Here is a 57,671-nt window from a genome sequence, read left to right on the forward strand (position 1 = left end):
GGTGTTTAATGAGCGCGAACGGGGATTGACGCCTTTTGTGTGGGCGGGGGAGTGAGTTACATATTGTCGAATACATAGCCCATCGCGCGAACGGTACGCAGTCGATCGGGCACGCCTTGTGTCTTGAGCGCTCTGCGCAGCCTTCCAATCCAGACATCAACCGTTCGTTCGTCGATGCTGGAATCATCTTTACCCAGAATTCCGATGAGGCTGCTGCGGGAAAAGACGCGGTCAGGGTTCTCGAGGAAATGAGCCAGCAACTTGAATTCATTCGGGGCGAGCGAGACTCGCTGATCCTTATAACGCGCGAGCACGGCAGCAACGTCCACCTGCAAATCACCTGATCTCAACCGCGCGGCTGTTGGTGCAGGGTCGTGTGCTCGACGGTATTGGTGCAATCGTACCGCCAGCCGTTCAGCATCTGCCGGGCCGATCAAATAATCGTCTGCTCCACTTCGAAGCGCACGTCTTTTGGTTTCGCTGTCGTCTTCTTCTAAAATCATGGTGATATGTGCGTAGCGCGTAGCCTTTGTTTCACGCAGGCGGCGGCACATTTCGATCCCCGATATGTCGGGCAGCAACCAGTCGACGAAGCACCAATATTGCAGGCCTTCTGCCAAGACAGGTAAATCCGCATGGAATCCGGCGACGTCGACATCAGCCATCCGCGCATGCAATTGCGGCACGATCGACAAGTCGCGCGAAGCGAGGATGACAGCTTCTCTGGTCGGCATAGTCTGAATCCCAATGGGCAATATGAGGCCATGATGCTGCCGCTACATGACAAATTCGTGACGACAGGCTGTGATGTAACCAAATCGTCTTCAGACTGTCGCACTTCGGACATGGCGGAGTCGCGCAACTGCAACTGCCACCCCCTAGGGGCAGTCGCGCAACGGGGTGTCCGCCGAATCGATCCGACCAAAACGGCCTCCGCGAAACGATCATCAAGCCCCAGGGGGATCTATCATGTTGAAGACAGTGTCGCGCCTTTCGGTATCAGTCATAGCCTTGACGGCAGTCCAAAGCGGCAGCGCTGCATTCGCCGCCGAAGCATCAGCCGAAATGGCAGCGCTTGAAATGGAAGCCGCGCCGGAAAGCGACAGTAACCAGCCCGGCCTGGTCGACATCGTCGTCACCGCGACCAAGCGCGAAACCAATTTGCAGGAAACCCCGATCGCGATCGCGGTGATGAGCGAAGAGGATATGAAGAAGCGCCAGGTGTCGAGCCTGATCGATCTCAGCGACGGTGCTATCCCGTCATTGCGCATCTCGACCTTTGAATCGCGCCAGACGGCGCTGACGGTCGGCATGCGCGGTATCGTTCCCGACGATGCCAATCAGCCCGCGCGTGAACAGGGCGTCGGCGTCTATGTCGATGGCGTCTATCTGGGTCGTCAGCACGGCCTCAATTCGGGCTTTCTCGATGTTGAGCGTATCGAAGTGTTGAAAGGTCCGCAGGGCACGCTCTTTGGTCGCAATACCGAAGGTGGTGCAGTGAACATGGTGCTGCGCGCGCCGACTGGCGAATTTGGCGGTCGGGTGACAAGCGGGCTCGGCAATTTCGGGGCGTATAATGGTTCGCTTCGGCTTGACCTTCCCGAAGTCGCGGGTTTTTCGATCAAGCTTGACGCGTCGCTGCAACACCAGAATGCGACAACCAAAAATCCCTTGGCTGGGCAGCAGGGCTGGAATTATTTCCACCGCTATGGCGGCCGCGCGGCGATCCGATGGAGGCCGACTGATACGCTGCTCGCAGATTTTTCGGTTGATGCGGGTCGTGATGAAAGCACGGCGTTTCTGAGCCAGCTGATTAACTTCAACCCCACTGGTCGCCCAGTCGCAACGGTTGCGCAGATTCAGGCCAATGGCAATCGTCTGCCGTCCGGCTTTGTTGCGCCGTTGCCGTCGATTGTCGAGGTCCAGCCAGACCGCGCGAAAAGTGCATCGATTGGCGTCCCGCAACAGCCGAGCATCGGCAAAACATTTGGCGTCTCTGCCAAATTGGCATGGGATGTGACCGAGGATGCCGAAATCAAGTCGATCACCGCTTGGCGTACCGTCAGCGACCGTCAGTTCGACAATTCTGGCCTCGCCAACCGGACGCCGGTATTCGCACCCAACGGCAGTTTCAGCCGCTACAGCCTCGCGACGCTCGATCAGCGCCAGTTCAGTCAGGAGTTGCAGGTCGTTGGCAAGTTGGGCGATCTCGATTATGTCTTCGGCGGTTATTATTTCAACGAACGGGCGGAAGATTCAGCGCGCACGCCCAACACCAATCGCTGGAATGCGGACGGCAGCAATTATACGATCATCGACCCGTCAACATATCTGTCGACCCCCGCCGCCCGCGCAAGTGTCGCCTTTTCGAAGAGCTATGCTGTCTATGGACAGGCAACCTATAATCTGGACCAGTTTGCCCTGACCCTGGGTGGCCGCATGACCCGCGACGAGAAAAATGGTCGTCTCTTTACGGTCAACGGTGCTGCGACCAATTTCACGTTCCGCGAAAATGACCGTCGCTTCGATCCGCTGGTAACATTGGCGTGGGAGCCTTCGGATGCGGTCAACCTTTATGCGAAATATGCAACCGGCTACCGCGCCGGTGGCGCTAGCTCGCGTTCGCTCAACTATCGTTCCTTTGGACCGGAGTCGGTCAAATCCTATGAAATCGGGGTCAAGACCGAATTGTTCGATCGCATGGTTAGGTTGAACATCGCAGGCTATCTGATGGATCGTGCGGACACGCAGGTCGACTTCAACTTCTTCATTCCGCAATCTAACGGTACCGTCCGTAACACGCTCGAAACGGTGAATGCGCAAGGCACGACCAAGATCCGCGGGATTGAAGCCGACCTGACCGTGCGTCCGACCGACGGGCTGTCGCTTGGCTTGTCCTACGCATATACCTATACCAAGGTTCCGCTGGCGCGGAATACGGTGCAGGAACAGCTCAACGCCTCGCTCACGCCGCCGGTGACGACGCCGGTCTTCCAGGAAGTCTATATCCTCTATACGCCCAAGCACGCGCTATCCGGCTCGATCGATTATGACACGCCTCTGGGCGGCAACGGCACGATGCTGAAGCTGCATCTGGACGGCAATTATTCCTCACCGGCGTTCAGCTTTGCCAGCGAGAATGTGAAGAACGACAAGAGCTTCATCGTCAACGGACGCTTATCCGTTGCCGATATTCCGGTTTCGGAAAATGGGCAGACGCTGGCGGTGTCGCTTTGGGCTCGCAACCTGTTGAATGAATCGCACATCTATCGCCGGTCGAACGCCAACCGGCTGGTGCTCGGCGACTATGCCAATTTCAACGCACCGCGGACCTTTGGTGTAGAAGCCACCGTCAAATTCTGATTTATCATTCGTGTGAACGGGTAAAGGGGGCTGCACGGTTTCGTGTGGCCCCTTTTAGCAACGCCAGAAATATTTCCACAATCCTCGAAACGTTGCTTGTCTCCTTTTCTTGATTCGATATTTCAATGAATGTCGAAATAATGGAGTCGTCATGAACGGCGACACTATTATCCGGCCCTTGGAGCCTTGGCGCAAGAGCATCGCTTGGCGGCGTTTCGCTTGCTGGAGAAGGCGCGGCATACAGATTGATGATGGGGGAGTCAGGGCGGAATTGGCTTAACGGCCATTCGGCACTTGCGCTTCGCCAATACGCATCACGAAGCACGGCTTGATTAAAGTTAGATATCTAACTATATGAAGAATGCCTAGCAGGAGACGTAATGTGAGCATGAGCCGCCGAAGGATGATTGCCGGTGCAGGGGTTACAACGCTCGCACTAGTGGGCGGCGCAGGTCTGTGGCGCGTGACGCGGCGGCCTGTTACTGCGCTAAAGCCCTGGCTGCTCGCTGCCGAAACGCCCGCCGACATCCGGCTCGACGCTTTTCGGCACGCCATTCTCGCTCCCAATCCGCACAACCGCCAGCCTTGGCTTATACGGATGGAAGGGAATGACGGCGCGATATTGACGTGCGATCTTGCCAAGCGACTGCCCGACACCGACCCGTTTGATCGGCAAATCACCATCGGTTTTGGCACCTTTATCGAGCTAGCCCGTATTGCGGCGGCAGAACGCGGGGTGCGGATTGATGTCGAACCTTTTCCTGACGGCGAGCCGCAGCCACGGCTGGATGCGCGACCCGTTGCCCGGTTGCGCTTTGTCGAAGATGCGGCGGTCGTCAAAGATCCGCTGTATCAAGCAATCCTGAAACGCCGCACCAACCGGGCGCTCTATGACTTGGATCGCCCGCTGGACGAGAGCCTTGCCGCAAAGATTGCCGATGGCTCTTACAGCGTCGATGCCAAACTGATCGCCGCCGTCAAAGCAGTCACCGTTGCAGCCATGACGATCGAGATTTCCACGCCGCGCACCTTTGGCGAAAGTGTTGAACTGATGAGGATTGGCGCGGACGAAGTTGATGCCAATCCCGACGGGCTTGTTCTGACTGGCCCGAAAATGGAAGCGCTGAAATTGCTGGGTGTTCTTGACCGGACTTCGCTCGCCGACCCGTCATCGACAGCATATAAAACCGGCTTGGAGATGCAACGGCAGATCTGTGGGTCAATTCCCGCCTTGCTATGGATATCCACCCCGACCAACAGCCGTCGCGACCAGCTGGAAGCAGGGCGACGTTATGTGCGCGCCAATTTGCGGGCGACGGCACATGGGGTTGCGATGCATCCGATGAGCCAATCGCTTCAGGAATATTCCGAAATGGCGGAGAAGTATGCCGCCATTCATCGGCTATTGGGCGTGGGGCAGGGTGAGCGCCTTCAAATGCTGGCGCGCATCGGCTATGCCCCGGATGTTGACCCATCACCGCGCTGGCCGCTGGAGAACCATATCCAAAAATGACATCCGACCCGCTCGCCTTTGAATTCTTTAATGAAATCGGGATCATCGATCAATTGATTGGCACGATGCTGACCAATGCGCTGCCGACAGGTATGACCAAAGCACAATTTACGGTGCTCAATCATTTCGTTCGGTTGGGGCTAACCGAAAAATCTCCCGCCGATCTGGCCAGCGCATTTCAGGTCCGCCGCCCCACGATCACCAGCACGCTCGCACGAATGGAAAATGCCGGACTTGTCTCCATTCGCGCCGACCCCCGCGACGCGAGGGGCAAGCTGGTTTCACTAACCCCTGCGGGTCGCGATATGCGCGAACGGTGCATCACGGCATTGGGATCGATAGCCCCCGCGCTCGAACCGATTATTGCAGACGCCGAAATGCAGGCAGTGCTACCGACGCTTCGAAAGCTTCGCGTCGGTCTGGACAAATTGCGCGATTAAGATTGTCGGCTGAGAAAATGCGGCTTGGTCTCTGAGGGTCTTGACTCCCCTCCATGATTCGATAATTCAACGAATATCGAAATGAAGGAGTCGCAATGGACGCCGACACTATTATCCGGGCCCTTGGGGCCTTGGCGCAGGAGCATCGCTTGGCGGCGTTTCGCTTGCTGGTGCAGGCGGGGGCCTCGGGCTTGCCTGCCGGGGTGCTGGCGGAGCGGCTGGCGGTGCCGAATAGCTCGCTGTCCTTCCACCTCGCCCAGCTCAGCCATGCCGGGTTGATCCGGCAGGAGCGGCAGGGGCGGTCGCTGATTTACTCGGCCGACTATGCCGCGATGAACGGGCTGATCGGTTACCTCATGGAAAATTGCTGCGCGGGTGCGGTTTGCGGTTCGGACGAGGGTTCGTCGGGCTGTGCGCCCGCAATCTCTGATGAAAGGAAAAGTGCATGAAACGCTTTCACGTACATGTCGGGGTCGAAAAGCTCGATGCCTCTATCGCTTTCTATTCGGGCCTGTTCGGGCAGGAGCCTTCGGTGGTGAAACCCGATTATGCCAAATGGATGCTAGAGGACCCACGGATCAACTTCGCCATCTCGCAGAAATGCGGTGCAGTGAAAGGCGTCGAGCATCTGGGCATCCAGGTGGAGGACCAAAGCGAGCTCGCCGAAGTCTATGGCCGCCTTCAGGCCGCCGACCGCCCGGTGCTGGAGGAAGGGGCAACCACCTGTTGCTATGCGCAATCCGAAAAAAGCTGGATCGCCGACCCCGATGGCGTGGTGTGGGAGGCGTTCCTCACCAATGGCGAGGCGACCGTCTATGGCGGCAACCCCGAATTGCAGCAGCTGGTTTCGGCCAACGCTGCCGAAAACGCCTGCTGCGCGCCGACGCAGGCGGCTGCGCCTACGCCTGCCGCTGCCTCAACTGGCTGCTGCGGCTGAGGTCTTATATGCCCGAGATACGCAATGTGCTGGTGTTGTGCACCGGCAACAGCGCCCGTTCGATTTTGGGGGAGGCTTTGTTCAACCTCCACGGAGAAGGCCGCGTGCGCGGCTATAGCGCGGGGAGCAAGCCCAAGGGCGTGCCGCACTCCGGTGCGCTCCGCCTGCTGGCGCGGAGGGGGATTGATACCGCCGCGTTCCGTTCGAAAAGCTGGGATGAATTCAGCGCACCCGATGCGCCGCAAATCGACCTTGCGATCACTGTATGCGGCAATGCGGCGGGCGAAGTCTGTCCGGTCTTCATTGGCAGCCCGTTAAAGGCGCATTGGGGCTTGCCCGATCCCGCCGATGTTAGCGGCAGCGAGGCCGAAATCGATGCAGCCTTTGAGGAAACGTGGCGCTTGCTCGAGATGCGAGTGAAGGCGTTCTTCGCGCTCGATCTGACGCACATGGATAAGGCCGAAGCGCAGAAGGTGCTGGCGGAAATTGGCAGGATGGAAGGGGCAGCCTGATATGGCGGAAGGCAATTTGAAGCGGCTGTCATTCCTCGACCGCTATCTGACTATCTGGATTTTTCTGGCGATGGCGCTGGGCGTTGGTCTGGGTTCGACCTTTGCCGGATTGCCCGAGGCGATCAACGGCCTGTCGTGGGGATCGACCAATATCCCCATCGCCATCGGCCTGATCCTGATGATGTACCCGCCTCTCGCTCGTGTGCGCTACGAAGAGCTGCCGCGCGTATTTGAGGATAAGCGGGTGCTGGCGATTTCTCTGGTGCAGAACTGGATCATCGGGCCGGTGCTGATGTTTGCGCTTGCGGTGATTTTCCTCTCCGACAAGCCCGATTATATGACTGGCCTGATCCTGATCGGGCTGGCGCGGTGTATCGCGATGGTGATCGTGTGGAACCAGCTGGCAAAGGGTGACAACCAATATGTCGCGGCGCTGGTGGCGTTCAACTCGATTTTCCAGATATTGTTTTTCAGCGTCTATGCGTGGTTCTTCCTCGCTTTCCTGCCGCCGCTGTTCGGGCTGGAGGGCAGTGTCGTCAATGTCAGTTTCTGGACGATTGCAGAGGCGGTGCTGATCTATCTCGGCATACCCTTTCTCGCCGGGTTCCTGACGCGCAAATGGTTGGCGAAAGCCAAAGGCGAGGCTTGGTATGAACAGGACTTCCTGCCGAAGATCGGACCCATAACGCTAGTCGCGTTGCTGTTCACGATCGTCGCGATGTTCAGCCTGAAGGGGAACGAAATTCTGACCTTGCCGGGGGATACCATCCGCATCGCCATCCCGCTGACCATCTATTTCGTCGTCCAGTTCACGATCAGCTTCTTCATGGGCAAGCTGATCGAGAGCGACTATCCGCGCACTACTGCGGTGGCATTTACCGCGGCGGGTAATAATTTCGAGTTGGCAATAGCGGTTGCGATAGCGGCTTACGGGCTGGCGTCCCCCGTTGCCTTTGCGGCGGTGATCGGGCCGCTGGTCGAGGTGCCGGTGCTGATCCTGCTCGTCAATGTCGCCTTCTGGTTCGGGCGGCGCTGGTTTGCTGACAGCGTGCCTCGTTAGCTGCTGAACTTCTTTACATTCTGGCTATGCCCGCGCGGCAGGATGAGCACTTCATTGCCGTGCGCGACAACGATCAGGTCGTGCGCACCGATCAGGTTGATGCGTAGGCCGTCGCTGCGAACCAGATTGCTGTGGCTATCTAGCAAGCGGGCGTCGCCCAGCAGGCTGTTGCCATCTGCATCATGCGCGCTGACCTCATAAAGACTATCCCAGCTGCCAACATCGGACCAGCCCATGCTGACCGGCGCGACGGCGACGCGATCGGCCTTTTCCATCACGGCATAATCGATGCTGTCAGAAGGGGAGGCGGCGAAGGCGGCTTCCTGCGGGTGGATATTTACGCCTTGCCACTCGGCCTGTTCCATCGCCTTTTGCGCAGCGTGCAAGATATCAGGCGCAAGGCTTGCCAGCCAACCGAGATAGATATCCGCCCGGAACAGGAAGATGCCACCATTCCACGCATGGTTGCCGGCATCGATCATCGCCTGTGCGGTTGCGGTGTCGGGCTTTTCGACGAAGCGTTCGACACGCGACGTCGCAGCCGTCAGCTCGTCGCCGACACGGATATAGCCATAGCCGGTCTCGGGCGCGGTAGGGGTGATACCAAAGGTCACAAGCCATCCGTCCTCGACCAGCGGCAGCGCAGCCATGATCGCGGCATGGAAGGCGGGCACTTCTGCGACCAGATGGTCGCTCGGCATCACCAATAATGGCGCCTTGACGTCATCGACGGCCAGGGCGGCGAGCGCGATAGCCGGGGCTGTGTTGCGTGCGCAGGGTTCAAGGATGATCGAGGCGTCGGGCACGCCCGCAGCGTTCGCCTGTTGCGCGATGATTTCGGCATGCGCGGCGTTTCCGACGATCAATGGTGCGTTGAAGAATTCCCGGTCCATCACCCTGGCGAGCGTCATCTGAAACATCGTAGCATCGCCTGCGAGTTTCAGGAATTGTTTGGGGCATTCGGGCGTCGACATCGGCCACAGGCGCGTGCCGCCGCCTCCAGACAGGATGACAGGTGTGATTTTCATACACCTTGCCTATTCGATGGCGGCGATTTCCGCAATCGCGGACTGTCGCCGAATTTGACAGTTGGCATCTTGTTCAAGCAGCTGATAATTAGCGCTTTTATAAACAAGTGTAAAATTAAGCGACACTTTACTTTTGGTTGCTATTGCATCGGATGATGAAGGCACGTCGCGCCCTGATATGATTAGGCTGTTCAAGCATTATGTCCCCTACGCCGTATTGTTTCTGGCGATGGTGGATTTGTGCCTGCTGATAATGGCGGCGGAAACCGCGTGGGTAATCCGCGCGAACCAGATCGGCATGCATGTCGACTATATCGGCAATCGCATCTGGCCGCTCTTCACTTTTGCGGTATCGGTGCAACTCGCCGCGATGGCAGTGGGTGTTTATAGCCAGGAATCGCTGCAGTCGCTGAGGTTCGCGATTGCGCGGCTGATTGTGGCCGTGTCGCTCGGCGTGATCTTTATGGCTATCATGGCTTTTGCCCTGCCAGGGATGACATTGTGGCGCTCAAATTCGCTTTACGCGATGATGCTGTCATTTGGCTATCTCGCGCTCAGTCGCCTGATATTGGGGAGTTTGATCGGCGCTGAGAGCTTCAAGCGCCGCTTGCTCGTGCTCGGTGCGGGAAAGCGCGCACAGCGGATCAAGGATCTGGAGGCACGCCGCGGCTCGGGCTTTGTCGTCGTCGGCTTTATCGCGATGGATGAGGCCAAACGCATCATTCCCGAAGCGATCAACCGCTCCGCAATCTACAATCTTGCCGATTTCGTGGTGAAGCTGGGGGCGAGTGAGGTCGTGCTGGCGCTCGAGGAACGGCGTAATGCTTTGCCGCTTCAGGATTTGCTGCGGATCAAGACCACCGGCGTCCATGTGAACGATATTTCCAGTTTTCTGGAGCGCGAAACAGGGCGCGTCGATCTGGACAGCGTCAATCCCAGTTGGCTCATTTTCTCCGATGGCTTTTCGTCGGGCCGACGTTTGTCGGGGATCGCCAAGCGGTTGTTCGATATTGCGGCGAGTGCGATCCTGGTGGCGCTGACGTTGCCGGTCATCCTGTTGTTTGCGCTTTTGGTGAAACTGGAAAGCAAGGGCCCGGCCTTTTACCGCCAGCAACGTGTCGGTCGTTATGGCGTGCCTTTCGACCTGATCAAATTGCGCTCAATGCGCGCCGATGCAGAGGCAGACGGCAAGGCGATCTGGGCGGCCAAAAATGACGACCGCGTGACCCGGATCGGCAAATTCATTCGCAAGGTGCGCATCGACGAACTGCCGCAGACATGGTGCGTGCTAAAGGGCGAGATGAGCTTTGTCGGCCCGCGGCCCGAGCGCCCCGAATTTGTCGAAGATCTTGAAAAGCAACTGCCCTATTTTGCCGAGCGGCATATGGTAAAGCCGGGGATCACCGGCTGGGCGCAGGTCAATTATCCCTATGGTGCGTCGATCGACGACAGCCGCCAAAAGCTGGAATATGATCTCTATTATGCAAAGAACTACACGCCTTTCCTCGATCTGCTGATCCTTCTCCAGACGATCCGCGTGGTCATCTGGCCGGACGGAGCGCGCTGATATGGGTGCAGCACTCGCCTGGATCGGTTTCTGGGGCCATACGGCGGTCGGCTTTCTCTATGCCGCGCTGGCGATATGGGTCTTCCAGCAATTTGGCGGCAAAAGCAGGCAACAGATTGCGCTGATCGGCGCGCTGGCGGTTACCGCATTTTGGGGTATTGCAACGATTATGGGCGGCCCGGGCAGCCTGCTGGCATCGAGCGGAGAGACGCTGCGCAATATGGGCTGGCTCGGTTTTCTCTATGCATTGATGGCCAATGGCGAGGGCAATTCGCATCCGCGCACAATCAAGATGCTCTACGGGGCCTTGTTCCTCGCATTGCTGTTGCAGCCGCTGATCGACTTCGCCTTGCTGATGGCGATGCCCGACAGCGCGCAAGCGACAGCAGCGGCGGCAAAATCTGTGCAGTTGCTGCGCATGATTTTCGCGATTGGCGCAATCGTGCTGGTGCACAATCTCTACACCGTGTCCGCACCCGAAGCCCGTTGGGGCATCAGCCTGCCGATGGCCGCGCTTGCCGCGACCTGGATGTACGACCTTAACCTGTACACCATCGGCTATTTGTCAGGGGACTGGCCGACCGAATTCATCGCGATGCGCGGGCTGATCATGACGATACTGGTGCCAGTGTTTGCGATGGCGACGCGACGCAACAGCAATTGGCGTATTCGGCTTTCACGCTCGGTGACCTTCCAGTCGGTCTCGCTACTGGCAATTGGCGGCTATCTGTTCGGGATGGTGTTGCTGGCGACAGCATTGCAGCTGGTCGGCGGTTCTTATGTCCGCATGGCGCAGATCACGCTGATCTTTGCAATGTCTCTGGGCGCTATGCTGATCCTGCCTTCGGGCAAGTTCCGTGCCTGGCTCAATGTCGTCATCGCTAAGAATTTTTTCCAGCACCGTTATGACTATCGGGCCGAATGGATGCGCTTTGCAGAAACCATCGGTTTCCCGAGCGACGCAGCACCTTTTCACGAGCGGGTGATCAAATCGCTTGCCGACATTTTTGAATCGCCCGCCGGACTTTTGCTGACCCGTGACGATCAATCTCGGCTGGTGCTGCAAGCGCGCTGGAACTGGCCGACCGCCGACATTCCAACCTATGCGGGTAATTCCCATACAGTGCCGTTTTTCGAACGATCTGGCCATATCCTGTTGATGGACGATGTGCGTGAGGGGACGGACGACAGGGTCGATCAAACGGCTATTCCGCAATGGCTGTATGACGAGACACGCGCATGGGCGGTGATCCCGCTGGTCCATTTCGGGCGCCTTGCCGGGATAGCCATCCTCGCCAAGCCGCCGATAAAGCGCGGACTCGACTGGGAGGATCTGGATATGATGCGCGTGGTCGGGCGTCAGCTCGCCAGCTATCTGGCAGAAGCGACCAGTCAGGAACAATTGACCGAAAGTCGGCAGTTCGAACAGTTTAACCGGCGCTTTGCTTTCGTAATGCACGACATCAAAAATTTGGTCAGCCAGCTAAGCCTGCTCGCGCGCAACGCCGAAAAACATGCCAGCAAACCTGATTTCCAAGCCGACATGATCGAGACGCTGAAAGGGTCGGTTGGCAAGATGAACGATCTGCTCGCCCGGCTTTCGCAGCATAGTCAGACACGGCATTCGGCCATCGAACCAATGGATGTCGAGACAACGGTAAGCGCAGTGATCCATAGCAAGCGACTGATCTATCCGATCGAGTCCGATTTCTCGCCGGGGCTGCTCGCTATGGCGGACGCAGGACGGGTCGAAACGATCCTGAACCATCTGGTGCAGAATGCCATCGATGCGACCGAAGACGGATCGCCGATCCGCGTCAGCGCTTCACGACAGGATGATTGGGTCGCCATAAGGGTAACCGACAAGGGCAGCGGCATGACTGAGGCTTTTGTTGCCAACCAGCTGTTCAAACCGTTCGAATCCACCAAGAGCGGTGGCTTTGGTATCGGTGCCTATGAAGCCCGCGCACTGGCTCAGTCCTTGGGCGGGCATCTGCACGTCGATAGCCGCTTAGGAAAGGGCACGCGCATGACCCTGCTGCTTCCGGCAGCGAAAGAACCTGCGCATGACAAAGACATCGATAAGGCAGCATGACCATGGAACAGCCAAAGAAAAAACTGCTGATTGTCGAGGATGACCAGGGGCTGCAGCGCCAGCTGAAATGGTCCTATGAGGATTTCGAGGTGTTTTGCGCATCGAACCGCGCCGAGGCAATGGCACTGCTGCGTTCGGAAGAACCCGATGTGGTGACGCTCGATTTGGGCCTTCCGCCTGATCCGGATGGCGTAACCGAGGGGTTTGCAGCACTTGAAGAGATGCTGTTGATCAAACCTGACACCAAAGTGATCGTTGCTTCGGGCCACAATGCCAAGGAAAGCGCGCTGCGCGCCATATCAGCCGGGGCTTGGGATTTTTACCAGAAGCCGGTCGATATCGATGAGCTGCACCTGATCGTGAAGCGCGCCTTCCATGTCCGCGAACTGGAACAGCAGAACCAGAGGGCGCAGGCGCCCAATTCCGATGGCGAACTATTGTTCGGATCGATGGTCACGGCCTCGCCCGAAATGCTGAAAGCCGCGCGCACGATTGAGCGGGTGGCCAATACCAACGCATCGGTGATGCTGTTGGGGGCGAGCGGCACGGGTAAGGAATTGCTCGCGCGCGGGCTGCACGATGCGAGCGACCGCAAGGGCAAGCCCTTTGTCGCTATCAACTGCGGCGCGATCCCCGAAAACCTGCTCGAATCCGAACTGTTCGGGCATGAAAAAGGCGCGTTCACCGGCGCGATCAAGACCACCGAGGGCAAGATCGAGATCGCCAATGGCGGCACGCTGTTCCTTGATGAAGTTGGCGATATCCCGTTGCCGCTGCAGGTCAAATTGCTGCGTTTCATTCAGGAGCGGGTGATCGAACGCATTGGCGGGCGCAAATCGATTCCGGTCGATGTCCGCATCGTCTGTGCGACGCATCGTGATCTCAACCAGATGATCACTGACAAAACATTCCGCGACGATCTCTACTATCGCCTCGCCGAAGTGCCGGTGCATATCCCGCGTCTGGCCGATCGGCAGGGGGATGCCGTTTTGCTCGCGAAGCATTTCCTCAGCCGTTTTGCGCGGGAGATGAATCCGTCGATAAAGGGCTTTGCCTCGAGTGCGTTGACCGCGATCGATCAATGGGATTGGCCGGGCAATGTCCGCGAGCTTGAGAACCGCGTCAAACGCGCGGTTATCATGTCCGAGACCAAGTTTATCTCGGTCGATGACCTCCAGTTCGATCTGGTCGACGACGACGACCGGCTGCTCAATCTGAAAGCCGCGCGTGAGGCCGCCGACAGACGCGCGATCGGTCGGGCGATTGCCCGCACCGAAGGCAATATTTCCAACGCAGCCAAGCTGCTGGGCATCAGTCGGCCGACGCTCTATGATCTCCTCAAACAATATGAGATCCATGTCTGATGCTTTACCCCTCTCGCCAGTTGCTGACTTCCGGATTTCGGGGCATGCTGGCGATTGCTCTGCTGGCAGGCATTGCCCACGCCGCGATTGACGAGGACGCGCGCGAAGCTTTTGAGGCTGCGCAAACCCACATCACACAACGCGACTTGCGGTCCGCCAAGGTCGAACTGCTCAACGCAGTGGCCGCCGATCCCGAATGGATCGAGGCGCAACTGAAGCTGGCCGAAGTTGCGCTCGAACTCTTCGATCCGGTGACGGCGCGCGAGCATATCGACAAGGCAATCAAGCTCGACGCGCCTGAGACGGCTTACAGCCACCTTCTAGGCCACGCGCTGTGGCTTTCGGGTGAGGCCGACAAGGCAGAGGCAGTGCTGACGCAGCGGACCGTGGCCCGCGCGAACATGCCTTATGCCTATCGCATATTGGGCCGTGTTTACATGGATCAGGGCGATACCATTGCGGCCGGACGGGCATTTGAATCCGGGTTGGAGATCGCGCCCAAGGACGACCGGCTTTGGACAGAGGTGGCACGGCTGCGTTATGTCGTATCTGACATGGGCGGGGCGACGTCGGCGCTGGAACAGGCGATTGCATTGAACCCAGCCAATGTCCGCGCGCTCGAGCTGCGCGGGCGGCTGGTGCGTGACCAGTTCGGGCTGACGGCGGCGCTCCCGTGGTTCGAACGGGGATTGCAGATTGACCCCAACGACGTCCCGCTGCTTGAAGAATATGGCAACACGCTTGGCGAACTAGGTCGTTATGGCGACATGCTGATGCAGGCGCGCAAAATCCTCTCGCTCGACACCAAAAATGCCAAGGCCTTCTACATGCAGGCGACATTGGCGGGACGTGCGGGCAATTATGCTTTGGCGCGACGCATCATGGGCAAAGTCGGTGGGCGTTTTGCCGAACTGCCGGGGCCGCAAATGCTGGTCGCGGTTAGTGAATATGAATTGGGCAATTTCAACACCGCTATTGAGATTCTGACACGCTTGGTTGCAGCGCAGCCGAACAATGTCGAATTAAACAGCTCGCTGGCGCGAGCGCTACACCGGTCAGGGGATCATAGAGCGGCGTGGGATGTGATCGCACCGATCGCCAATCGCGAGGATGCCGATCATTACAGTACCGCGCTGGCCGGCCGCATATTAGAGGCGCTAGGTGAGCGAGATGCCGCTGCATTCCGGCTGGACCGGGCGGCCTATCCGAAGATCGTAACGCCGCTCGCGCTTGCCGAAAAACAGTCGCCTGGCACTGCTGCGGCGGAAGCCGCGCGCGAGCCGCGCAGTGCACGCAAGGTTCTCCCTTATGTCCGCGTGCTTTTGTCCGCCGGGCAATATGAGCAAGCCCGTCAGGCCATAGCGCCGCTGGTTTCGGGCAACGATGGCGTGGTCGATGCACAGTTGCTGGTGGGCGACGTCGAAATGGCCGCGGGGAACAGGGCAGGGGCGATTGCGGCTTATGATAAGGCGCGCAAGGTTGCGTTAAACGAAGCCGTGCTGGGCAGACTGGTTGCGGCGTACCGTGGCGCAGAAAATGCCGATGCCGCAAGTCAGGTGATTGCCGAGTTTCTTGCCTATAATCCTTCGAGCTTGCTGGGCCAGAGGGTGGCGGCTTTCGATCTGATCGATCGCAAAATATGGGATCAGGCGTTGCCCATTCTTTACCGGATGCGTGCGCGGATCGGATTCAACGATTCAGTCCTAAACGCGAATGTCGCGCGTACCTTAACCGCGCTGGGTGAGCATGACGATGCGGTGCGCGAGGCGCGGTTGGCCTATCGGATCGATCCAGCGAATTTGATGACCACCTACGCCTATGGCCGGGCGGTGCTGATGCAGGGCGACGATGCAAAACGTGCCCGCGATCTGTTGCGCAAGGCTAGCAAGCTGGCTCCAGAGAACGAGGATATCGCCCGCGACTACCGCGCGGCTCAGAAACTTTAAGAAAGTGCCAGCAATTCGGCCGGATCGATTCCGGCGCGCTGCATTTGCGCGCGCACCTCTGGCCAGACATGGCTGATGAAATGGTCGCGCTCGGTGGTGCGCAAACGGGTCACCGCGCCGCGCGCGACAAACAAGCCCACGCCACGCTTCACATCGACCAACCCATTGTCCTGAAACAGCTGATAGGCCTTGGCCACTGTCAGCGGATTGGCGCCTTGTTGCGCCGCAAAGGCACGAACCGAGGGGAGCATATCGCCTTCCGAAAAGCGGCCGTCGAGTATGGCTGCGGCGATCTCGTCACGCAATTTCAGATATACAGGCTTGCTCTCGGTTTTCATAACCACCTTACTGCCATAACACAGTAGGGCGCGTCAAGTTTAACCTAGCGATTAAATTTGTGCGTCAAGGCCAGGAGCGAACGATATAGGCGGGGTCTGGTCGCGGGCGTTCTTCTAGTGGCTGGCCAGCGGTGCCGATGTAGAACAGCCCGGCGATCTGCTCCTCGCTTTGGCAAATGGCATTGCGGACGACTGGGTCATAGCTTGCCCAGCCGGTGATCCAACTGGCGACATAACCGTGCGCATGTGCTGCGTGGAGCAGGTTCATGCCGACTGCGCCGACGCTCATCTGCTGTTCCCATAAGGGGATCTTGGGGCTGGGTTGTGGAGCGAAGAGCAAGACGATCAAAGTAGGCGCCATAAACGAGGGGGCAATCGCCGCCTCGATCTGCGCAGCACGCGCGTCCGGGTTGGTTGCGATGAAAGCTTTTTCGAGCATGGCCGCGAAAGCGTCGCGATCCTCAATCTTCACAAAGCGCCATGGAAAAAGCTTGCCATGATCGGGCGTGCGCATGGCGAGGTGCAAGATCGCATCAAGCTGCGCGGCATCCGGCCCCGGCGCGACCATATCACGGGGTTTGCCTGACCGGCGCGAGGCAAGATAGGCGGGCAGCGAAGAGAGGTTGTTGAGCATCCAGCCTCCGTTCGCCGAAAAGCGGTAACAAGCGCAACAAAATTCTTCACAGGCGCAATTTTTCCGTTAGGTTGCCCGGCCAATGCCCCGGGGAGGGGCGAAGCAAACAAAAATTGGGAAGGTGGGTTTCGCGTGAACGGAATGAAACCGATGGGCCTCTGGGCCGAAGGCGACTGGATTGCAGCAATTACCGTCGTCGTCTTGGGAATTTTTCTCGCGTTAGGCGCGAAAATTGTCATCCAGAAAGAACCGGAATTTGCAGGGCATCCCAAGGGGCTCTACATGCTCTTTTTCGCCGAAATGTGGGAGCGTTTCTCCTATTACGGCATGCGTGCGCTGCTGATTTTCTATCTGACCAAGCATTGGTTGTTCAGCGACGGCAAGGCCAATTTGATCTACGGCGCCTATACCAGTCTGGTTTACATCACCCCGGTTCTTGGTGGCTATCTGGCCGACCGATATCTGGGGCAGCGCAAGGCGGTGCTGTTCGGCGGGCTCCTGCTTGCTGCCGGTCACAGCCTGATGGCGGTTGAGGGCGTTGGTGGACAGAGCGACCCTACAATCAACGTGTTCTGGGCCGCATTGGCTTTCATCATTGTCGGCTCGGGCTTCCTGAAAGCCAATATCTCGGTGATGGTCGGGCAATTGTATAAGCTGACCGATATCCGCCGCGACGGTGCCTACACGGTGTTCTACATGGGCATTAATGTCGGTGCTGCCATCGGTACGATACTTGTCGGTTATCTGGGTGAAACCATCGGCTGGGGCTGGGGCTTTGGCCTTGCCGGTATCGGTATGCTTGCCGGCCTGGTCGTGTTTGTGCTCGGCAAAAAAGCACTCAACGGTGCCGGTGAAGCGCCCGCGCCGCTTACAAAATCGAAGGAGTGGACGCTTTACGGAATTGGTCTGGCATCGGTCGCGGTGATCTGGGCATTGGTGCAATATCAGGATGTGATTCAAGGCCTGCTGGTCGTCTCCGGCGTGTCGCTTCTGGGCTATGTGCTGTATGAAAGCTTCAAGCTCGAAAAAGAACCGCGCGAACGCATGTTTGCCATCCTGTTCCTGATTTCATTGAACCCACTTTTCTGGGGCCTATTTGAGCAGGCAGGCGGTTCGATGAACCTGTTTACCGACCGCTTTGTGGATCGTGGCGGTGTTCCCGCGGCGATCTTCCAGTCGATCAACCCGATCATCATCATGCTTTGTGCGCCGATTTTTGCAGGTCTTTGGGTATGGCTCGGCAAGCGTGGAAGCGAGCCTTCAGCGCCCGCCAAGTTCGGTTTGGCATTGTTGCAAATGGGCCTTGCCAATCTGGTGCTCGTCTGGGGTGCAGAAGCCTTTGGCGTAGCGGCGATGACCCCCGTCATTCTCGTCTTCGCCTATTATCTGCTCGCTACAACCGCGGAGCTTTGTCTCTCACCGGTTGGTCTGTCGGCGATGAACCGGCTTGCGCCGAAGTTCCTCGCCTCGCTGATCATGGGTGCTTGGTTCTATATGACGGCGGTTGGCAATTTCGTCGCCGGCAAGATCGGCGAAGCCACGGGCGGCCATGATGGCCAGATGACCAAGCAGGGTTTGCTCGACGTCTATGAACTGTTCGGCTGGATATCGATCGGCGTTGCCGTTGTCGTTTTGTTGCTGTCGCCCATCGTGAAACGCTGGATGCATCTCGATACGCTGAAGGATGAAGAACCCGCAGCGGAAAAGGCTGCTTGAGGATGAGGGAAGGGTTCCGCTGGTCGATCCTCGCCGCTCCGCTCGCCCTGATTGCCTGTTCGAACACCACCGAAGCGCCCAAAAGCGCTTCGGCGGCGGCACCTGCGGAAAAACCGGCGAAGATCAACAAAGACCCATACCCGTCGACTTATAAGCCCTATCCGGGGATGGCGACCGCGATCCGCAACGTCACCATTTTTGATGGCGAAGGCGGGCGGATCGACAATGGCGTTGTGTTCTTCGCGGGCGACAAGATTCAGTCAGTCGGCGGGCCCGATACGCCGATACCGGCGAACATCGCGGTGTTCGATGGCGCGGGCAAATTTGTGACGCCCGGGATCATCGACATCCACTCGCATCTGGGCGACTATCCGACGCCTTCGGTTGCCGCGCATGAGGATGGCAATGAAGCTACGTCTCCCACGACGCCTGAAGTCTGGGCAGAGCATAGCGTCTGGCCGCAGGATCCGGGTTTCAGCCGCGCGCTGGCCAATGGCGGCGTGACGTCGCTGCAAATTCTCCCCGGCTCTGCAAACCTGATGGGCGGGCGGTCGGTTGTGCTGAAGAATGTCTATGCGCGCACCGTACAAGGGATGAAGTTTCCCGGTGCGCCTTATGGCATGAAGATGGCGTGCGGCGAAAATCCGAAGCGGGTTTATGGCGCCAAAGGGCGCATGCCTTCCACCCGTATGGGCAATCTGGCTGTGAACCGCCAGACATGGATCAAGGCGCAGGAATATAGGAAGAAGCGGGACTCGGGTAAGGAATATACCCGCGATCTTGGCATGGAAACGCTCGCTGGCGTGCTTGACGGTGACATCAAGATCCAGAACCACTGCTACCGCGCCGACGAAATGGCCATCGTCCTCGATATGGCGAAGGAATTTGGATATAAAGTTTCCACATTCCACCATGCGGTGGAGGCTTATAAAATTGGCGATCTGCTCAAGGAAAACGATGTTTGCTCGGCCGTCTGGGCTGATTGGTGGGGCTTCAAGATGGAGGCCTATGACGCCATTCCGGAAAATGCAGGCATCCTGCAAAATGCGGGCGCATGCGTGATTATCCATTCAGACGATGAAAACCAGATCCAGCGGTTAAACCAGGAGGCCGCGAAGGCGCTTTCCAACGGACGCCGGATGGGTTTCCAGATTTCGGATGCCGAGGCGATCCGGTGGCTCACCTATAACCCTGCCAAGGCAATGGGCATCGAGAAGATGACCGGCAGTCTGAAGCCGGGCAAAATGGCCGACGTCGTGCTGTGGAACGGCAACCCGCTCTCGGTCTATTCGCGTCCCGACAAGGTTTGGGTCGATGGCGCGCTGCTGTTTGATGCAAGCGATGCAAAGCGCCGTCCGGTGAGCGATTTCGAGCTTGGCCAACCGGGTGAAGGAGATGTGAAATGAAGCATTTTCTTTTTATCACCGCTGCGGCCATTACGTTCGCATCTCCTGCTACGGCAGAAACCATTGCCATTACCGGCGGCAAGCTGGTGATCGGTGACGGCAGCGCCCCGATTGAGGGCGGCACGGTCGTCGTTCGCGACGGGACTGTCGTGGCCGCTGGGGCTGGCGTCTCCATTCCCGCGGGCGCACGCACCGTCGATGCCAGCGGCAAATGGGTGACACCGGGCGTGTTCGCCGGGTTCAGCCGCTTAGGACTAGCAGAGGTTGATGCTGTCGATGGCACCAATGACAAAAGCGGCGGCAAAAGCGGATTTTCTGCCGCCATTGAGGTGGCACCGGCCATCGATCCCTTCCGTTCGCCGATAGCTGTCAACCGCAGTGCCGGGGTGACCCGTGCCGTGGTGGCTCCCGAAACCGCAGGTAACATCTTTGCCGGGCAGGGGGCTGTGATGGATCTGGGGGCGGATAGCGATGCACTGACCAAGGCCCGCGCGTTCCAGTTCGTTGAACTCGGCGAAAATGGTGCGGCATCGGCGGGAGGCAGCCGTTCTTCGGCGCACCTGCTGTTCCGCGCCATGTTCCGCGAGGCCCAAGACTTTACAACCGGACGCGATGCCTTTGACGACGGTTTGCTGCGGGCGGAAGATGCCAAGGTGTTGCAATTGGTATTGCGCGGTGAACAGCGTTTGCTGGTGCGCGTTGAGGCTGCGAACGACATCTTACGCGTGCTTGAGCTCAAACGCGATTATCCGGCGATCAAGATGGTGCTGGTCGGCGTTAGCGAAGGCTGGCGCGTGGCCGACCGCATATCTGCATCGGGCGTTCCGGTGATTGCTTCCGCGCTCAACGATCTGCCTGCGACCTTCGAACTACTGGGGGCAACCCAGTCGAACATCGGTCGTATGAAGGATGCGGGCGTCAAGGTTTCGATCGGGATGATCGACGACCGGGATTCGCACCAGCTCCGCTACACCACGCAATACGCCGGGAATCTGGTCAGCCTGCAGAAAGTGCCGCGCGCCACCGGCTTGAGTTGGGATGAAGCCTTTGCGGCGATAAGTTCAGGCCCTGCCGAAGCGATGGGAATGGGTGACAAACTCGGTAGCCTGAAGGCTGGCCGCGTTGGCGATGTCGTTGTTTGGGATGGCGATCCGCTGGAGCTGTCCAGCGCGCCGGTTTCGGTGTATATCGACGGCATCGAACAGCCGCTGGGCAACCGGCAAGACCGGCTGCGTGACCGTTACCGTACACCGCAGGAAGGCGCATTGCCCAAAGCCTATGAACATTGACGCCTGACGGCGGGAGGAGGGACCTATGGATAGTTTGGCACCGTTGTTGACGGCTTGCGTCTTTTTCGTAGGCAGCCACTTCCTGATGTCCCACCCGCTGCGGAGACCATTGGTCGGGCGATTGGGTGAGAAGGGCTTTTTGGGGCTCTATTCGCTAGTGTCGCTTGTCGGCTTTGGCTGGATGATGTGGGAATTTTCGCGTGCGCCCGCGGGTGAGATATATTGGGCACCGACCAATATGATCTGGATCGTCGCGAGCATTTTGACCTTGCTTGCAGCTATCCTGTTTTCTGGCTCATTCCGCGGCAATCCGGCACTTCCCGATCCCGATGGCGACGGCATCCGCACATTGGCGGCGAAGGTTCCAACTGGCGTGTTTCGCGTCACCCGGCATCCGATGATGTGGGGCTTTGCGCTTTGGGGCCTGTCACACATGCTGGTTGCACCGCGGATGGACAGTTTCCTGTTCAACGGCAGCCTCGTCTTCCTCGCGCTTGCCGGATCCTATGGGCAGGATCGCAAAAAGGAGGCAACGATGGGCGACGCCTGGACCAAATGGGAACGACAAACGAGTTTTCTTCCGCGCCTGTCGCAATTGGGCAAGATCGAGCCGCGCACTATACTGGTTGGAGTAGTTTTCTGGTTCGCCGCGACATGGGCGCACAATCTGGCTGGCAGTTATGGTGCGGGTATCTACCGCTGGTTATAGCCTAACCATCCGCATCCCGGCTTCTCCATAGCGCGGGCCTGCGGTGCCGCCGCGCGGGGCAGCAGCCTCCAGCTTGGCCAGATCGTCGGTATCCAATGTGACATCAGCCGCCTTGGCGCTGTCTTCCATCGTCATGCGACGCTTAAAGCCCGGGATCGGAACAATATCGTCGCCTTGAGCGAGCAGCCAAGCCAGCGCGACCTGCGCGTTCGAAGCGCCATGTTTGGCTGCAACCTCGCCGACGATATCGACGACCTTGAGGTTCGCTGCGAAATTATCCCCTTGATAGCGCGGATCGTTTCGGCGCCAGTCATTTTCGGGCAGGTCGTCAAGGCTGCGGATCGAGCCTGTCAGGAAACCGCGGCCGAGCGGTGAATAGGGCACAAATCCGATGCCCAGTTCGCGGCAGGTGGGCAGAATGCCTTCTTCAATGTCGCGCTCCCACAGCGAATATTCGCTCTGCAAGGCGCTAATCGGGGCGACGGCGGCGGCGCGGCGCAGGGTGGCTGGCCCAGCTTCGGACAAGCCGATATGCTTGATCTTTCCCTCTTTGACGAGGTCGGCCATCGCGCCGACGGTTTCCTCGATCGGCACATTGGGGTCGACACGGTGCTGATAGAACAGGTCGATGCAGTCGATTCCCAGCCGCTGTAAGCAGCCTTCGACCGATTGTTTCGCATTGGCGGGCGAGCCATCGACGCCGACAATCTGCTTGCCATCAAAACGGAAGCCGAATTTGGTCGCGATAACCAACCCGTCACGCTTGCCCTTGATCGCCTCGCCGACCAGCTCTTCATTCTGGAACGGACCGTAAATCTGGGCGGTGTCGAAAAAGGTGATGCCCAGATCAATTGCACGGTGAATCGTTTTGATCGCCTCGTCGGGATCGGCGGCCTCGCCATAGAGGATATTGCCGCCCTTGATCATCGGCATGCAGCCGACGCCAATGGCTGAAACTTTCAACCCATGGCCCAATTTGCGATATTTCATTTTGCCTCTCCTTTTTCGAGGTCGCCCTCAGCACGGGCGATCGTGCCGGTGACGGCGATATCCATGGTGACGTTGCCCAATGTCCGCATGATATCGGGGAAAGTCTCGATAGCAACCAATACGGCTAGCGGTTCGATGGGAATGCCCATCGCGATGCAGATTGGCGCGATCGCGGCGATAAAGCTGATCGATCCGGGCAGACTGACCGAGCCAAGCGTTGTAATCGACGCAACCGCGACACCGATAACGATCTGTTCGGGGCCAAGCTCGATACCCATCCAGTGCGCGACATAGATGGCAACAGCCAGGTTCATTGCAGGGCTGGTCGCACGGAAAATCGCGACCGCCATGGGCAGAACGATATCGGTGCTGCGCGCGCCGACGCCCAACTGCTTGGCACCCTGCACCATAGCGGGAAGCGAGGCGAGCGAGCTTTGCGTCGAGATTGCGACAGACTGCGCAGGAATGGCGGCGCGGGCGAAGTCAAACAGGTTAAACCGCGCGCCGAACATAGCCACTGGATAGGCGGACAGCATGATGATCGTGCCAATGGCGGTCACGACCAGCACATAATGGACGAGCGCGCCGAAGGCTGCAGCACCCGCTGTCATCCCTAGCACCACACCCAGCGCGAAAACGCCGATGGGGGCGAGCGCAAGCACCCAACTGATCACGGTGACCATCGCTTCGGCCATCGCCTCGAAGAAACCGGCCAGCATCTGCTTCTTGCTTGGTTCAAGACGTGTGATCGCAAAGGCAAAGGCGATGGTGAAAATGATGAGCGGGAGCAGAGCGTCGCTTGCCGCCGCCTGGAACGGATTGGTGGGAACCACGGCTTTCAGGAATTCGCTGAACGGCGGTGGTGCAGCGGCGGGCTCAACAGCGCCCATGGCCTGTCGCAATGCGAGGGCTGCATCGGGATCAAGCGGGAAAAGGGCCAGTAGCGTCGGCGTGACGATGGCGGCCATGATCGTGACCAGCACAAGAATCGATATCATCGTCACGACCGAGCGCATCGCGGTGCGCCCTGCGCTGGCGGCATTTGCGGTCTGAACTATCCCGGTGATCAGCAGGGCGACAACCAAGGGGATGACTGTCATCCGTAAGCCGTTGAGCCAGATGGTGCCAACCACATCGGCAATGTCGTGGAATAGCGGTGAGCGATCTCCCACCAGCATTCCGAGCAGCAAGCCGCCGACCAGTGCCGCCAAAATGATCCACGCCTTTTTCATGCTCGCTCCCGCATTCGAATATGCTTCTCTTATGCACTGCTTTTGGCTTGGGACAAGCGGCAAGACTTTACGGTGGATATCGAAATTCCGACTTGGACGAGACTGCTGTGCTGGCTAAGGCTGGGTGTAACAAAAGAAACAGGAGTCTGGCAGTTGGGCGGCAGGAAATATTTCGGCACCGATGGTATCAGGGGCCGCACCAACGCAGGTGCGATGACCGCCGAAATGGCGATGAAGGTCGGCCAGGCAGCGGGCGCGCATTTCCTGCGTGGCGACCACAAACACCGCGTCGTAATTGGTAAGGATACCCGGCTTTCAGGCTATATGGTCGAAAATGCGCTGGTCGCAGGCTTTACCAGCGTGGGCATGGATGTTGTCCAGTTCGGCCCTATCCCGACCCCGGCAGTCGCGTTGCTCACCCGTTCGATGCGCGCCGATCTCGGCGTGATGATTTCGGCGAGCCACAACCCTTATGAGGACAATGGCATCAAATTGTTCGGGCCCGATGGCTTCAAGCTTTCGGATCAGGACGAACATGCCATTGAGGCGCTGCTGGACCTGCCGCCCAAGCTCGCCAAATCGATGGACATCGGCCGCGCCCGTCGCGTCGAGGATGCGCGCGGGCGTTATATTCATGCGGTGAAAGCGACACTTCCAGAGCATATCCGTTTCGACGGCCTCCATGTCGTGCTCGATTGCGCACATGGTGCTGCTTATCAGGTGGCGCCAGCCGCCATCTGGGAATTGGGCGCGAAGGTGACCGCCATCGGCGTCAACCCCAATGGCAAGAATATCAATGATCGTGTTGGCTCGACTCATCCGTCGACTTTGCAGGAAACAGTGGTTGCGGCAGGGGCCGATATCGGCATTGCGCTGGATGGCGATGCGGACCGGCTGATCGTCGTCGATGAAAAGGGCCGTGTGGTCGATGGCGACCAGATCATGGCATTGCTGGGCACAGCGATGCGCCGCAGCGGTCTGTTGCGCGGGAACGGAATTGTTGCGACGGTGATGTCCAATCTGGGGCTTGAACGCTATCTGCTGAGCCAGAATCTCGAACTCGTCCGCGCCAAGGTGGGAGACCGCTATGTGCTGGAAGAAATGCGCGCGCGCGGGATGAATGTCGGTGGAGAACAATCGGGGCATATGATCCTTCTCGACCATGCCACAACCGGCGACGGAACCATCGCCGCGCTGCAGGTCCTCGCCGAACTGGTGGAAAGCGGAAAGAAAGCGAGCGAATTGCTGCACCTCTTTGATCCGGTTCCGCAGCTGCTCAAAAATGTGCGCTATTCGGGTGGCAAGCCGCTGGACAATGTCACCGTCCAGTCGGTGATCGCCGAGGTCGAAAAGGAACTGGAGGGATCCGGACGCCTCGTCATTCGCCCGTCGGGTACCGAGCCGCTGATCCGTGTGATGGCCGAAGGCGATGATGCCAAACAGGTGCGTGCTGTCGTTGACCGTATCTGTGCAGCTGTCGAGGAGGCCGCCTGATGCTCGAAATGCGCCCCGATTGCGAACGCTGCGGTGTCGACTTGCCGGCACAGTCGGGCGGCGCTTTCATCTGCTCGTTCGAATGCACCTTTTGCGCGGAATGTGCCGATGCAATGGACGAGCGCTGCCCCAATTGTGGCGGCGAATTGCTCGACCGCCCGACGCGCGCTGCAAAGCTGCTGGAGAAATATCCCGCTTCGACCGAGAGGAAATATAAGGGATGAGCACTGCACGCATTCTGATCATAGCTGGTTCCGACAGCGGCGGTGGGGCAGGCATCCAGGCCGACATCAAGACAGTCGCTATGCTAGGCGGACATGCGATGACCGCAGTGACGGCGATCACGGCGCAGAACACGCTGGGCGTTGATGCGGTGCATATTATCCCGACACAGATGGTGATCGACCAGATCGCAGCTGTAGTCAGTGACATAGGCGTCGATGCAGTCAAGATCGGGATGATTGGCAATGCGGAAACCGCGCATGCGGTGGCTAACAGCCTGTCCGAACTGACCTGCCCGATAGTATTCGATCCGGTGATGGTCGCGAGCAGCGGAGCAATCCTTGCCGATGATGAAACGATTTCCGCTTTCGAACGGCTGATGCGGCTTGCCACGTTGACGACACCCAATCTACCGGAACTGGAGGCATTAGGTGGACGTGAGGCCTTGCTCGAAAGGCATATTCCCCTGCTGATCAAGGGCGGACATGCCGATGGCGATCTCATTGTCGACCGCCTCGACCTCGCCGAGGGACAAAGCGTGGATTGGGCGGACGCGCGGATTGAAACGCGCAACACCCACGGTACCGGCTGTACGCTTGCTAGTGCCATCGCGACTGGATTGGGGCAGGGCTTCACGCTGGAGCAATCGATCGAACGCGCGCGCCTATTTGTGCGGCTTGCGCTGTACGATGCGCCAGGGCTCGGGCAGGGGCACGGGCCGATGGGGCATCAATATGTCCGCGAGGATGCAATGGTCGAAGGACCTTCGCTCAATCAGGTGACGGTCGGAAGTACAAATTATGCGGCCTCGGTCGATTTCTACAAGGCACTGGGCCTACAGCAGATCGTCGATAGCCCTTCGAACGGCTATGCCCGGTTTGAGGTGCCCAATGGTGTAACCTTCTCAATCCACGCCCGTGAGGATATCGGAACGTCGACTGTCGTCTATTTCGAAAGCAAGCGGCTCGATGCCTGGGTCAATGAATTGCTGAGCGAGGGTTTTGCTTTCGAACAAATGCCACAGGATGAAAGCTGGGGCTGGCGCGAGGCACGGTTGCTCGATCCGTCAGGTAATATCGTCTGCCTGTATAGCGCGGGTGAAAACCGCCGCTATCCTGCTTGGCGTATTTAGTCCCCCTCCCGCTTGCGGGAGGGGTTAGGGGAGGGCATGAAAATGGGTGCCTTCCTGACTGGCCCTCCCCCAGCCCCTCCCGCAAGCGGGAGGGGAGTATATGATTGTCGGTGTCGACGAAGCGGGCAGGGGGCCTTTGGCTGGTCCGGTAGTCGCTGCCGCCGTAGTCCTTTGCGATGGTGGCATAGAAGGTCTCGATGACAGCAAGAAGCTGAGTGCCAGAAGGCGCGAGCAACTGGAGGCGCAGATCAAGGCGAGCTGTCGCTGGGCTATTGGCGTCGCCGATGTCGTGGAAATCGACAGCATCAACATATTGCAGGCGACGATGCTGGCGATGACGCGCGCGGTCGATGCACTAGCTATTGAGCCGGTACAAGTGCTCGTCGATGGCAATCGCCTGCCCAAATGGCGCTTTGCCGCGCAAGCAGTGATTGGCGGCGATGCGATCCACCCCTGCATCTCGGCTGCCAGCATCATTGCCAAGGAACATCGCGACCGGTTGATGCGCAGTTATGACGCGATGCATCCCGGCTATGGTTGGGCGTCGAACAAGGGCTATGGCTCTGCCGGACATCTCGAAGCGCTGCGCCGGTTGGGGCCGACACCGCTCCATCGCCGGAGTTTTGCGCCGGTCGCGCAGCTCGAATCACTGTAACTGAATGTAAAAACTTTGGTGGTGAGTCTTTCAGGCAACACCACTAGGGGTTGAGTCCTGCTGGAATCGCAAGACTCCATATCTTGTGCCGGACTCCTTTCGTTCCGCCCATATTTGCGATTCCTCTAGGGATTCCAGCGAGTCGCGTTCATCGAAACTGCTTGACCTGCGAGTCCCGAAGACTCATCGCTGGCCCCTGATTTGCGCTGTTCAGGCGGGGAGCCTCGTTCAATGGGTGTTATGGAAAAGATTGCGGTCAAACCGAAAGCCGCAACCAAGGTCGCGAAAGTTGACAAGAAAAGTCTGCCGCTCGACAGCATATTGAAGATGGATTGCATTGAAGCGATGCGGTCGCTTCCCGATGCCTGCGTCGATATGGTCTTTGCCGATCCGCCCTATAATCTCCAGCTTGGCGGCGATCTTCAGCGACCCGATGGCAGCCAGGTCGATGCCGTCGACGATGATTGGGACAAGTTCGACAATTTCGCCGCCTATGATAAATTCACGCAGGAATGGCTGGCCGAGGCGCGGCGCATATTGAAACCAGATGGCACCTTGTGGGTCATCGGCAGCTACCACAACATTTTCCGCGTCGGCGCGACCTTGCAGGATCAGGGCTTCTGGATCCTAAACGACATCATCTGGCGCAAATCGAACCCGATGCCCAATTTCAAGGGCACGCGCTTCACCAATGCGCATGAAACGCTAATCTGGGCAGCGAAGAGCGACAAGGCGCGCTACACCTTCCATTATCGTTCGATGAAAACGCTCAACGATGAGTTGCAGATGCGTTCCGACTGGGTGATCCCGATCTGCGGTGGCAAGGAGCGGTTGAAGCTCAACGGCACCAAGGCGCACCCGACGCAAAAGCCCGAAGCCTTGCTCTATCGCATCCTGCTCGCCTGCACCAATCCGGGTGATGTGGTGCTTGACCCCTTTTTCGGCACCGGCACCACCGGTGCGGTTGCCAAGCGATTGCAGCGGCACTGGATCGGTTGCGAGCGCGACAGCACCTATTGCAAGGTAGCCGAGGAACGTATCGAAACGGCGTTACCGCTCGATGAAAGCTCGCTCGAAACAATGCAATCGCCCAAGTCGCAGCCGCGTGTTGCCTTCGGCCAGCTGGTCGAAAATGGCTATTTGCGGGCAGGCGCGCAACTGACTGACAAAAAGCGGCGCTTCGGGGCGATTGTCCGCGCTGATGGCTCGCTCGTGTGGAACAACAAATATGGCTCGATCCACAAGATCGGCGCGTTGGTGCAAAATGCACCTAGCTGCAATGGCTGGACATATTGGTATTACCAGACGCGCGAGGGCGAACTCAAAGTGATCGATGAGTTGCGGCAGACCTATCTGCTCGCCAATGAGCCGTGAGGCAGATTTACCTAAGGCCCTGCGCATTCATCGAAACGCCCATCGGTTTTGACGGGCAGGCCGCTCGGCTTGCCGGAACGATGGTCTATTTCTCTGCGGTTGAGGTGATCGAGACTGCGGGTGGCAAGCGGGCGTCGAAGGCGTTTGTGTCCGTAAAGGATTTGGACACGCATCTGTCTAGCCTACCCACTGAATTGGCCGTCAAGGCTAGGTCTCAGTTCGCAAACATCACGTCACCGCGTCCCGCCTTGAGAATGGGTACTCGGAATATCCTGCTCGATCAGCCTCGGGTTATGGGCATTCTCAATTGCACGCCCGATAGTTTTTCGGATGGCGGCAAGCTGGGTGATAATCCCGAGGCGCTGGCCCAAATAGGTGGCGATATGGCTGCGGCGGGCGCCGCGATCATCGACGTTGGCGGCGAATCTACCCGTCCCGGCGCGCCGCTGGTCTGGGAAGGCGATGAGATTAAGCGGGTACAACCCGTGGTCGAACGCTTGGCCAATGCGGGGCATGCCGTCTCGATCGATACCCGCAAGGCCGCTGTCATGGAAGCAGCGTTGCAGTCGGGCGCTATGATGATCAACGATATCTCGGCCCTATTGTTCGACGACCGCTCGCTTGAGGTTGCCAAGGTGAGCGACTGCCCGATTGTGCTGATGCACGCCCCCAGCCAGTCGAGCGATCCGCATAAGAGCGACGGATATCATGATGTGCTGTTTGATGTGTTTGATTGGCTGGAGGAGCGCGTCGAGGCACTGGTTGCAGCCGGGATTTCAAGAGAGCGGTTGCTGGTTGATCCGGGCATCGGTTTCGGAAAATCGCTGTCCGACAATTTGACGCTCGTGAACAATCTGTCGTTGTTCCACGGCATCGGCTGCCCGGTGCTGTTCGGCGCCAGTCGCAAGCGCATGATAGGTGCCCTGTCAAACGAAGCGCATGCCGATGCTCGACTGGGAGGATCGATTTTCCTTGCGATGAAGGCGGTGGAGCAGGGTGCACACATCGTCCGTGTTCATGATGTGCCGGAAACAGTGCAGGCAATTCATGTCTGGCGCGGTTTGCGCGATGCGGCTTTGACGGCAGGTTAAGCGGCGGGTTTCACCCGTATCGTTTGAACTGGCCCTGATGCTATCCTGCTTTCAGGAGATTGAAGCATGATCGCAAAATATATTGTCGCCTATATCGCAACGGGTGTTTCCTTCGCGCTGATCGACAGCGTCTGGTTGCGGACGATGTATGAGCGGCTCTACAAACCCGAAATTGGCGATTTGATGTATGAAGGCGGGTTTCGTCTCGGTCCGGCGGTGGCTTTCTATCTGCTCTATATCTTGGGCATGATGATTTTCGCCGTTGGGCCCGCGCTGCACAGCGGCAAGTGGCAGACCGCTCTCCTCTGGGGCGCGCTGCTCGGCTTCTTTTGCTATATGACCTATGATCTCACCAACTATGCGACGCTCAAGGTGTGGAGCACCAAGGTGACGGTGCTCGATATCATCTGGGGAACAATATTGACTGGTTCCGCGTCGCTTGGCGGGTGGTGGGTGACCACATTGATCTTCGGAAAGAACTAAGCGGCGCTGCTTTCGATGCCAAGGTCGGCAAGCTTGCGGTAGAGCGTCGAGCGGCCAATTCCCAAGCGCCGGGCCACCTCGGTCATGCGACCACGATAATGGCCGATGGCTAGGCGGATGACGTCTGCTTCGATTTCTTCGAGCGGACGCATATTGCCGTCCTGTTCGAACAGCGAAACCCCGGCACCTTCCTTATGGCTGGATACAGCCTCGGTTCGTCTGCCAACGGCTGTCGCAATTTGCGGAAACTCGTCGGGCGTCAGCGCATCGCGCTCGCACAATACGGCGGCGCGGAACAATGCGCTTTGCAATTGGCGGACATTGCCCGGCCAGTCATAGTTGCGCAGCAACTCCAGCGCTTCTTCGGTGATGCCGAGACTGCGCAGCCCGGGCTGGTTCGACATGCGACCGAGAAAGTGGCGCGCCAAAGCGGGGATATCGCCGATACGGTCACGAAGCGGCGGAATGTTTAGCTGCACCACGTTGATGCGGTAATAAAGATCTTCGCGGAGTGTGCCGCTAGCGACTTTGGCCATCAGATCATTGTTGCATGCGGTGATGACGCGGACATCAATCCGGTAACTGTGTGGCGAACCCAAAGGCTGGATTTCGCCTTCGGTCAGCAAGCGGACCAAACGAACCTGCGTTTCCGGCGGCAATTGATCGATCTCGTCAAGGAAAACAGTTCCGGTATCGGCTTGCTGCAATATGCCGACGCGGCGATCAAATGCGCCGGCAAAGGCGTCCTTTTCATGACCGAACAGCACTGAATCGAGCAAATTGGGCGCGAGCGCACCGCAGTTGATTTTCAGAAAAGGCAGTCGCGCGCGGGGCGAGGCCGCATGGATCGCGTCCGCGACAACCTCTTTGCCTACTCCACCCTCTCCTTCGATCAGGATCGGCGCCTTGCTGCGCGCCGCCTTTGCGGCAATGGCCAAAGCGGTGCGGAAAGCAGGTGCTGACCCGATAATCTCGTCAAATTCAAGCTGGTGACCGATCTTTTCGGTCAAGGGCTGCAGTTCGCCATAATCCTTGGCATGCTCCGCCGCGAGGCTGAGCGCGGCGATCAGCCGTTCTGCGGCGACCGGCTTGATAATATAGTCCGAAGCACCCGCACGCATCGCATCGATAGCGCTGTCGGTTGAACCGATTGCGGTCATCAGCAACACGGGCAAAGCGGGGCGGCGAGATTTGAGTTCGGCGATCAGCGAGGCGGCATCCGATCCCGGAACCCATTGATCCAGAAGGATGGCATCGAGCATCATGCCGTCTTGTGTGCCGAGCATGGCGATGGCGGTTTCAGCGTCGCGAGCGAATATCGTCCGCCAACCGGCACGACCGGCAATAGCCGACACCAGCCTGCACTGGGCAGGCTCGTCATCGACAAGCATCAGCAATCGTGTCTCTTTTTCCGCCATCGAAATCCCATCGGGCACTTGGTGAAGCAATGCGGTAACAAAGAGAGGTAAAGAGGCGATTAAGCATGCATCAAAATTTCTGCGGTCGAAATGCTTGAGCAAAAGCCATTATCTGGCTATTAGCCGGGCACGGCCTATGTTTGGGGCAAATAGCTAGGGAGGCTGAATTGGCTGGAAATCAGGACATGCGTGCAGCAAGCGAAACTTATTCAGGATTTCTCTCGCTGTTGAAATGGGGAACCATTGTATCTGTCGCGGTTGCCGCTTTCGTCGTGCTGATCATCGCATAACGTGACCAAAATCGCAGTTCTCAAAGAGTCCGCATCCGGCGAAACCCGGGTAGCGGCCTCTCCGGAGACGGTGAAGAAATTCATCGCGCTGGGTGCTAGCGTCGCAGTTGAAAAAGGGGCGGGCCTTGCTGCCTCGATTTCAGATGCAGACTATGAAGCTGTGGGTGCGACCGTCGGGGCTGCGAGCGCAGTCATCAAGGACGCCGCCATCGTTCTGGGTGTGCAGGGGCCCGATCCCAAGGCTCTGAAGGGTGTTGCCAAAGGTGCTTGGATTGTCGCTGGGCTCGATCCTTTCGGCCAGCGCAAGCGCGTGGACGACTATGCCGCTGCCGGAGTAGAGGCGCTGGCGATGGAATTCATGCCGCGTATTACCCGCGCGCAGTCGATGGACATCCTCTCTTCGCAGTCGAACCTGTCGGGTTATAAAGCCGTTATCGACAGCGCGGCAGCATATGGTCGCGCCTTTCCGATGATGATGACGGCGGCAGGCACGATCACCGCCGCCAAGGCATTCATCATGGGCGTCGGTGTCGCTGGCCTGCAGGCAATTGCCACCGCGCGCCGTCTGGGCGCTGTGGTTTCAGCAACTGACGTGCGCTCTGCGACCAAGGAGCAAATTGAAAGCTTGGGTGCCAAGCCGATTTTCGTTGAAAATGTTGCGGGTATCGAGGGCGAGGGAGCAGGCGGATACGCCACCGAAATGTCGCCCGAATATCAGAAGGCACAGGCCGAACTGGTATCGAGCCATATTGCTAAGCAAGACATCGTGATTACTACCGCGCTGATCCCGGGTCGCGCCGCGCCGCGCCTGATCACCGATATGCAGATTGCGAGCATGAAACCCGGCAGCGTGATTTTTGATCTGGCGGTGGCACAGGGCGGGAATGTTGAAGGCTCGAAGCCCGATGAAGTGGTCGTCAAGCATGGCGTGAAGATCATCGGCTATTCCAACACGCCAGCCCATCTGGCGGCGGATGCTTCGGCGCTGTTCGCGCGCAACCTGTTCAACTTCCTCTCCGCCTTTTGGGACAAGGAAGCTGGGCGACCGGTGTTGCCGGACGATGACGAAATCACCGCCGCCATCCGCCTAACCAAGGATGGAAAGGTGGTGAATGAGAGGCTGTTGGGGTGATGATGGCATTTGCCATATTGCTGGCAGCCTCTGCGCCCACAGAACTTCCGCCGCTCACGGGATCAGATGGACGTCCGACCTTGCTTGGGTACTACGATTCCGCGTATTGGGCGGCGTATCCGGGCTGTAAGAGTTTTGTATCCAAGCGGTCGCAACATAGATTCGAAAAGTTGATCGAGCGTTTGAATTCCAATCGGAACGCAATTGTTTTGCACTATGGCCCGGATGTTTCAGATCAGTATGAGGATGAGCACGCCGATACTACTCACGGCGTGCACTATACCAAATGCCCAAGCGTAAACGAAAAGTTCCTTCGAAATTTGAGGCGGACGATCGAGAGTCTTGAAAAACATATGCATCGAACAACTCTGGAGCGCTGAATGGACTTCATATCAATCCTATCGATCTTCGTATTGGCCTGTTTCGTTGGCTATTATGTTGTCTGGTCGGTCACACCTGCTTTGCACACGCCGCTGATGGCGGTGACCAATGCGATTTCTTCGGTGATTATTGTCGGCGCGCTGATTGCCGCTGCGGCGGCAGGCTCTACCAGTTCGAAATGGCTTGGACTGCTCGCTGTCGTTTTTGCGAGCATCAACATCTTTGGCGGCTTTGCCGTGACCGAGCGCATGCTCGCGATGTACAAAAAGAAGGACAAATAAGTCATGGAACATGCAGCCGTTCCCGCATGGGCCATGCTCGCTTATCTCGTTTCGGGGGTGTTTTTCATCCTCGCATTGCGCGGGCTTAGTTCGCCGGCGTCTTCGCGCAAAGGTAATCGCTTTGGCATGGCCGGAATGGCTATCGCGATGGCGACCACGCTTTACACGCATGTTCCGATGCTTTCGGGGGACGCGGCCAACAGCTATGTCGGCCCTGATTTTGCGACGCTCGGTCAGATTTTGGCCGCCATTGCTATCGGTGCAGTCATAGGTATCGTCACGGCGCGCAAGATCGCGATGACCGACATGCCGCAATTGGTGGCGGCTTTCCACTCGCTGGTCGGTATGGCCGCGGTGTTGGTGGCAGCAGCAGCTTTCCTGAACCCTGATGCCTTTGGTATTACCGGTGGCGATGGCGTGATCAACGGGGCCAGCCGTGTAGAAATGATTTTGGGTGTCGCCATTGGTGCGATCACCTTTTCAGGTTCGGTGATCGCGTTCTTGAAGTTGGCCGGTAAAATGTCGGGCGCACCGATTATGCTGCCCGGGCGGCACATCATTAATCTGGTGATACTACTCGCGATTGCCTTTTTCACCTTTGGGTTTTGGCATTCGCAATCGCCGGTCGATTTCTGGATCGTCGTTGGCTTGAGCTTCCTGATCGGCTTCCTGCTTATTATCCCGATCGGCGGGGCGGACATGCCCGTCGTCGTTTCGATGCTCAACAGCTATTCGGGCTGGGCCGCCGCGGCGATGGGTTTCACGCTGCACAACAGTGCGATGATCATCACCGGCGCTTTGGTCGGTTCTTCGGGTGCGATCCTTAGCTATATCATGTGCAAGGCGATGAACCGCAGCTTCATCAGCGTAATTCTGGGCGGATTTGGCACCGATGCCGGTGCAAGTTCGAGCGACGCGGCCAAGGTTGATCGCCCTTGGAAACGCGGCTCGGCCGAAGATGCCGCCTATATGATGCAGCAGGCAGAAAGCGTAATCATCGTCCCCGGCTATGGCATGGCGGTGGCGCAGGCCCAGCATGCGCTGCGCGAGATGGCGGATCTACTCAAGAAAGAGGGCGTCAGCGTCAAATATGCGATCCACCCCGTAGCAGGCCGTATGCCCGGCCATATGAATGTGCTTCTCGCCGAGGCCAATGTGCCTTATGACGAGGTCTTCGAATTGGAAGACATCAACAGCGAATTTGCGCAGACCGATGTAGCGTTCATCATTGGCGCGAATGATGTGGTGAACCCGGCGGCAAAGACTGACAAGGGCTCCCCGATTTACGGCATGCCCGTGTTTGATGTGGACAAGGCCAAGACCGTATTTTTCATCAAGCGCAGCATGGGCGGCGTGGGCTATGCAGGCGTCGATAACGACGTGTTCTACATGGACCAAACGATGATGCTGCTCGCCGATGCAAAGAAAATGGTCGACGACATTGTGAAGGCCTTGCAGCATTAGGCCAGAGCGCGCTATCCGCTGAATCAACACGTCGCCCCGGCCTGCAAATCCGGGGCGATATGATTCCATTTTAGGGAAATTCTATATGCGCAAAATCGGCCTGATCGGCGGCATGAGCTGGTATTCGACCGAATTTTATTATCGCCGGATCAACAAGCAGGTGCAGCGCCGTGCCAATGTAATGTGCAGCGCGCCGATGATCCTAGATAACCTCAATTTCTGCGATCTGGCCAAAGCAAACACTGATCAGGATTGGGATCGGGTAGCAGAAGTGTTGGTCGCGTCGGCCAAAAGGCTTGAGGCAGGCGGCGCAACTGCGATCCTGATCGGTGCAAACAGCATGCACAAGGTGCATGACCGGGTGTCGGCCGCAGTACAGGTTCCGGTGCTGCATATCGCCGATGCCGTCGGCCAGAAGATGAAGACGGACGGCGTGGAATCTGCCGCGCTTATCGGCACGCGCAACGTGATGGCCGAAAATTGGTACCGTCAGCGGCTCGTCAAGCATGGCGTGACTTTGCTGCCTTGGGAAGCTGACGATGTCGAAGAGCTCGACCGCATCATTTATGAAGAGCTGATGGCGGGGCAAGTGGTGCGCAATTCTGAACGCGCGCTCAAGACGATGATCACCGAAATCGACAAGGATGGTGCCGACGCGGTTGTGCTCGGCTGCACCGAATTGGGTATGATCGTCGACACCAAAGCCAATGTTTTGCCGATCTATGACAGTGCCGAAATCCATGCAGATGCCGGCGTTGACTGGATTTTCGGCGACGCGCCCTGATGAAGCCCTTGGCAAGTCCGCGCGGATATTGCAGACTTGTGAAATGAGGATGAGGGTCAAAGGCATACATGCCATCGCCGCTGCCAGTCTTGCAATTGCAGGCTCTACAGCTTTTGCCAAAACCATATCGGTAGCTGCGGGTGACGACGCCCAGTCGCGCTTGCAAGAGGCGTTGATAAGCGCCGCTCCGGGCGATGTCGTAGAACTTGGCAGTGGGCGGTTCAGACTGACCGACGGACTTTCGCTTGATGTCGCCAAGGTGACGGTCAAAGGGCAGGGAAGCGGCCAGACTATATTGGATTTCACTGGTCAATTGGGTGCGGGCGAAGGCTTGCTGGTGACGTCAGACGATGTCGTTCTTCGCGATTTCGCAGTTGAAAATAGCAAGGGCGATGGCATCAAATCCAAAGGCGCTGACCGTATTGTTTATTACCAGCTCCGCGTCGAATGGACCGGTGGGCCTAAGGAAACCAACGGCGCCTATGGCATCTATCCGGTCGAAAGCCAGGATGTGCTGGTAGATAGCGTGCTGGTGCGCGGAGCATCCGATGCGGGCATTTATGTCGGCCAGTCGCGCAACATCGTGGTGCGCAATTCGGTTGCGCTGGAAAATGTCGCAGGGATCGAGATCGAAAACAGCTACGACGCTGACGTCCATGACAATCTGGCGACGCGCAACACCGGCGGCATCCTTGTATTTGATCTGCCGAACCTGCTGCAAATGGGTGGCAAGAATGTGCGCATCTTTGAAAATGTCGTCGTGGATAATTCGACACCCAATTTCGCGCCCAAGGGCAATATCGTTGCCAATGTGCCGACAGGCACCGGCATCATGGTAATGGCGAACCGCAATGTGCATGTGTTCGACAATATGCTCGGCCAGAACGGCACGACCAACATCATGGTCGTCGGCTATCGCTATCCGCACGAAGACCCCAAATATGATCCGATCGCTAAAGGCGTAGCCATCTGGGGCAATCAGCATGACAAGGCAGGCTGGGATCCCAAATTCCCCGGCAGCCAACAGATCGCACAGGCGCTGGGTGGCAGCTTGCCGCCGATTTTCTGGGACGGTGCCGGTGGCAGCGAGGCGCAGCCGGTGATTGCCGATCCGGTCCCAGCGTTATCGCTTGGCCTCGCCGACTTGAAGGCGTCCCCCGAAAGCGCGCAACCGGTGATGCTACAGAACAGCAGCAATTTGCCGCAGGAAATGCCGCGCATCCGCTTGCCCGAATCGATGGAGGCAGTGGTCCGCTGATGCGCCTATTGCTCGCCGCGTTTGTGGGTCTCGCCCTGACGGTTTCAGTCAAGGGCAAGCCTGCGGAAATCAGCGATGCTGCGATTGCTTCGGCGGAAAACCCGGCCCTGCTATCCGCATTCGGATTTTTCGAAAGCGGCGCAAACCATCCTTCCCCCAAATTATTGCCTTACGAACTGCGCACGCCGCTGTTCAGCGATTATGCCGAGAAACAACGCTTCCTCTATTTGCCGAAGGGCCAAGTCTACACCGTTGCGCCGGACGGCAGGCTACAGTTCCCGGTCGGCAGCGCGCTGATCAAGAGCTTTGGGTATCACGACGCATCCGGCAAGCTCAACATCATCGAAACCCGTGTTTTGCTGCATAAGGCCCAGGGGTGGTTGGCCTTACCCTATGTCTGGAGAGCCGATGGAAGCGATGCCGAGTTGAAGCTTGGCGGAGCGCGCGAGCGGGTGGAGTTTGCCAAACCCGACGGAACGAAATTGTCTATCAGCTATGCGGTGCCCAACAAGAACCAGTGCAAGCAATGCCACTCTACCAAAACCAATGTGATGCCGGTCGGGCCGGTGTGGCACAACCTCTCCTTCGCCGATGCCAAAATGCGTCGTGCCTTTGAAAAGCGTGGAGATATCTCGAAAACCGTCCGATCTTTCGAAGCCAAATGGGACGATCCGAATTCAGGCGCACTCGAGGCTCGGGCGTTGGCCTATTTGCGGGTGAATTGCGGCCATTGCCATAAACCTACTGGGTCTGCTTCTAACTCGGGCCTGTTTTACGACGATCACGAACGCAATTCGGCAGCGCTTGGCATTGGCAAGCGTCCGGTGGCCGCGGGAAGGGGGTCGGGCAATTTCGAGTTTGTCATCGAACCAGGGCGTCCTGAACGGTCCATACTGATCTACCGGATGAAGAGTACCGAGCCCGGTATTGCGATGCCCGAACTCGGTCGTGCGACCGCGCATGATGAGGGGGTTGCCCTGCTGGAAGCGTGGATAAAGTCTATCCCCGCCAGCTAACCTATTGGCGCATCAATGCCGCCAGCTTGTATTTGCCGTTCGTCCAAGGCTCGAAATAGCCTTCGATGGCAGGATGGTTGACCGGTCCGTTTTCTGCATCAGGCAAAAGATTCTGCTGGCTGACATAGGCGACATAGCTGCTGTCGGCATTTTCGGCGAACAGGTGGTAAAAGGGCTGATCCTTGTTGGGGCGAACCGATTCCGGGATGGCATCATACCATTCGTCGCTATTGGCAAAGACCGGATCGATATCGAACACAACGCCACGGAAATCGAATATCCGATGGCGCACGACATCGCCGATTGAAAAGCGGGCTTCGGCGATAGGGGGCATTTCTGGATTCGCACTCATGCTGCCAATATCGGTGCGCAATTGAATTCTTGCAACCTTGCGCTTGGCAAAGCCGCAATCATTCGCTAATGGCCGCGCTCTGTCGCACGGGCGCGCCCTTTTTGGGCATCGACCAAAGCCCGAAAGACGTGCGGACAGATGCCGGAGTGGTCGAACGGGGCGGTCTCGAAAACCGTTGTGCCAGTAATGGTACCCAGGGTTCGAATCCCTGTCTGTCCGCCATTTTTTCCACGAGACTGATAAATTTAATCGTGTGATTAATTTACTGTTGCGCGGGTTGTGCGAATTTGGTCAACTGCCTGCATGACTGACAGCGAACGCATTCCCGTAATCATCGGCGTAGGCCAGATCAACGACCGTCCAGAAGACCCTGACAATGGCCTCGACCCGCTGGGCTTGATGGTGGAGGCGATGAAACGCGCGGAGACAGATAGCGGGGTTTCGCTGCTCTCACAGCTCGACAGCGTGGCGGTTGTCGACCAGATCAGTTTTCGTCATCTCAACCCACTAGACCGCAAATTGGCCGATGCTTTGGGTGCCAGCCCGTCGGTCTGCTATCAATCCGAAGCCCCGCATGGCGACACCCCCATTCGCCTGCTCAACGAAGCGGCCAACCGCATAGGGGCGGGGGAGATCAAGTTAGCGGCAGTCGGAGGTGCCGAGGCGCTGCGCACGATTGCAGGTCGCCTAGCTAAACATGCCACGCCGCAACCCGATGTGTTTGAAGGCGTACGCAAGGAAGCCAAGCGTGAGCCGGGATATGCGCAGCAGCACGGGCTGAACGCACCGGTGGATGTTTATCCACTATACGAAAATGCCGGGCGCGCGTCCTATGGCCAAACGCTGACAGAGGCGCAGCAGGAAAGCGGCGAAATCTGGTCGCGCTTCAGCCAGATCGCCGCAGGTAACGAGGGCGCTTGGATCCGCAAGCCGACTTCGCCCAACGACATCATTACCTCCAACGAGAAAAATCGTCCACTGGCCTTTCCTTATAACAAGCTGATGGTGGCGAATTCGTCGGTCAATCAGGGGGCGGGTTTCATTGTCGCCAGCCTTGCCGAGGCCCGCCGACTGAGAGTGGCAGAAGACAAGCTGATCTATGTCGGCATGGGGGCGGCGGCGAAGGAGGCTTACAGTTTCTTGCAGCGCGATCGCTATGACCGCTCGGTCAGTATGGAAACCTCGATCCGTCGTACGCTTGACCTTAACAAGATGAGTGGTGCGGATTTCGATTTTGTCGAGCTTTACAGCTGTTTTCCCTGCGTGCCCAAAATGGCACGGCGGATTTTGGGTTGGCCTGTCGAAAAACCCGCCACAGTGTTCGGCGGGCTGACTTTCGGTGGCGGGCCGATTGCCAATTATATGAGTCATGCAGTTGTCTCGATGGTCGACAAGCTGCGCCATGAAGGCACCAATGGTTTCCTGTTCGCCAATGGCGGCTTTGCCACGGATAATCATTGTATCGTGCTGTCCAACAAGCCCGTGGCTGCAGCGCACTTCCCGCAAAATTTTGACTATCAGGCAGAGGCCGACGCAGGGCGTGAGACGGTCCCCGAACTCGACAAGGATTATGTTGGCATTGGAACGGTCGAAACTTACACCGTCTTTTATGGCCGCGATGGCAGCCCCAAGGGAGGGGTCGTTGTCGCACGCACACCCGCGGGCGAGCGCACGCTGGCGCATGTCAACATAACCGACGATGCAATGGTCGCATTTCTGACAGACGGTCAGGCGGAGCCGGTCGGCACTTCTGGTGCGGTTGTTGCTGATGCCGGTGGACGCCGCATCTGGGCCCGCGCTTAAGCGGGCTCCTTCACCCTTAGCGTGGCCAGCGCCGCCAGCGCCATCACAGTTGCAGCAACGGCCATTGTCCAGATCGGCTCGGTCGGGAAAAACGCCTTCAGGATCGTCCCCATGACTGTCGCCACCAGCAATTGCGGCACAACGATGAAGATGTTGAAAAGCCCCATATAGATGCCGAGCTTGCCTTGAGGCAGGCTGGAGGCGAGGATGGCATAGGGCATGGCGAGGATCGACGCCCAGGCTATGCCGATGCCGATTTCGGCCAGTAGCAGCATTTGCGGATCGCGGATGAAGAGGAAAGCTGCGAAACCTGCCGAACCGGCAAGTAGGCAGACCATATGCGTTTTCACCTTGCCGACACGTTCAGCCAATTTGGGCAACAGGAACAGCGCTGCGAGCGCGGCGACGCCATTATAGACTGCGAACAGGATACCCACCCAGTTACCGCCCTCATTATAGGCAGCAGACGCGGGGTCACTCGAGCCAAAGGCATATTGGGCAACGACGGGGGTGGTGTAGATCCACATGATGAACAGCGCCGACCAGCTAAAGAACTGGGCAAGTGCCAGCTTCTTCATGATCTCCGGCATTCCCGAAAAATCGCCGACAATATGGCTCAGCATATTATTGTCGCGCCCACTTTTGGCGAGCTGGATAGCGATCAGGCTGGCCAGGCCATAGCCCGCCATCAACGCGCCCAGCAGATAGACTTCTTTTTCGAGGCCCGTCGCCGACACCAGCAAGGTGATGCCAGCGCCCGCCGCGATCCAGACAAAGGCAGAAACAGGCGAGCGGGCAGCCAGCGCACGAATGGTCGAGCCATCGCCCTCCACGCCCTCTTGCCCGAACGCGCGCAGTTGGTCAGGGCTAAATTCCTGCGTGCTGAACACTGTCCACAGCACCGACAGCAAATAGATCAGCCCGCCAAACCAGAAGCTGTATTTGACCGTATCGGGAATGCCACCACCGACAACTTCATTGGCAACGCCCAGATGATCGAGAAACCACGGAAAAATCGACCCCACAACGGCGCCCGCACCAATGAATGCCGTTTGCAACGAATAGCCCGAGGTGTGTTGATCCTTGCGCAGCATATCGCCGACAAAGGCGCGGAAGGGCTCCATCGATATATTGATAGAAGCGTCGAGTATCCAGAGCATGATCGCGGCGAACCAAAGGGCAGGGGCCAGCGGCATAACAAACAGCGCCAATGACGCCATGATCGCGCCTGCCAGAAAATAAGGCCGCCGCCGACCCAGCTTACCCAGCCATGTGCGGTCACTCATATGGCCGATAATGGGTTGGACAAGCAGGCCGGTCAACGGCGCCGCGATCCACAATGCGGTCAGATTGTCGAGGCTTTCACCCAGCGACTGGAAGATGCGCGACATGTTCGCATTTTGCAAAGCGAAGCCGATCTGAATGCCAAAAAAGCCGAACGAGATGTTCCACAGGCCCCAAAAGCCCTGACGTGGCTTTTCCATAATCCTCTCCCCATTATCTTTTGCCGCAAGTTGGCAGCGAATAGGCGGCGCGGCAATGGCACGGGCAGGGCAATTCTCTTACGTATACGAATACGTAGCTTTTCAGTGCGCTCCGCATGATTTGCGCACGACCAGTTTGGCAGGCAACATATAGCCTTCGGCGCTTTTGCCCTCGATCAGCTTGAGCAATGTATCGACCAGAACCTCACCAGCGGTGCGATAGTCTTGCTGCACGGTGGTCAATGGCGGGTGAGCGAGACTGGCGGCGGGGATATCGTCAAAGCCAATGATGGCAATGTCCCTCGGTATGTTGAGGCCTGCATCCTCGATCGCTCGGATGGCGCCGATGGCTATCAAGTCGCTGGCGGCAAAAATTGCGTCAAACTTGACGCCGCTGTCGATCAATTGCTGCGCAGCATCGAAGCCAGACTGTTCCGTATTCAGCGCATCGATTTGCAAACCTGCAGCAATGTCCAACCCTGCCGCGGCAATTGCGTGTTGTGCGCCGAGATAGCGGTCGCGGAATTCGGGATAATGGTTGGAAGCATCTCCCAGAAACGCAATATGCTCGCGACCATGTGCGATCAAATGCTCGGCCGCCAGCTTGCCCCCATCCATATTGTCGCAACCAATGGTGGTTCCCATTTCATCCTGACCACCAACCATGCCCCAGCGCACGAAATGCGTGCCTTGCTGGATTAACTGCTCAAGTTTGGGCTGGTAAAGCTCATAATCGCCATAGCCGAGAAGGATGATGCCATCGGCTTTTCGGCTGTCTTCATAGTCGACATGCCAATTGGCAGAGAGTTGCTGGAACGAAATCAGCAGATCATGATTGCGCCTTGCCGCCGTCCGGGTGATCGAAGCCAGCATTGAAAGGAAGAAGGGGTTTATCCCGGTCTCGTCAGGGGTCGGATCTTCGAAAAAGAGCAGCGCCAGCGTGTTCGAACGTTGCGTCCGCAGGCTGGACGCGTTTTTGTCGACCTTGTAATTGAGCTGTTGCGCTATCGCCTCGATACGCTTGCGCGTCTGTTCGGAAACCGACGGGCTACCCCGCAACGCGCGCGATACTGTAGGCTGCGAAACCCCTGCAAGTTGCGCTATGTCGAACGACGTGGGCTTATGTGGTGGCATGTGGTGCGACCGGCTCTCCTGCAACAATCCATAAGCGTGGACCGGCATTCGTGCAACGACGTTACCGCATAATTCTGAATACGTATGTGAATAACTGTCATTTAGCGGGGTCCGCGTAGTATTTGTGCGGCGATGGCCAACTGGGTGGTCATGCACTTTAGGTTGCAACAAGCGGTGCAGCAACGACTGGACCGCAAAAGAGGGGATACAGGATGTCTGCTTCGTGGAACACGAATGAAGTACGTGCGCGGCTTGCGCATACAACCAGCGCAACTGCGTTGGCCTTTGCAGTTTTTGCTGCGCTGCCTGGTGCAGCATTTGCACAGGATGCGGCAGCGGAAGAAGCCGCCGATGAGGGCGAAGCAATCGTTGTCACCGGTTTCCGCGCGGCGCTGGAAAGTGCGGTTGCTGAAAAGAAAAACGCAGAACAAATTGTTGAGTCAGTATCCGCGGAAGACATCGGTAAATTGCCCGACGCATCTATCGCTGAATCCATTGCGCGTCTTCCAGGGCTCACTTCGCAGCGGTTGAATGGCCGTTCGGCGTTTATTTCCATCCGTGGGTTTGGACCGGATCTGTCGCAAACGCTTCTCAACGGACGCGAGCAGACTTCAACAGGCGACAATCGTGCTGTGGAGTTCGATCAGTATCCCTCAGAAATGGTCAGCCAAGTCAATGTGTATAAAACACCTTCGGCTAACATAGTCGGTCAAGGCCTTGTCGGCACTGTCGATATCCGTACTGCCCGGCCACTTGAAATCGGTAAGCGCGTTCTGGCAGTCGGCGTCAAGGGAAGCCTCACCGATCTCGGTAAACTCAACGCTGGTTCTGATGACAAAGGCTTCCGCGTCAACGCCACCTATATCGATACTTTCGGTGGTGACACGGTCGGTGTAGCATTGACCGCCAGCTATGTAGATGAAAGCTACCAGGTTCAGGAATATAATGCCTGGGGCTATAACGATTTTGCCGGTGCGCGTCTGATTGGCGGCAACAAATCATTTGTTACGTCGACCAATTTAAAGCGTGTAGGCCTTGGCGGCACGCTGCAGGGCGATTTGTCCGACAATGTGCGCCTGACCGCCGATATCTTTTATTCGAAATTCGACGATGACATAATCAAGCGCGGTATCGAACTTCCGCTTTCGAGCGCCTTTGGCTGGACTGCCGCCGGGATTAATCCTGGCTACACCGTACAGGATGGACATATCGTCAACGGGACGTTCACTGACATCGAAGCTGTTGTAAACAACCACAAACTCGTGCGTTCGGCGGATCTGCTTTCGACCGGCCTGAATGTCGATTGGGATATTGGCAATGGCTGGAACGCGACCTTTGACTGGGGCACGTCGCGTACCGACCGGAACGAATTGGTATTCGAATCGAACGCCGGTACCGGTCGTGGACAGGGCGTTGGAGCACGTGACACTATCGGATTTACGCAGTCTACTTCAGGAACGACTTTCAGGCCGACGCTCAACTATTCGGATCCTAACCTGATTCGTCTTACTTCACCAATGGGTTGGGGTGGCGTCGCCGGCGGTCAGGACGGCTATTACAATGATCGCGTTGTAGAGGATGAACTGTCAACGCTTCGTTTTGATCTTGAAAAGGAACTCGACGGCTTCTTCTCGGCGATCCGCGCCGGGATCGGATATACTGACCGTTCCAAGTCGCTCGTCCCCGACGAATCATTTGTGGTTCTGGCAAGCGGTGCGGCTGACCTTCGTATCCCTGATCAGTATCTCCTACGTCCGACCAATCTGGATTATCTTGGGCTGGGTCCGGTCATCAGTTACAATCCGCAAGAATTGCTGGACGCTGGCATCTACCGCCTAGTTCCAAATACCGTTTCCGATGTTGGCACCAAGGCCTATGTTATCGATGAGCAACTGCTTACTGGTTATCTGCAAGCGGCAATCGATACCGAAGTCGGTTCGAGCAACCTCACTGGTAATGTCGGCGTCCAGATCATCCGTGCCGATCAAAGCAGCAGCGGCGCGATCTATTTCGGAAATACGCCAACTCCGCTGACTAACGGAACAAAATATACCGACGTGTTGCCGAGCCTAAACCTCGCACTCCGCACGCCGAGCGATTTTGTCTTCCGCGTCGGTCTGTCACGCCAAATCCAGCGTCCACGCATGGATGATATGCGCGTAGCAATCGGTTATGGCGTTGATCGCGGCGGAGCGGTGCCGATTATTCGTGGCAAGGGTGGAAATCCCTTTCTCGAACCGATGCGTGCCAATGCTCTCGACCTGACGCTGGAAAAATATTTCGGCAACAAGGGTTATGTTTCGGTTCAACTCTACTACAAAAAACTGCTCAACTGGATATACAAAGTCGATGTGCCTTATGACTTTACCGGTTTCCCGCTGGGCAGCGAAGTCGTACCGTCGCGCAACGGCTTCGTTGAGCTTCCGATAAACGGAGATGGCGGAAAGCTGTACGGGATCGAACTGGCGGGAACTTTGCCACTCGAAACGTTTACCTCCGCATTGGAAGGCTTTGGCGTGACCGGTGGTGTAGCTTACACCAAAAGCCGTCTGCGTCCGGCACCCGGTATCAATTTTGGCGACATTGATGGCTATTCGCGCTGGGTGGCGAACGGTACCGCCTATTTTGAACGTGGCGGTTTCAGCGCTCGTGGTAGCGTTCGCTATCGTTCAACCTTCCAAGGTGAACTGGCCGGCTTTGGAGGCAACCGTGCCCGTCGTCGTGCGCGCGGCGAAATGATTGTCGATGCACAACTGGGCTATGAATTCCAGGATGGCAGCAGCCTTGAAGGGTTGTCGCTGTTTATTCAGGGGCAGAATTTGACCAACGAGCCCTTCTCGACGATCAATCCGGGCCAGCAGCTCGAAGTGGTTGATTATCAGACCTATGGCCGTCGCTATCAGGCTGGCATTACATATAAGTTCTGATAGCTAAGTTCGGGGGCGCTGCCTAAAGCGGCGTCCCTTGATTTTCGGATCGTTGAGGCTCCGCAAAAACGACAGGCAGAATCGATGCGTATAGTCATTGTAGGAGGCGGCTCTGCAGGGTGGATGGCAGCGGCGGCACTTTCCCGCCTCCTCACATCCGATTGGAAGATTGATCTGGTTGAATCCGACCAGATTGGTACGGTCGGTGTCGGCGAAGCAACAATTCCCCAGATACTTCTGTTTAATGCATTTTTGGGAATAGACGAAAATGCGTTTTTGAAAGCAACCAACGGGACAATTAAGCTGGGCATCGAATTCGATGGTTGGCGTGCTCCCGGCGAACGTTACATGCACGCCTTTGGTTTGGTCGGTCGTGATCTTGGCTTAATTCCTTTTCACCATTATTGGTTGCAGGCCCGAGCACGTGGTGCAGCGAAGCCGATCGGACACTACAGTTTGTCCGAATGTGCCGCACGCGCCAACCGCTTTTCTCGAACAGATCCTTTGCCGCAGGCGCCTATGGGCGCTGCGACCTATTCCTATCATTTTGATGCTGTTCTTTATGCTGCAATGCTGCGCGACTATGCGGAGGCGCGCGGGGTGGTCCGGCACGAAGGCAGGATTGTTGAGACTCCGCTGGATGGAAACAAGGGGCATGTTACTTCAGTCAAACTGGAAAATGGGGTATTGATCGAGGGCGATCTTTTCATAGATTGCTCTGGCTTCAGGGGCTTGCTGATCGGCGATGCTGTGGGCTCGCAATATGTCGACTGGTCTAAATGGCTTCCGTGCAATCGCGCGTTAGCTGTGCCCTGCGAATCTTCAGAAAAGTTATTTCCCTACACCCGTGCCACCGCTCGCGAGGCCGGATGGCAATGGCGCATTCCATTGCAACACCGGATCGGAAACGGTCATGTGTATTGCAGCGCCTTCATGGATGATGATCGGGCGACAGACATTCTCTTATCCAATCTGGATGGAAAGCCATTGGCGGACCCTCGGCCAATCAGCTTCACGACGGGTCACAGAAGGGATTTCTGGAAGAAAAACGTCGTTTCGCTTGGGCTTTCCTGCGGGTTTTTAGAGCCGCTGGAATCGACCAGCCTGCATCTTGTTCAATCGGGTATCAAACATCTGATTGATTTGCTCCCATATGGCGACATTTCCGATGCGGACGTAGATCGATTTAATCGCCAGATGACTTTTGAGTTCGAAACAATCCGAGATTTCTTGGTGTTGCATTACTGGGCCAATGGCCGCGATGAGCCATTCTGGAAGGCGTGCCGCGAACTCGAACTGACCGACAGCTTGCAGCACAAGTTGGAGCTCTTTCGCGCCAATGGTCGTTTGTTCCGATACAATGAGGAACTGTTTACCGAAACTGGATGGCTGCAAGTCCTGATCGGGCAGGGGATTGAACCCAAAGGATTTCATCCGCTCGCCAACGCACCGGGCGACGAGGCGGTAGATAAATATTTGGCATCGATCGAAGAGGTTATTGCCGCCAAGGTCGTCCGTATGCCTGATCACGCGGATTATATTCGCCAAAATTGTCCGACCGGAGAATTATGATGCGCCAGTTGCTATTTTCTGCGGCGTTGGCTGCTATGACTGCATCACCGCTTTCGGCCCAATCTTTCCGCGATCGCTTGCCGGAGGATGAAGTAATCTATTTCGTTCTCCCCGACCGCTTCGCCAACGGTGATTCGAAAAACGATACCGGTGGGATCAAGGGTGATCGGCTGAAGACCGGGTATGATCCGACCCACAAGGGCTTCTACCACGGTGGCGATCTGAAGGGGTTGCTGAAACGGATCGACTATATCCAAGGATTGGGCGCGACTGCGATCTGGCTCGCCCCCGTGTTCAAGAACAAGGCGGTTCAGGGCAAAGCCGGTGACGTAAGTGCTGGCTATCACGGTTATTGGGTGACGGATTTCACCACCGTCGACCCGCATTTCGGCACCGAAGCAGATTTTAAGGCATTAGTGGATGCTGCTCACGCGCGGGGCATGAAGGTCTATATGGACATCATCGCTAATCACACGGCCGATGTGATCAGCTACCGTGAATGTCCGACAGGAGGTTGTGAATATCGCAGCAGAGCAGACTATCCCTATCAGCGACGCAACCGCGATGGCGCTGCGATAAACGCCGGTTTTACAGGAGATAGCGATCAGTCGACCGAGAACTTCGCAAGATTGACCGACATGGATTTTGCCTATGATGTTGTTGTTCCCAAGGCCGAAGCCAAGGTGAAAGTGCCCGAGTGGCTAAACGATCCCAAATATTATCACAATCGCGGCAACACGACATTCTGGAACGAATCCGCGACTATGGGCGATTTTGTGGGTCTTGATGACATCATGACCGAACATCCGCATGTGGTGCAGGGGATGATCGATATTTATGGCAGCTGGATCGATAAATATGGCGTTGATGGTTTTCGCGTTGATACGGCCCGCCATGTGAATCCTGAATTCTGGCAGGCATTCGTTCCCGCGATGCTGGCGCGAGCCAAGGCGAACAATATTCCCAATTTCCATATCTTCGGTGAAATCGGCGGAATTGGGCTCGAACCCGGAAAACTGGCGGTGCATACGCGCGTCGACAAATATCCTGCGGTGATCGACTTTGCCTTTCGTCAGGCGGCAGTGGACACGGTCGCCGGAACAGGGGCCACGAACAAGTTATGGGAATTATTTTTTCAGGATCCGCTTTATGAAGGTGGTGCGGACAAGGCCCGGATCCAGCCAACCTTTGTTAGCAATCACGACAATGGCCGTTTTGGATATTTTGTCCGTAAAGCATTCCCGCAGGCTTCTGACGAAGAGCAATTGAAGCGGGTAACATTGGCACATGCAATGCTGTTAACATTGCGCGGGGTGCCTACCATTTATTCGGGCGATGAACAGGGTTTTGCAGGTGACGGCTGGGATCAGGATGCGCGCGAAGACATGTTTCCATCGAAGACAGCGGTCTATAATGACAATGTGCTGATCGGGACAAAGGCGACCACCGCGCAAAGCAATTTCGATACCGCGCATCCGCTCTATCAAAAGATGGCGCAACTTTCCGGCTTGCGTCAACGCCATGCGGCACTGCGGCGGGGCAAGCAGATCGTCAGAAACTATGCCGATACGCCGGGGTTGTTTGCTGTGTCGAAGATCGATCCAGACGATGGCCACGAAATTGTTGTCGCGTTCAATACGTCTGACAAAGCCATAACAGTGAATGTCGAGGTAGCAACACAAAGCACTCAATTTGGCGCGCTCTACGGGCAATGTCCGGAAAACGCAGATACGCCCGGGCGGATCAAACTGACGCTTGCGCCTTTGGATTTCGCTGTCTGCGAAGCGGGTGCCAAGGAATGAACATACCGGTGCAAAGCATCATCAAAGAAGATGTTGCCGCTACATGGTGGCGCGGGGCGACCATTTATCAGGTCTATCCGCGCAGCTTCGCAGACACAAACGGCGATGGCGTTGGAGACTTGCCGGGGATCACCGAAAAACTCGACTATATCGCCGCTCTGGGAGTGGATGCCGTTTGGCTGTCACCTTTTTTCACCTCGCCGATGAAAGACTTCGGCTATGATGTTGCCGATTATTGCGACGTTGATCCCATATTTGGAACCCTGGCCGATTTTGATGCATTGGTCACTCGGGCGCACGCGCTTGGGCTGAAAATTTTGATCGATCAGGTCTATTCGCATACGTCGGACCAACACGAATGGTTTGCCGAAAGCCGTGGTTCGCGCGATAATCCAAAGGGCGATTGGTATGTATGGGCTGATGCCAAAGTCGACGGATCACCTCCGAATAACTGGCAGTCAGTGTTTGGCGGTCCTGCCTGGAGTTGGGATGCCCGTCGCGGCCAATATTATATGCATAATTTCCTGGCGCAGCAGCCACAGTTGAATGTGCACAATCCGGAGGTTCAGGACGCTCTGCTGGGTGTGGCTAAATTCTGGCTCGACCGCGGGGTCGACGGCTTCCGGGTCGATGCTATCAATTTTGCGATGCACGATCTGGAGTTGCGCGACAATCCGCCGGCACCAGCTGGCAATGGCATTCGCACAAGGCCTTTTGATTTTCAGCTAAAGGTTCACAACCAGTCGCACCCCGACATTCCGAAATTTGTTGAACGCATTCGTAACCTGACCGATCAATATCCCGATCGCTTTACGGTGGCAGAAGTAGGGGGAGCAGACCCCGATCGCGAGATGAAGGCCTTCACCGCCGGCGAAAGTCATTTCAACAGCGCTTATGGTTTTGACTTTCTCTACGCGGACAAACTGACCCCGGCACTTGTCCGTGAGGCACTGGAAAACTGGCCCGCTGAGGAGGGGATTGGCTGGCCTAGCTGGGCCTTTTCAAACCATGATGCGCCGCGCTGGATCAACCGCTGGGCTCCAGATGATGCGCGCGGTCCCTATGCACGGATGGCGATGCTCTTGTTCCTTTGCCTGCGCGGGAATGCGATCATCTGGCAAGGGGAGGAGCTCGGTCTCACTCAAGTAGAAATTCCATTTGATCGCTTGCAAGACCCCGAAGCCATTGCCAATTGGCCGCTCACGCTATCACGCGATGGTACCCGCACACCGATGCCCTGGCAGGCGGAGGCGCCGAATTGCGGGTTTTCTTCGCAAACGCCCTGGCTGCCGCTGGGAGGTGATCATGTTGCGCTGGCTGTCGACAAGCAGGAAGAGTCAGGGCGCTCCATGTTGCAAGCCACCCGGCGCTTCATTGCCCTGCGGCAGGCGAACGAAGCTCTGCGCAGCGGCGACATCCGCGTTGTAGATGCGCAAGACCCAATTTTGGCCTTCGAACGAAAGAGCCAGCATCAGACGATATTGTGTCTGTTCAATATGGGTGGTCAAAGCGTGCATTGGGAGCCCAATATCTCGGAGCAATGGCGGACGATTGAGCAGTTGCACGCAGCTGGTGACTGGAAAATTGGTCCCTACGGCGCGTTGGTTGCCGAGCGCATGATCTGAGATGGTTTCTGCACTGTTCGCGTAGTTTGGCCATGCAGTCTGGCGGCAAATAGGCGATGTCGCGAGGTGTATCCCGCTTCAACAAAAAGCATTCGGGAGGTGGTTGACCTCGCGTTCTTTAAGGCAGAATTTGGCTATAGTTGACCTATTTGGACGGTTAACCACTTTTTACCCTTGCCCCTATGCATTTTGTGCTATGAACAAAGTGCCGGTTGGGGTGGCCAGGCACAAGGTCGCATAAGGAGCGAAATGGCTACCTATAACCCTATGTCTGAGGGCTCACCCCGCACGGCTGTTGATTTTTCTCGGCCGCAATTCGGCACCGGAGAACAGTTCGGTTCGTCGATTGTGGGTCGACAGTTTGATGAAATCATCGTTCGCCACGACAAGGCCGATCAAATGTTCTGGTGCTTCATGAACCAGCGCGGAAGGCCGAGCTATACCTATAGCTTGGGTGCCGAAGTGCAGGAGGTGCAAGACTGGATCGCCGATAATTATGCGCGACCGGCAAATGGCGGACCGGACGATCTGCGCTATTTCATCTGTGGGTCAAAGACTCCAGGAATATATAATTTAGGCGGTGACTTGCGGCATTTTGCCGAATGCATCCGAACGCGCGATCTTGGTGCAATGCGTAAATATGCGGAAACCTGTGTTCGCATGCAATTTGCCAACGCCAACGCATTCGGCGCTCCGATCATTACGATGGCGCTAGTGCAGGGCGACGCCTTGGGTGGCGGGTTTGAACATGCGCTTGCCTTTGACATATTGGTCGCCGAACGCAGCGCTCGGCTTGGTCTGCCAGAGATTGTGTTCAATCTCTTTCCGGGAATGGGCGCATATAGTTTTCTTCTGCGTCGTGTAGGCCGCAAAATGGCGGAGCAGTTCATTCTGGAAGGCAAAATCTACACCGCTGAAGAGTTGTACGAGCTTGGCATCGTCGACATACTTGCCGAGGATGGGCAGGGTGAGTCCGCTATTGTCGAATATTGCCAACGCAATCGCAACCGCTTCGCCGCTGAGCGTGCGGTATATCGTGCGCGCCGGGCTGCGGATCCGGTGGAGCTTGATGAACTGATGCGAATAACGACGGTTTGGGCCGAAACAGCTATGACATTGACCGACGCCGATGTCCGCAAGATGGAGCGTCTGGCGGATGCGCAAGAACGGCGTATCCGGCGGACTTTATCGCCAATCTAGATCGATTTTGCTCTGGGTGGCTGTTGCGCTTTGGCAGATCCGAGTTCGCTTTTAGCGCGGTCCAGTTCCTTTTCGACCTGAGCAAAATAGGTTCGACCCATTTCTCCGAACTCCGCTTCGGTGATTTTCTCTAGCCTGCTGCACAAAGCGGCGAGTTGTGTTGCGCCGATATTGTTCGAAGCGCTTTTGAATGCATGTGCCGCAAAGCGGAACAGCGCAGGGTCTTTTTCGGCGAGTGCCTGCAGCATCGTAGCACTGCTTTCCATCGAGTCCTCGATAAAGCCCTCGATCATGCTTTCGACAAAGCCTGCATCCCCGATTGATGCCAAATAATCCATGTGACCGCTATCGATTGCCCTGTCGTCAGAAACGTTACCCGTGCTCCGTTCCAACGGAACAACGACTTTAAAGGGGTCCTGTTTGCTGTCGGGAATTATAAGCGCAGACTGCGTATTTCCGCAGCATTTCTCAATCGTAGCAAGCAAGAGCGCCGCATTGATCGGCTTGGTTAAGCGCAGGTCCATACCGGCGCCAAGGCAACGAGTCTCTGTTTCTGTAGTCGCGTCTGCCGTTACGCCTACGATCGGAAGATGCGCGCGATTGCCTTCGATCTGGCGCCACATCCGGCAAGCGTCGATGCCGTTCAGGCGCGGCATGTTAACGTCGAGCAGGAGGATATCGAACTTCTCCTTCTCGAGGATTTCGAGAACTTCATCGCCATCGCAAACTTGCGTTACCTTATGTCCCGCTGCTTCGAGAATGGCCGTCAATATGTTCCGGTTAGTCCGGTTGTCATCAGCGACCAACACCGATCGTGGATTATATACTGCCGGCTCAGCTGGTTGATTCGAAGATGATCGTTCATCGAAATGCGGTTTGTGGGCAAAAGAGCAACCAATCCTGATTGCGCTCCTAAGCTCGTTAAAGCTGGCATCTGCAGGTATTACGGTGGCAAAAGCAGCCCGCAATTCAATCTCTCCAAGGTCAGGCTCGACATCGTGAGAGATCAGAACCGCCGCGACTTCTGCCTCTGTGAACAGATTCCAAACTGTCGATTCCGCGTCCAGTTTATTGGCTACACGATCGTCGATCATGGCAATGTCAAAGCTGGACAGTTCGAGCGAAGCTACCGCCTTTTCGAGATCATCAGGGCCGTGGCAGCTGATATTCTTTACCAGATAATTGCCTGCATTTTGCGCTTTTGCGAGCAGCTCATGCTCAAACATTCCAAGTGCGAGTATTTTTACCGGGGCTCCATATTCATTGTCATAAGGCCCATTTTCGGCTTCTGCCAAAGACACGGGCAGTTCCACCGTGAATGTGCTGCCCTTACCGATGACGCTATCGACCCTGATTTGCCCGCCTACTTGCGTCAAAAGCTGTTTGCATATTGCGAGGCCTAAGCCAGTGCCCCCAAAGCGATTCATCACCGTATCGTCAGCTTGTTGAAACGGCTCGAAAATCTTACCCATTGCGTCTTCTGCAATACCGATTCCGGTATCACTGACGCTGAACCACAAGGTTGTTTTACCGTCAGTTTCGCGCAGCCCGGCATTGACCGAAACAGCCCCGGCTTCAGTAAACTTTATGGCGTTGCCGGCTAGGTTCAGAAGAATATTGCGGATAATATCAGCCGGTCCGTCGACGATACGGTCGCTCATCGGTTCGGCTGCGATCTGCAGACCGATCGACTTATCGTCCGCCCTAACGAGCATGATGTCGCGCATCTCGGTAAGCAATTCGGTTATCCGCAACGGGCGCATCACGACTTGAGTGGCGTTGCTGTCGCTGCGGGCGATCTGAATCAACTGATCGATGAGGTGCAACAAATGTTCGCCTGCAAGCACGCTGGCTTCGACCATGTCATGCTGGTTTTTGGGCATCGCCATTTGGCGCAAGTGATTGCCATAGCCGATGATCGCGTTGAGCGGCGTGCGCAACTCGTGACTAACGCTCGCAAGGAAGTAGCCCTTGGCCCGATTGGCGGATTCGGCAGCTTCTTTCGCCAGTGACAGCTTCTTGATCAGGGTAGAGCAATAAGCAGGAATGACGATCAGCGCCAATATCAAACTTATACCGAGCGTCCGGTTCGGTTCCCAATAGCTTGTGGTAAACACGACGGTACTAAATGCGGCCACGGCGAGCGCCGAACCGATCACGAGATATCGCACGCCAAAACGGAAACCGTTGCCCAATATCACCCACAGGAAAAGGGGGTAGAAAAAGGACATCGATTCCGCCGAATGCATCATGACGGCGAAGGCCATCCCGACATCTAGAAGGAGTCCAGCGATCCAACGCCGTTCCTGTTTCCAGACATTGGCTCGACGCATCATGAATAGCGCAGAGTTCAAGGAGAGATAAACGAGAAATGCTTCCAATATGAAGATATTGGATGCAAGAAAGTAGACGGCAGTTCCTGCCGTGCTACCCAAAACCATCCGGTTTAGAAGGATTTCCTGTTCGGGGGCCAGACTGCCCTTTTGGGGAAGGAATCGTCTCACGGTTGCGCCGCCGCAATCGATGGCCCGAAAATCGCTTTCAGTTGTTCGACTGAAAGGGAACGACCGAAGAGATAGCCCTGCAGCTCGTCACATCCGGATGCCCGCAGCAACATGCGTTGCGCCTCCGTTTCCACGCCTTCGGCGACGACGCGCATATTCAGCGCATGCGCCAAGTGGGCAATGGTCGAAATGATTGCTCTGTCGGTCGCCGAATGTTCGATCCGCGAAACGAAAGTCTGATCAATTTTCAAACGATTGGCGGGCAAATCGCGCAGATATTGTAGCGAAGAATAGCCCGTGCCGAAATCATCGATAGACAATTCGATGCCATTTTGGCGCAAACTGCGCAGTTGGTCCATCAATTGGCTGCTCTGATCTAGGAGGAGCTCTTCCGTAATTTCGACAACGAGCTGACCGGGCTCAATATTATACTGCGCGATTTTCCCAAGGATTTCCTCGCACAGTCTACCCGCTTGAAATTGGCGTGGAGAAACGTTGATTGCAATATGCGGAAGGGCAATACCCTCGCTATCAAATTCGGAAATCTGGCGACAGACTGCATCGATCACCCATTGACCGATCCGATCGATCAGGCCCGAGTCATTAGCAACGCGCATGAACTCGCTTGGCATCAACCGCCCGCGTGTCGGGTGTTGCCACCGCAATAGTGCTTCCAGCCCTGCGTAGGCACTGCTCTGCGCCTCAACGATGGGCTGATATTCCAGGAAGAGCTCGTCATTCTCAATAGCCCGGCGAAGGTCCGCTTCGACGCCGGCATTGAATTGGGCGATCTGGTTTAGCTCGGGCGAGAAGAAACAGTGGCAGTTCCGCCCGCTTGATTTGGCTTCGTACATGGCAAGATCGGCTAGGCGCAGCAGTTCATCGGGCGAATTGCTGTCGTCAGGGATCATCGCCACGCCGATACTGGCTCCGATCCGCTGGTCAGAATCGCCAATGGCATAATGCTTGCCGATCTGCGATAGAAGATGGTGGCATTTGCTGCTCACATCCTCAACGCTTTCGACATTTCGCAGAATGATTGCAAATTCGTCGCCGCCAATGCGCGCCGCGAGTTCGTTAGCATCAAGTGCGCTGTTTATGCGTTCAGCAACCTGCCTAAGCAATGTGTCGCCTGCCTGATGTCCGCGGGTATCGTTGATCACCTTGAACCGATCGAGATCGACCAGCAGGAGGGCAGCTTTATTTCCCGTGGCGCTGCATTCTTCGATCGTCTGGCGCATATGTTCGGCCAAAAGCGCACGGTTAGGCAATCCGGTCAGCAAATCATGCAGCGCCAGATGCGCGCGGTGCTCCTCGGCAAATTTGCGCGCGGTAATGTCGACTGCAGAGGTTAGCACGCCGATCACCTGACCATCTTTGTTCAGCAGAGGTGATTTGTTGCAGTGGAAAGTCAGTTGTACGCCGTCGCTGACGAAAACTTCCTCATAATTCGGGATCGATTGGGCGCCGTCGATGATGAGCGCGTTGCGCCGTTGTTCGCGCTCGGCAAGATGGGCTTCGAATATGTCATTTATCGAATGACCTACAAGTTGCTCCGTGTCTTGGCCCAGCATTGCGGATTGATAGCTGTTGATGAACAGTATCTTCCCGTTACGGTCGGTCGCGATGATCATCACCGGCGTGGTGTCGATGATCTGTTCCAGCATCGACTTGCCGCCGGTTTGTTCGTTGCGTTCATCGGTGGTTGCAGAGTTTGAAGCAGTGCGACTTTCAATCTCGCGACGTTTACGGTGCTGACCGATCAACAACTCGGCCCGTTCCTTGAATTCGGAGTGGGTTACCGGGCTTTGCAGGAAATCGGTTGCGCCTGCGTCCAGCGCAGCGATGCGGCATTCGCGATCCTGACGAGCAGTGATGACGATAGCGGGAATGTTATGGCTGTCGGGGCGGTTGCGGATCTGCCGGATAAAGTCGGCACCGGTCATTTCCGGCATGCGATAATCGACAATCAGCAGGTCGGCCGTTTCATTTTCCAACCAGACAAGTGCTTCTTTTGCGCTTTGAAAACAAACAGATGTGAAGCCCGCGCCCATCATCGACACGAACTGTGCGTAAATGCGCAGATTCGTTGATCTGTCGTCCACAATGACTATGCGCGCATGCATGAGCATCGCGATAGAGGGGCAATCTCAAGGAATGGTTAATCGCGGTAACGAATGTACCAAAATGGAGCAAATGGTCGGGGAAAGAGGATTCGAACCTCCGGCCCCTGCCTCCCGAAGACAGTGCTCTACCAGGCTGAGCTATTCCCCGACCGATGCTTGAAGCCGGTCTAGGACCGGCAAGGCAGGCGGTGCCTATAGAAGGGCGGTTCCAGCCTTTCAAGCGTAAAGATGCAATAATCTGGCCATTGCCGATTGCGCGTTCTGCGAATAGCTTCGACGCATACAGACTCGACGGGGAAGGCGCTCTGAATGAGCCACTATGAAGACCAATATCTGGACCTGATGCGCCGCATCTGGACCGAAGGCGCGGTGCAGGAAGACCGCACCGGTGTGGGCACGCGCTCGCTATTCGGCGCGACTATGCGCTTTTCGCTGACTGATAATGCTATTCCCTTGCTGACCACAAAGCGCATCTTCTGGAAAACTGCGGCGCGGGAGATGCTGTGGTTCCTCACGGGCGATACCAAT

General features: G+C 56.9%; 48 protein-coding genes and 2 tRNA genes (1 of these 50 running past the window's edge). 37 read left to right on the forward strand and 13 right to left on the reverse strand.

The window, feature by feature from the left end; translation table 11 throughout:
- Nucleotides 1–56: 56 nt before the first annotated feature.
- Nucleotides 57–665 (reverse strand): response regulator transcription factor, encoded by a 609-nt coding sequence (locus tag ABL922_RS00005; protein WP_349022153.1) that lies wholly within the window; start codon nt 663–665, stop codon nt 57–59.
- Nucleotides 666–969: 304 nt separating this feature from the next.
- On the opposite strand from ABL922_RS00005, the gene ABL922_RS00010 reads away from it, so the two are divergent.
- From ABL922_RS00010 to arsB, 7 genes are all read left to right on the forward strand, one after another.
- Nucleotides 970–3,363 carry a TonB-dependent receptor gene (locus ABL922_RS00010; RefSeq protein ID WP_349022154.1) on the forward strand — a complete coding sequence of 798 codons (2,394 nt, stop codon included), beginning with the start codon at nt 970–972 and terminating at the stop codon, nt 3,361–3,363.
- A 382-nt stretch (nt 3,364–3,745) separates the two neighbouring features.
- Nucleotides 3,746–4,876 (forward strand): hypothetical protein, encoded by a 1,131-nt coding sequence (locus ABL922_RS00015; RefSeq protein WP_349022155.1) that lies wholly within the window; start codon nt 3,746–3,748, stop codon nt 4,874–4,876.
- Entirely contained in the window at nt 4,873–5,316 is a 444-nt protein-coding gene (locus ABL922_RS00020; protein WP_349022156.1) for a MarR family transcriptional regulator, read from the forward strand. The genes ABL922_RS00015 and ABL922_RS00020 overlap by 4 nt, the downstream gene beginning before the upstream one ends.
- 95 nt (nt 5,317–5,411) lie before the next feature.
- Nucleotides 5,412–5,765, forward strand: a complete 354-nt coding sequence (locus ABL922_RS00025) for a metalloregulator ArsR/SmtB family transcription factor (RefSeq protein WP_349022157.1) — start codon at nt 5,412–5,414, stop codon at nt 5,763–5,765.
- Nucleotides 5,762–6,253, forward strand: a complete 492-nt coding sequence (locus ABL922_RS00030; RefSeq protein WP_349022158.1) for an ArsI/CadI family heavy metal resistance metalloenzyme — start codon at nt 5,762–5,764, stop codon at nt 6,251–6,253. Before ABL922_RS00025 ends, ABL922_RS00030 begins: the two co-directional genes overlap by 4 nt.
- A gap of 8 nt (nt 6,254–6,261) precedes the next feature.
- Complete coding sequence (locus ABL922_RS00035) at nt 6,262–6,765, forward strand: arsenate reductase ArsC (RefSeq protein ID WP_349022159.1); 504 nt, start codon at nt 6,262–6,264, stop codon at nt 6,763–6,765.
- Between the two features lies 1 nt (nt 6,766).
- Nucleotides 6,767–7,825 (forward strand): ACR3 family arsenite efflux transporter, encoded by a 1,059-nt coding sequence (gene arsB, locus ABL922_RS00040; RefSeq protein WP_349022160.1) that lies wholly within the window; start codon nt 6,767–6,769, stop codon nt 7,823–7,825.
- Here arsB and ABL922_RS00045 read toward each other — a convergent pair.
- Nucleotides 7,822–8,853 (reverse strand): mannose-1-phosphate guanylyltransferase/mannose-6-phosphate isomerase, encoded by a 1,032-nt coding sequence (locus ABL922_RS00045; protein WP_349022161.1) that lies wholly within the window; start codon nt 8,851–8,853, stop codon nt 7,822–7,824. The genes arsB and ABL922_RS00045 overlap by 4 nt on opposite strands.
- Before the next feature lie 178 nt (nt 8,854–9,031).
- Here ABL922_RS00045 and ABL922_RS00050 point away from each other — a divergent pair, with 178 nt between their 5' ends.
- From ABL922_RS00050 to ABL922_RS00065, 4 genes are read left to right on the forward strand one after another with little or no spacing between them, the layout of a single operon-like run.
- Nucleotides 9,032–10,420, forward strand: a complete 1,389-nt coding sequence (locus ABL922_RS00050) for a TIGR03013 family XrtA/PEP-CTERM system glycosyltransferase (RefSeq protein ID WP_349022162.1) — start codon at nt 9,032–9,034, stop codon at nt 10,418–10,420.
- A 1-nt stretch (nt 10,421) separates the two neighbouring features.
- Nucleotides 10,422–12,515, forward strand: a complete 2,094-nt coding sequence (gene prsK / locus ABL922_RS00055) for an XrtA/PEP-CTERM system histidine kinase PrsK (RefSeq protein WP_349022163.1) — start codon at nt 10,422–10,424, stop codon at nt 12,513–12,515.
- A gap of 2 nt (nt 12,516–12,517) precedes the next feature.
- Nucleotides 12,518–13,879 (forward strand): PEP-CTERM-box response regulator transcription factor, encoded by a 1,362-nt coding sequence (gene prsR / locus ABL922_RS00060; protein ID WP_349022164.1) that lies wholly within the window; start codon nt 12,518–12,520, stop codon nt 13,877–13,879.
- On the forward strand, nt 13,879–15,825 hold the full coding sequence (locus ABL922_RS00065; protein WP_349022165.1) for a tetratricopeptide repeat protein: 1,947 nt from the start codon (nt 13,879–13,881) through the stop codon (nt 15,823–15,825). Before prsR ends, ABL922_RS00065 begins: the two co-directional genes overlap by 1 nt.
- Here ABL922_RS00065 and ABL922_RS00070 read toward each other — a convergent pair.
- Nucleotides 15,822–16,163 carry a GntR family transcriptional regulator gene (locus ABL922_RS00070; RefSeq protein ID WP_324334184.1) on the reverse strand — a complete coding sequence of 114 codons (342 nt, stop codon included), beginning with the start codon at nt 16,161–16,163 and terminating at the stop codon, nt 15,822–15,824. The genes ABL922_RS00065 and ABL922_RS00070 overlap by 4 nt on opposite strands.
- A 64-nt stretch (nt 16,164–16,227) precedes the next feature.
- Nucleotides 16,228–16,797, reverse strand: coding sequence for a nitroreductase (locus ABL922_RS00075; RefSeq protein WP_349022166.1), 570 nt, complete (start codon nt 16,795–16,797; stop codon nt 16,228–16,230).
- Between the two features lie 141 nt (nt 16,798–16,938).
- On the opposite strand from ABL922_RS00075, the gene ABL922_RS00080 reads away from it, so the two are divergent.
- Genes ABL922_RS00080 through ABL922_RS00095 form a run of 4 tightly spaced genes read left to right on the forward strand, consistent with a single transcriptional unit; the run spans nt 16,939 to nt 21,917 of the window.
- On the forward strand, nt 16,939–18,513 hold the full coding sequence (locus ABL922_RS00080) for a peptide MFS transporter (RefSeq protein ID WP_349022287.1): 1,575 nt from the start codon (nt 16,939–16,941) through the stop codon (nt 18,511–18,513).
- A 2-nt stretch (nt 18,514–18,515) separates the two neighbouring features.
- Complete coding sequence (locus tag ABL922_RS00085) at nt 18,516–19,919, forward strand: amidohydrolase (RefSeq protein WP_349022167.1); 1,404 nt, start codon at nt 18,516–18,518, stop codon at nt 19,917–19,919.
- Nucleotides 19,916–21,208, forward strand: a complete 1,293-nt coding sequence (locus ABL922_RS00090; protein ID WP_349022168.1) for an amidohydrolase family protein — start codon at nt 19,916–19,918, stop codon at nt 21,206–21,208. Before ABL922_RS00085 ends, ABL922_RS00090 begins: the two co-directional genes overlap by 4 nt.
- A 25-nt stretch (nt 21,209–21,233) precedes the next feature.
- Entirely contained in the window at nt 21,234–21,917 is a 684-nt protein-coding gene (locus ABL922_RS00095) for an NnrU family protein (protein ID WP_349022169.1), read from the forward strand.
- Here the strand turns inward: ABL922_RS00095 and ABL922_RS00100 are convergent.
- Nucleotides 21,912–22,907, reverse strand: coding sequence for an aldo/keto reductase (locus tag ABL922_RS00100; RefSeq protein ID WP_349022170.1), 996 nt, complete (start codon nt 22,905–22,907; stop codon nt 21,912–21,914). The two genes, ABL922_RS00095 and ABL922_RS00100, sit on opposite strands and share 6 nt — an antisense overlap.
- Complete coding sequence (locus ABL922_RS00105; protein ID WP_349022171.1) at nt 22,904–24,139, reverse strand: cation:dicarboxylase symporter family transporter; 1,236 nt, start codon at nt 24,137–24,139, stop codon at nt 22,904–22,906. The genes ABL922_RS00100 and ABL922_RS00105 overlap by 4 nt, the downstream gene beginning before the upstream one ends.
- 153 nt (nt 24,140–24,292) lie before the next feature.
- Between ABL922_RS00105 and glmM the strand changes: the two genes are divergently transcribed.
- The 7 genes from glmM (at nt 24,293) to ABL922_RS00140 (ending at nt 30,590) form a co-directional block, all read left to right on the forward strand.
- On the forward strand, nt 24,293–25,633 hold the full coding sequence (gene glmM / locus ABL922_RS00110; RefSeq protein WP_349022172.1) for a phosphoglucosamine mutase: 1,341 nt from the start codon (nt 24,293–24,295) through the stop codon (nt 25,631–25,633).
- Entirely contained in the window at nt 25,633–25,857 is a 225-nt protein-coding gene (locus ABL922_RS00115; protein WP_349022173.1) for a DUF1272 domain-containing protein, read from the forward strand. The genes glmM and ABL922_RS00115 overlap by 1 nt, the downstream gene beginning before the upstream one ends.
- A complete protein-coding gene (thiD, locus tag ABL922_RS00120) occupies nt 25,854–26,987 on the forward strand; it encodes a bifunctional hydroxymethylpyrimidine kinase/phosphomethylpyrimidine kinase (protein WP_349022174.1) in 1,134 nt (377 codons plus the stop codon). Before ABL922_RS00115 ends, thiD begins: the two co-directional genes overlap by 4 nt.
- A gap of 100 nt (nt 26,988–27,087) precedes the next feature.
- Nucleotides 27,088–27,642 (forward strand): ribonuclease HII, encoded by a 555-nt coding sequence (locus tag ABL922_RS00125; RefSeq protein WP_349022175.1) that lies wholly within the window; start codon nt 27,088–27,090, stop codon nt 27,640–27,642.
- Between the two features lie 231 nt (nt 27,643–27,873).
- Nucleotides 27,874–29,016 carry a site-specific DNA-methyltransferase gene (locus ABL922_RS00130; RefSeq protein WP_349022176.1) on the forward strand — a complete coding sequence of 381 codons (1,143 nt, stop codon included), beginning with the start codon at nt 27,874–27,876 and terminating at the stop codon, nt 29,014–29,016.
- Nucleotides 29,013–30,107 (forward strand): dihydropteroate synthase, encoded by a 1,095-nt coding sequence (gene folP, locus ABL922_RS00135; RefSeq protein WP_349022177.1) that lies wholly within the window; start codon nt 29,013–29,015, stop codon nt 30,105–30,107. The genes ABL922_RS00130 and folP overlap by 4 nt, the downstream gene beginning before the upstream one ends.
- 66 nt (nt 30,108–30,173) lie before the next feature.
- Nucleotides 30,174–30,590, forward strand: coding sequence for a DUF2177 family protein (locus tag ABL922_RS00140; RefSeq protein ID WP_349022178.1), 417 nt, complete (start codon nt 30,174–30,176; stop codon nt 30,588–30,590).
- Here ABL922_RS00140 and ABL922_RS00145 read toward each other — a convergent pair.
- Nucleotides 30,587–32,008: a sigma-54 dependent transcriptional regulator gene (locus ABL922_RS00145; protein ID WP_349022288.1), complete on the reverse strand. Its 1,422-nt coding sequence runs from the start codon at nt 32,006–32,008 to the stop codon at nt 30,587–30,589. The genes ABL922_RS00140 and ABL922_RS00145 overlap by 4 nt on opposite strands.
- 167 nt (nt 32,009–32,175) lie before the next feature.
- Here ABL922_RS00145 and ABL922_RS00150 point away from each other — a divergent pair, with 167 nt between their 5' ends.
- The 7 genes from ABL922_RS00150 (at nt 32,176) to ABL922_RS00180 (ending at nt 38,614) form a co-directional block, all read left to right on the forward strand.
- Nucleotides 32,176–32,298 carry an aa3-type cytochrome c oxidase subunit IV gene (locus tag ABL922_RS00150; protein WP_349022179.1) on the forward strand — a complete coding sequence of 41 codons (123 nt, stop codon included), beginning with the start codon at nt 32,176–32,178 and terminating at the stop codon, nt 32,296–32,298.
- A 1-nt stretch (nt 32,299) separates the two neighbouring features.
- Complete coding sequence (locus tag ABL922_RS00155; protein WP_349022180.1) at nt 32,300–33,430, forward strand: NAD(P) transhydrogenase subunit alpha; 1,131 nt, start codon at nt 32,300–32,302, stop codon at nt 33,428–33,430.
- Between the two features lie 380 nt (nt 33,431–33,810).
- Nucleotides 33,811–34,092, forward strand: a complete 282-nt coding sequence (locus ABL922_RS00160; RefSeq protein ID WP_349022181.1) for a proton-translocating transhydrogenase family protein — start codon at nt 33,811–33,813, stop codon at nt 34,090–34,092.
- 3 nt (nt 34,093–34,095) lie between these two features.
- Nucleotides 34,096–35,556 carry an NAD(P)(+) transhydrogenase (Re/Si-specific) subunit beta gene (locus ABL922_RS00165; protein WP_349022182.1) on the forward strand — a complete coding sequence of 487 codons (1,461 nt, stop codon included), beginning with the start codon at nt 34,096–34,098 and terminating at the stop codon, nt 35,554–35,556.
- A gap of 85 nt (nt 35,557–35,641) precedes the next feature.
- A complete protein-coding gene (locus ABL922_RS00170; RefSeq protein ID WP_349022183.1) occupies nt 35,642–36,340 on the forward strand; it encodes an amino acid racemase in 699 nt (232 codons plus the stop codon).
- A gap of 43 nt (nt 36,341–36,383) precedes the next feature.
- Nucleotides 36,384–37,598 carry a parallel beta-helix domain-containing protein gene (locus tag ABL922_RS00175; RefSeq protein WP_349022184.1) on the forward strand — a complete coding sequence of 405 codons (1,215 nt, stop codon included), beginning with the start codon at nt 36,384–36,386 and terminating at the stop codon, nt 37,596–37,598.
- The gene (locus ABL922_RS00180) at nt 37,598–38,614 is read left to right on the forward strand and encodes an SO2930 family diheme c-type cytochrome (RefSeq protein ID WP_349022185.1); all 1,017 of its coding nucleotides are present in this window, start codon (nt 37,598–37,600) and stop codon (nt 38,612–38,614) included. The genes ABL922_RS00175 and ABL922_RS00180 overlap by 1 nt, the downstream gene beginning before the upstream one ends.
- Nucleotide 38,615: 1 nt before the next feature.
- Here ABL922_RS00180 and hspQ read toward each other — a convergent pair whose 3' ends face one another.
- On the reverse strand, nt 38,616–38,966 hold the full coding sequence (gene hspQ, locus ABL922_RS00185; RefSeq protein WP_349022186.1) for a heat shock protein HspQ: 351 nt from the start codon (nt 38,964–38,966) through the stop codon (nt 38,616–38,618).
- Nucleotides 38,967–39,098: 132 nt separating this feature from the next.
- Between hspQ and ABL922_RS00190 the strand changes: the two genes are divergently transcribed.
- Nucleotides 39,099–39,188, forward strand: a tRNA-Ser gene (locus tag ABL922_RS00190).
- A gap of 81 nt (nt 39,189–39,269) precedes the next feature.
- Nucleotides 39,270–40,769: an acetyl-CoA acetyltransferase gene (locus ABL922_RS00195; RefSeq protein WP_349022187.1), complete on the forward strand. Its 1,500-nt coding sequence runs from the start codon at nt 39,270–39,272 to the stop codon at nt 40,767–40,769.
- Here the strand turns inward: ABL922_RS00195 and ABL922_RS00200 are convergent.
- On the reverse strand, nt 40,766–42,253 hold the full coding sequence (locus ABL922_RS00200; protein WP_349022188.1) for an MFS transporter: 1,488 nt from the start codon (nt 42,251–42,253) through the stop codon (nt 40,766–40,768). The two genes, ABL922_RS00195 and ABL922_RS00200, sit on opposite strands and share 4 nt — an antisense overlap.
- A 102-nt stretch (nt 42,254–42,355) precedes the next feature.
- Complete coding sequence (locus tag ABL922_RS00205) at nt 42,356–43,387, reverse strand: LacI family DNA-binding transcriptional regulator (RefSeq protein ID WP_349022189.1); 1,032 nt, start codon at nt 43,385–43,387, stop codon at nt 42,356–42,358.
- A gap of 212 nt (nt 43,388–43,599) precedes the next feature.
- Here ABL922_RS00205 and ABL922_RS00210 point away from each other — a divergent pair, with 212 nt between their 5' ends.
- From ABL922_RS00210 to ABL922_RS00230, 5 genes are all read left to right on the forward strand, one after another.
- Complete coding sequence (locus tag ABL922_RS00210) at nt 43,600–46,314, forward strand: TonB-dependent receptor (protein ID WP_349022190.1); 2,715 nt, start codon at nt 43,600–43,602, stop codon at nt 46,312–46,314.
- 84 nt (nt 46,315–46,398) lie between these two features.
- On the forward strand, nt 46,399–47,886 hold the full coding sequence (locus ABL922_RS00215; protein ID WP_349022191.1) for a tryptophan halogenase family protein: 1,488 nt from the start codon (nt 46,399–46,401) through the stop codon (nt 47,884–47,886).
- A gap of 35 nt (nt 47,887–47,921) precedes the next feature.
- Nucleotides 47,922–49,688 carry an alpha-amylase family glycosyl hydrolase gene (locus ABL922_RS00220; RefSeq protein WP_349022192.1) on the forward strand — a complete coding sequence of 589 codons (1,767 nt, stop codon included), beginning with the start codon at nt 47,922–47,924 and terminating at the stop codon, nt 49,686–49,688.
- On the forward strand, nt 49,685–51,313 hold the full coding sequence (locus ABL922_RS00225) for an alpha-glucosidase (protein ID WP_349022193.1): 1,629 nt from the start codon (nt 49,685–49,687) through the stop codon (nt 51,311–51,313). The genes ABL922_RS00220 and ABL922_RS00225 overlap by 4 nt, the downstream gene beginning before the upstream one ends.
- Nucleotides 51,314–51,562: 249 nt before the next feature.
- On the forward strand, nt 51,563–52,513 hold the full coding sequence (locus tag ABL922_RS00230; RefSeq protein ID WP_349022194.1) for a crotonase/enoyl-CoA hydratase family protein: 951 nt from the start codon (nt 51,563–51,565) through the stop codon (nt 52,511–52,513).
- Here the strand turns inward: ABL922_RS00230 and ABL922_RS00235 are convergent.
- The 3 genes from ABL922_RS00235 to ABL922_RS00245 all read right to left on the reverse strand — a co-directional run bounded on the left by ABL922_RS00235 (nt 52,510) and on the right by ABL922_RS00245 (nt 57,291).
- Nucleotides 52,510–55,017, reverse strand: coding sequence for an ATP-binding protein (locus ABL922_RS00235; RefSeq protein ID WP_349022195.1), 2,508 nt, complete (start codon nt 55,015–55,017; stop codon nt 52,510–52,512). The genes ABL922_RS00230 and ABL922_RS00235 overlap by 4 nt on opposite strands.
- Nucleotides 55,014–57,149, reverse strand: coding sequence for an EAL domain-containing protein (locus ABL922_RS00240; RefSeq protein WP_349022196.1), 2,136 nt, complete (start codon nt 57,147–57,149; stop codon nt 55,014–55,016). Before ABL922_RS00240 ends, ABL922_RS00235 begins: the two co-directional genes overlap by 4 nt.
- Before the next feature lie 65 nt (nt 57,150–57,214).
- Nucleotides 57,215–57,291 (reverse strand) — tRNA-Pro (locus ABL922_RS00245).
- A 161-nt stretch (nt 57,292–57,452) separates the two neighbouring features.
- Here ABL922_RS00245 and thyA point away from each other — a divergent pair.
- Nucleotides 57,453–57,671: the start of a thymidylate synthase gene (thyA, locus tag ABL922_RS00250; RefSeq protein ID WP_349022197.1), read on the forward strand. Its footprint extends 705 nt past the window's final position; the window shows 219 of its 924 coding nt (coding positions 1–219); the start codon lies at nt 57,453–57,455; its stop codon lies off the right edge, out of view.

Origin of the sequence: Sphingorhabdus sp., from assembly GCF_040079335.1 — a bacterium.
Taxonomy (GTDB): domain Bacteria; phylum Pseudomonadota; class Alphaproteobacteria; order Sphingomonadales; family Sphingomonadaceae; genus Sphingorhabdus_B.

Excerpts from the sequence above, each read along its gene's own strand:
- ABL922_RS00005 (WP_349022153.1), bottom strand. The coding sequence starts at position 665 with ATGGCTGATGTCGACGTCGCCGGATTCCATGCGGATTTACCTGTCTTG.
- ABL922_RS00010 (WP_349022154.1), top strand. The coding sequence starts at position 970 with ATGTTGAAGACAGTGTCGCGCCTTTCGGTATCAGTCATAGCCTTGACG.
- ABL922_RS00020 (WP_349022156.1), top strand. The coding sequence starts at position 4,873 with ATGACATCCGACCCGCTCGCCTTTGAATTCTTTAATGAAATCGGGATC.
- ABL922_RS00025 (WP_349022157.1), top strand. The coding sequence starts at position 5,412 with ATGGACGCCGACACTATTATCCGGGCCCTTGGGGCCTTGGCGCAGGAG.
- ABL922_RS00030 (WP_349022158.1), top strand. The coding sequence starts at position 5,762 with ATGAAACGCTTTCACGTACATGTCGGGGTCGAAAAGCTCGATGCCTCT.
- ABL922_RS00035 (WP_349022159.1), top strand. The coding sequence starts at position 6,262 with ATGCCCGAGATACGCAATGTGCTGGTGTTGTGCACCGGCAACAGCGCC.
- arsB (WP_349022160.1), top strand. The coding sequence starts at position 6,767 with ATGGCGGAAGGCAATTTGAAGCGGCTGTCATTCCTCGACCGCTATCTG.
- ABL922_RS00045 (WP_349022161.1), bottom strand. The coding sequence starts at position 8,853 with ATGAAAATCACACCTGTCATCCTGTCTGGAGGCGGCGGCACGCGCCTG.
- ABL922_RS00050 (WP_349022162.1), top strand. The coding sequence starts at position 9,032 with ATGATTAGGCTGTTCAAGCATTATGTCCCCTACGCCGTATTGTTTCTG.
- prsK (WP_349022163.1), top strand. The coding sequence starts at position 10,422 with ATGGGTGCAGCACTCGCCTGGATCGGTTTCTGGGGCCATACGGCGGTC.
- prsR (WP_349022164.1), top strand. The coding sequence starts at position 12,518 with ATGGAACAGCCAAAGAAAAAACTGCTGATTGTCGAGGATGACCAGGGG.
- ABL922_RS00065 (WP_349022165.1), top strand. The coding sequence starts at position 13,879 with ATGCTTTACCCCTCTCGCCAGTTGCTGACTTCCGGATTTCGGGGCATG.
- ABL922_RS00070 (WP_324334184.1), bottom strand. The coding sequence starts at position 16,163 with ATGAAAACCGAGAGCAAGCCTGTATATCTGAAATTGCGTGACGAGATC.
- ABL922_RS00075 (WP_349022166.1), bottom strand. The coding sequence starts at position 16,797 with ATGCTCAACAACCTCTCTTCGCTGCCCGCCTATCTTGCCTCGCGCCGG.
- ABL922_RS00080 (WP_349022287.1), top strand. The coding sequence starts at position 16,939 with ATGAAACCGATGGGCCTCTGGGCCGAAGGCGACTGGATTGCAGCAATT.
- ABL922_RS00085 (WP_349022167.1), top strand. The coding sequence starts at position 18,516 with ATGAGGGAAGGGTTCCGCTGGTCGATCCTCGCCGCTCCGCTCGCCCTG.
- ABL922_RS00090 (WP_349022168.1), top strand. The coding sequence starts at position 19,916 with ATGAAGCATTTTCTTTTTATCACCGCTGCGGCCATTACGTTCGCATCT.
- ABL922_RS00095 (WP_349022169.1), top strand. The coding sequence starts at position 21,234 with ATGGATAGTTTGGCACCGTTGTTGACGGCTTGCGTCTTTTTCGTAGGC.
- ABL922_RS00100 (WP_349022170.1), bottom strand. The coding sequence starts at position 22,907 with ATGAAATATCGCAAATTGGGCCATGGGTTGAAAGTTTCAGCCATTGGC.
- ABL922_RS00105 (WP_349022171.1), bottom strand. The coding sequence starts at position 24,139 with ATGAAAAAGGCGTGGATCATTTTGGCGGCACTGGTCGGCGGCTTGCTG.
- ABL922_RS00115 (WP_349022173.1), top strand. The coding sequence starts at position 25,633 with ATGCTCGAAATGCGCCCCGATTGCGAACGCTGCGGTGTCGACTTGCCG.
- thiD (WP_349022174.1), top strand. The coding sequence starts at position 25,854 with ATGAGCACTGCACGCATTCTGATCATAGCTGGTTCCGACAGCGGCGGT.
- ABL922_RS00125 (WP_349022175.1), top strand. The coding sequence starts at position 27,088 with ATGATTGTCGGTGTCGACGAAGCGGGCAGGGGGCCTTTGGCTGGTCCG.
- ABL922_RS00130 (WP_349022176.1), top strand. The coding sequence starts at position 27,874 with ATGGGTGTTATGGAAAAGATTGCGGTCAAACCGAAAGCCGCAACCAAG.
- ABL922_RS00140 (WP_349022178.1), top strand. The coding sequence starts at position 30,174 with ATGATCGCAAAATATATTGTCGCCTATATCGCAACGGGTGTTTCCTTC.
- ABL922_RS00145 (WP_349022288.1), bottom strand. The coding sequence starts at position 32,008 with ATGGCGGAAAAAGAGACACGATTGCTGATGCTTGTCGATGACGAGCCT.
- ABL922_RS00160 (WP_349022181.1), top strand. The coding sequence starts at position 33,811 with ATGGACTTCATATCAATCCTATCGATCTTCGTATTGGCCTGTTTCGTT.
- ABL922_RS00165 (WP_349022182.1), top strand. The coding sequence starts at position 34,096 with ATGGAACATGCAGCCGTTCCCGCATGGGCCATGCTCGCTTATCTCGTT.
- ABL922_RS00170 (WP_349022183.1), top strand. The coding sequence starts at position 35,642 with ATGCGCAAAATCGGCCTGATCGGCGGCATGAGCTGGTATTCGACCGAA.
- ABL922_RS00175 (WP_349022184.1), top strand. The coding sequence starts at position 36,384 with ATGAGGATGAGGGTCAAAGGCATACATGCCATCGCCGCTGCCAGTCTT.
- ABL922_RS00180 (WP_349022185.1), top strand. The coding sequence starts at position 37,598 with ATGCGCCTATTGCTCGCCGCGTTTGTGGGTCTCGCCCTGACGGTTTCA.
- hspQ (WP_349022186.1), bottom strand. The coding sequence starts at position 38,966 with ATGAGTGCGAATCCAGAAATGCCCCCTATCGCCGAAGCCCGCTTTTCA.
- ABL922_RS00195 (WP_349022187.1), top strand. The coding sequence starts at position 39,270 with ATGACTGACAGCGAACGCATTCCCGTAATCATCGGCGTAGGCCAGATC.
- ABL922_RS00200 (WP_349022188.1), bottom strand. The coding sequence starts at position 42,253 with ATGGAAAAGCCACGTCAGGGCTTTTGGGGCCTGTGGAACATCTCGTTC.
- ABL922_RS00205 (WP_349022189.1), bottom strand. The coding sequence starts at position 43,387 with ATGCCACCACATAAGCCCACGTCGTTCGACATAGCGCAACTTGCAGGG.
- ABL922_RS00210 (WP_349022190.1), top strand. The coding sequence starts at position 43,600 with ATGTCTGCTTCGTGGAACACGAATGAAGTACGTGCGCGGCTTGCGCAT.
- ABL922_RS00215 (WP_349022191.1), top strand. The coding sequence starts at position 46,399 with ATGCGTATAGTCATTGTAGGAGGCGGCTCTGCAGGGTGGATGGCAGCG.
- ABL922_RS00220 (WP_349022192.1), top strand. The coding sequence starts at position 47,922 with ATGACTGCATCACCGCTTTCGGCCCAATCTTTCCGCGATCGCTTGCCG.
- ABL922_RS00225 (WP_349022193.1), top strand. The coding sequence starts at position 49,685 with ATGAACATACCGGTGCAAAGCATCATCAAAGAAGATGTTGCCGCTACA.
- ABL922_RS00230 (WP_349022194.1), top strand. The coding sequence starts at position 51,563 with ATGGCTACCTATAACCCTATGTCTGAGGGCTCACCCCGCACGGCTGTT.
- ABL922_RS00240 (WP_349022196.1), bottom strand. The coding sequence starts at position 57,149 with ATGCTCATGCATGCGCGCATAGTCATTGTGGACGACAGATCAACGAAT.